This window comes from Haloferula chungangensis, from assembly GCF_042664875.1.
GTDB classification, from domain to species: Bacteria; Verrucomicrobiota; Verrucomicrobiia; order Verrucomicrobiales; family Akkermansiaceae; genus Haloferula; species Haloferula chungangensis.
Window position 1 is genome coordinate 57,672 of the sequence record NZ_JBHTBS010000005.1, and the last position, 57,671, is coordinate 115,342.

Annotated in this window: 35 protein-coding genes (2 of these 35 cut by a window edge); 14 read left to right on the forward strand and 21 right to left on the reverse strand. The window is 59.3% G+C overall.

From position 1 onward, the window contains the following. The 6 genes from ACFQY0_RS11230 to ACFQY0_RS11255 form a co-directional block, all read right to left on the reverse strand. A protein-coding gene (locus tag ACFQY0_RS11230) for an alpha-L-fucosidase (protein WP_379712346.1) crosses the window boundary here: on the reverse strand, window positions 1–245 show its 5' portion. Its footprint begins 1,531 nt before the window's first position; the window shows 245 of its 1,776 coding nt (coding positions 1–245); the start codon lies at window positions 243–245; its stop codon lies beyond the left edge, outside the window. Between the two features lie 126 nt (window positions 246–371). Continuing rightward, window positions 372–1,859 (reverse strand): sulfatase-like hydrolase/transferase, encoded by a 1,488-nt coding sequence (locus ACFQY0_RS11235; RefSeq protein WP_379712348.1) that lies wholly within the window; start codon window positions 1,857–1,859, stop codon window positions 372–374. Window positions 1,860–1,891: 32 nt separating this feature from the next. Next, on the reverse strand, window positions 1,892–3,355 hold the full coding sequence (locus ACFQY0_RS11240) for a glycosyl hydrolase family 95 catalytic domain-containing protein (protein WP_379712350.1): 1,464 nt from the start codon (window positions 3,353–3,355) through the stop codon (window positions 1,892–1,894). A gap of 6 nt (window positions 3,356–3,361) precedes the next feature. Further along, on the reverse strand, window positions 3,362–4,285 hold the full coding sequence (locus tag ACFQY0_RS11245; protein ID WP_379712352.1) for a hypothetical protein: 924 nt from the start codon (window positions 4,283–4,285) through the stop codon (window positions 3,362–3,364). 18 nt (window positions 4,286–4,303) lie between these two features. Further along, entirely contained in the window at window positions 4,304–5,674 is a 1,371-nt protein-coding gene (locus ACFQY0_RS11250) for a sulfatase family protein (protein ID WP_379712354.1), read from the reverse strand. After that, on the reverse strand, window positions 5,671–8,667 hold the full coding sequence (locus tag ACFQY0_RS11255) for a LamG domain-containing protein (RefSeq protein WP_379712356.1): 2,997 nt from the start codon (window positions 8,665–8,667) through the stop codon (window positions 5,671–5,673). Before ACFQY0_RS11255 ends, ACFQY0_RS11250 begins: the two co-directional genes overlap by 4 nt. 504 nt (window positions 8,668–9,171) lie before the next feature. Between ACFQY0_RS11255 and ACFQY0_RS11260 the strand changes: the two genes are divergently transcribed. The 5 genes from ACFQY0_RS11260 to ACFQY0_RS11280 all read left to right on the forward strand — a co-directional run bounded on the left by ACFQY0_RS11260 (window position 9,172) and on the right by ACFQY0_RS11280 (window position 18,815). Beyond that, window positions 9,172–9,936 carry a PEP-CTERM sorting domain-containing protein gene (locus tag ACFQY0_RS11260; protein ID WP_379712358.1) on the forward strand — a complete coding sequence of 255 codons (765 nt, stop codon included), beginning with the start codon at window positions 9,172–9,174 and terminating at the stop codon, window positions 9,934–9,936. A 393-nt stretch (window positions 9,937–10,329) separates the two neighbouring features. Next, a complete protein-coding gene (locus tag ACFQY0_RS11265; RefSeq protein ID WP_379712360.1) occupies window positions 10,330–12,909 on the forward strand; it encodes a hypothetical protein in 2,580 nt (859 codons plus the stop codon). 403 nt (window positions 12,910–13,312) lie between these two features. Continuing rightward, complete coding sequence (locus tag ACFQY0_RS11270; protein ID WP_379712362.1) at window positions 13,313–14,185, forward strand: ThuA domain-containing protein; 873 nt, start codon at window positions 13,313–13,315, stop codon at window positions 14,183–14,185. A gap of 7 nt (window positions 14,186–14,192) precedes the next feature. Continuing rightward, the gene (locus tag ACFQY0_RS11275; RefSeq protein ID WP_379712364.1) at window positions 14,193–15,404 is read left to right on the forward strand and encodes an SGNH/GDSL hydrolase family protein; all 1,212 of its coding nucleotides are present in this window, start codon (window positions 14,193–14,195) and stop codon (window positions 15,402–15,404) included. A gap of 21 nt (window positions 15,405–15,425) precedes the next feature. Beyond that, window positions 15,426–18,815 carry a PVC-type heme-binding CxxCH protein gene (locus tag ACFQY0_RS11280; RefSeq protein WP_379712366.1) on the forward strand — a complete coding sequence of 1,130 codons (3,390 nt, stop codon included), beginning with the start codon at window positions 15,426–15,428 and terminating at the stop codon, window positions 18,813–18,815. 20 nt (window positions 18,816–18,835) lie between these two features. Here the strand turns inward: ACFQY0_RS11280 and ACFQY0_RS11285 are convergent, their stop codons facing one another. Continuing rightward, the gene (locus tag ACFQY0_RS11285; protein ID WP_379712368.1) at window positions 18,836–22,207 is read right to left on the reverse strand and encodes a sulfatase-like hydrolase/transferase; all 3,372 of its coding nucleotides are present in this window, start codon (window positions 22,205–22,207) and stop codon (window positions 18,836–18,838) included. A gap of 392 nt (window positions 22,208–22,599) precedes the next feature. Here ACFQY0_RS11285 and ACFQY0_RS11290 point away from each other — a divergent pair, with 392 nt between their 5' ends. Both ACFQY0_RS11290 and ACFQY0_RS11295 read left to right on the forward strand, forming a co-directional pair. Further along, window positions 22,600–23,313, forward strand: a complete 714-nt coding sequence (locus ACFQY0_RS11290; RefSeq protein ID WP_379712370.1) for a prepilin-type N-terminal cleavage/methylation domain-containing protein — start codon at window positions 22,600–22,602, stop codon at window positions 23,311–23,313. 318 nt (window positions 23,314–23,631) lie between these two features. Further along, window positions 23,632–25,479, forward strand: coding sequence for a sulfatase (locus ACFQY0_RS11295; RefSeq protein ID WP_379712372.1), 1,848 nt, complete (start codon window positions 23,632–23,634; stop codon window positions 25,477–25,479). Window positions 25,480–25,499: 20 nt separating this feature from the next. Here the strand turns inward: ACFQY0_RS11295 and ACFQY0_RS11300 are convergent, their stop codons facing one another. The 11 genes from ACFQY0_RS11300 to ACFQY0_RS11350 all read right to left on the reverse strand — a co-directional run bounded on the left by ACFQY0_RS11300 (window position 25,500) and on the right by ACFQY0_RS11350 (window position 43,047). Next, a complete protein-coding gene (locus ACFQY0_RS11300; RefSeq protein WP_379712374.1) occupies window positions 25,500–27,893 on the reverse strand; it encodes a glutamine amidotransferase in 2,394 nt (797 codons plus the stop codon). A 9-nt stretch (window positions 27,894–27,902) separates the two neighbouring features. Next, window positions 27,903–29,282: a S1C family serine protease gene (locus ACFQY0_RS11305; RefSeq protein ID WP_379712376.1), complete on the reverse strand. Its 1,380-nt coding sequence runs from the start codon at window positions 29,280–29,282 to the stop codon at window positions 27,903–27,905. An 8-nt stretch (window positions 29,283–29,290) separates the two neighbouring features. After that, window positions 29,291–32,962: a DUF4175 family protein gene (locus ACFQY0_RS11310; RefSeq protein ID WP_379712378.1), complete on the reverse strand. Its 3,672-nt coding sequence runs from the start codon at window positions 32,960–32,962 to the stop codon at window positions 29,291–29,293. A 69-nt stretch (window positions 32,963–33,031) separates the two neighbouring features. Then, window positions 33,032–34,945, reverse strand: coding sequence for a BatA domain-containing protein (locus ACFQY0_RS11315; RefSeq protein ID WP_379712380.1), 1,914 nt, complete (start codon window positions 34,943–34,945; stop codon window positions 33,032–33,034). 8 nt (window positions 34,946–34,953) lie between these two features. Then, on the reverse strand, window positions 34,954–35,832 hold the full coding sequence (locus ACFQY0_RS11320; RefSeq protein WP_379712382.1) for a DUF58 domain-containing protein: 879 nt from the start codon (window positions 35,830–35,832) through the stop codon (window positions 34,954–34,956). Window positions 35,833–35,837: 5 nt separating this feature from the next. Beyond that, on the reverse strand, window positions 35,838–36,839 hold the full coding sequence (locus ACFQY0_RS11325; protein WP_379712384.1) for an AAA family ATPase: 1,002 nt from the start codon (window positions 36,837–36,839) through the stop codon (window positions 35,838–35,840). 11 nt (window positions 36,840–36,850) lie between these two features. Continuing rightward, window positions 36,851–37,663 (reverse strand): hypothetical protein, encoded by an 813-nt coding sequence (locus tag ACFQY0_RS11330; RefSeq protein WP_379712386.1) that lies wholly within the window; start codon window positions 37,661–37,663, stop codon window positions 36,851–36,853. A gap of 106 nt (window positions 37,664–37,769) precedes the next feature. After that, complete coding sequence (locus tag ACFQY0_RS11335) at window positions 37,770–40,004, reverse strand: GH92 family glycosyl hydrolase (RefSeq protein ID WP_379712388.1); 2,235 nt, start codon at window positions 40,002–40,004, stop codon at window positions 37,770–37,772. A 1-nt stretch (window position 40,005) separates the two neighbouring features. Next, window positions 40,006–41,145: an ROK family protein gene (locus ACFQY0_RS11340; protein WP_379712390.1), complete on the reverse strand. Its 1,140-nt coding sequence runs from the start codon at window positions 41,143–41,145 to the stop codon at window positions 40,006–40,008. After that, window positions 41,123–42,523: a sugar MFS transporter gene (locus ACFQY0_RS11345; protein ID WP_379712392.1), complete on the reverse strand. Its 1,401-nt coding sequence runs from the start codon at window positions 42,521–42,523 to the stop codon at window positions 41,123–41,125. The genes ACFQY0_RS11340 and ACFQY0_RS11345 overlap by 23 nt, the downstream gene beginning before the upstream one ends. A 266-nt stretch (window positions 42,524–42,789) precedes the next feature. Beyond that, on the reverse strand, window positions 42,790–43,047 hold the full coding sequence (locus ACFQY0_RS11350) for a hypothetical protein (RefSeq protein WP_379712394.1): 258 nt from the start codon (window positions 43,045–43,047) through the stop codon (window positions 42,790–42,792). A gap of 108 nt (window positions 43,048–43,155) precedes the next feature. Here ACFQY0_RS11350 and ACFQY0_RS11355 point away from each other — a divergent pair, with 108 nt between their 5' ends. Further along, window positions 43,156–44,661: a hypothetical protein gene (locus tag ACFQY0_RS11355; RefSeq protein WP_379712396.1), complete on the forward strand. Its 1,506-nt coding sequence runs from the start codon at window positions 43,156–43,158 to the stop codon at window positions 44,659–44,661. 256 nt (window positions 44,662–44,917) lie between these two features. Then, entirely contained in the window at window positions 44,918–45,664 is a 747-nt protein-coding gene (locus ACFQY0_RS11360) for a PEP-CTERM sorting domain-containing protein (RefSeq protein WP_379712398.1), read from the forward strand. A gap of 70 nt (window positions 45,665–45,734) precedes the next feature. Here the strand turns inward: ACFQY0_RS11360 and ACFQY0_RS11365 are convergent, their stop codons facing one another. The 3 genes from ACFQY0_RS11365 to ACFQY0_RS11375 form a co-directional block, all read right to left on the reverse strand. Then, window positions 45,735–46,412, reverse strand: a complete 678-nt coding sequence (locus ACFQY0_RS11365; protein WP_379712400.1) for a response regulator — start codon at window positions 46,410–46,412, stop codon at window positions 45,735–45,737. Window positions 46,413–46,416: 4 nt separating this feature from the next. Continuing rightward, the gene (locus ACFQY0_RS11370) at window positions 46,417–48,309 is read right to left on the reverse strand and encodes a sensor histidine kinase (RefSeq protein WP_379712402.1); all 1,893 of its coding nucleotides are present in this window, start codon (window positions 48,307–48,309) and stop codon (window positions 46,417–46,419) included. Window positions 48,310–48,640: 331 nt separating this feature from the next. Beyond that, window positions 48,641–49,321 carry a PEP-CTERM sorting domain-containing protein gene (locus ACFQY0_RS11375; RefSeq protein WP_379712404.1) on the reverse strand — a complete coding sequence of 227 codons (681 nt, stop codon included), beginning with the start codon at window positions 49,319–49,321 and terminating at the stop codon, window positions 48,641–48,643. A 408-nt stretch (window positions 49,322–49,729) separates the two neighbouring features. On the opposite strand from ACFQY0_RS11375, the gene ACFQY0_RS11380 reads away from it, so the two are divergent. The 5 genes from ACFQY0_RS11380 to ACFQY0_RS11400 form a co-directional block, all read left to right on the forward strand. Further along, window positions 49,730–52,180, forward strand: coding sequence for a sulfatase (locus tag ACFQY0_RS11380; RefSeq protein ID WP_379712406.1), 2,451 nt, complete (start codon window positions 49,730–49,732; stop codon window positions 52,178–52,180). Window positions 52,181–52,335: 155 nt separating this feature from the next. After that, window positions 52,336–55,239 (forward strand): autotransporter-associated beta strand repeat-containing protein, encoded by a 2,904-nt coding sequence (locus tag ACFQY0_RS11385; RefSeq protein ID WP_379712408.1) that lies wholly within the window; start codon window positions 52,336–52,338, stop codon window positions 55,237–55,239. Between the two features lie 41 nt (window positions 55,240–55,280). Then, the gene (locus tag ACFQY0_RS11390) at window positions 55,281–55,970 is read left to right on the forward strand and encodes a type II secretion system protein (RefSeq protein WP_379712410.1); all 690 of its coding nucleotides are present in this window, start codon (window positions 55,281–55,283) and stop codon (window positions 55,968–55,970) included. 6 nt (window positions 55,971–55,976) lie between these two features. Continuing rightward, window positions 55,977–57,464 (forward strand): glycoside hydrolase family 5 protein, encoded by a 1,488-nt coding sequence (locus ACFQY0_RS11395; protein ID WP_379712412.1) that lies wholly within the window; start codon window positions 55,977–55,979, stop codon window positions 57,462–57,464. A 31-nt stretch (window positions 57,465–57,495) separates the two neighbouring features. Then, window positions 57,496–57,671, forward strand: the 5' portion of a protein-coding gene (locus tag ACFQY0_RS11400) for a sulfatase-like hydrolase/transferase (RefSeq protein ID WP_379712414.1). 2,245 nt of this gene lie beyond the right edge of the window; 176 of the gene's 2,421 nt are visible here — the first part of the coding sequence; its start codon is at window positions 57,496–57,498; its stop codon lies beyond the right edge, outside the window.

Consider the following 57,671-nt stretch of genomic DNA (forward strand, 5'->3'; position numbering starts at 1 on the left):
ATCCACTCGCCGATGCCGTAGTAGGTCTTGCCGTCGACCAGGTTTGCCAGCTGCGAGTAGAGTCCCCAGTGGATAAACATGGCATAGTTTCCCTCTTCAAAGAGCTGACCCTTTTTGGCGTTCTCGGCTCGGAGTTTGACGACGGACTCGCCCCACATCTTGTCCATTTCTTGAGTGTAGGCTGGAGCGCAAAGCCCCATGGCGGCGGCTGCCATGAGGCAGTGTTTGGTCAGCTTGATGTTCATGATGAATGTGTCGGTACTTCTGCCTAACGTACTTTGGCGAAGACCATTAATAAACACCCAATCTAGTTTCCAAGGTGATTCTGGGTATCCCTATTCTTTAGGATTGCGCGAAATTCGCCGTCATACTCATTCCTCTGATCCAGCCAGATCCTCGACGAGCTGTTGGCATCGGGCGCGGTGCTGCTTCAGGAGGGATGCGTATTCCGGATGGCCTGCGAGGTTGTTCTTCTCGCCAGGATCTTTCTTCAGGTCGAAGAGCTCTTCATAGATCGGCTGCTCGCCGGAGATCGATGCATCAGGCAGGTACTTCAAGCGGTCCAGATCCTTGCGGAAGTAGCGGATGTATTTGAACTGTCCGCCCCGCACGGCCTCCATTCGAGGGTAGCCCTGGTCGGTGAAGAGGTTCTCGAGGAAGATGTCCTTCCGCCAGTCGGTCGCGCGCCCTTCGATCAACGGTCTCAGGCTTCGTCCCTGATAGGAGGCCGGACGCTCCACACCGCAGAGATCGAGGATCGTCGCGGAGACGTCCTGCCCGACGACCAGTGCTTCGGAACGCTGATCGCGACGGTTCTCGGCGAAGAAAGGCGAGTAGATGATCAAAGGCACGTGAACCGAATCCTCATGGAGAAAGGTTTTTCCACCGAGACCGTGCTCGCCGAGCAGCAGTCCGTTGTCGGAGGTGAAGATGATGATCGTGTTGTCATCCTCGCCGATCTCCGCGAGCAGCTTGCGCAGCTCGCCGATGAATCGATCGATCGCGAAGACCGCCCGGCTCATCTTCAACTTGGTGTCTAACAGGGCATTCCGGTTCTTCGTCCGGTAGTAGCCCATCAGGTCGTCCTCCTTGAAGACTTCTGCGGGAAAGGGGATCTCGACGGGATAGTCATCGGGAAGGGCGATCCTGTCTATCTGGTCGGCGTAGAGTTCGGAGTAGATCTCCGGGTCGTCCGGCCGCGAGCCCATTCCGCCGATGCTAGCGGCGTGCGGCAGGTTGAAGTTGATCCAGGCGCAGAATGGCTTGTCCGGATCGCGGCGCTTCAGGCAGTTCTCGAGCGACTTGTCGGCGTTTTCGAAGAAGTAGTCGGTTTCGCCGGCGAGCTTCAGGTAGGCCTCGGTCGCTTCAAACAGTCCCTCGATCTGCGTCTTGTGCTTCAGGTTCGAGAATACCGGATGCTTGTCGAGATGGAACCCGAGGTGCCCCTCCTTGATGTAGCAGAAGTCGATGTTCTTCTTCAGCGGCGTGTTTGATCGGTCGCCGATCTTGGTGTGGTGCTTGCCGATGAATGCCGTCGAGTAGCCGGCCTTCTTCAGTTTCATCAGAAAGCTGTCTTCGAAGACCTTTTCGGAAATAAAGTGGGTAGAGACGGAGGTGAAGCCGATCCTGTTCTTCCTTTCCCACTGGCCGGTGAGGAAGTTGGCGCGGCTCGGCCCGCAGATTGGGCTGGTGACGAAGGCTTGGGTGAAGAACACGCCTTCATTCGCCAGTCGATCGAGGTTTGGCGTTTGGGTGACGGCATTGCCGGTGAGGCTCAACGAATCATAGCGTTGGTCGTCGGAGAGCACGAAGATGATGTTCGGTCCGCCCGCCGCCGTAAGCCAAGGCGCCAGGAGCATCGTGCCAACCAGGATAGCGAGGGTCGGTAGCCTCATCGATTTGTGGAGCTTCTCTCCTTGTAATAGTGGCGATGGCCGGGAAGACGGAGCGTCTTTTCGCTCAGACCGAAAAGGTGACGGTCGTCATCGTCCACGGGAATGGGTTCGATATGAAAATCGGTTTCCTCGAGAGGCTTTGCGGTGAAGGTGACTTGTTCCCCTTTTCCGATGTCGATTTGGTAGAAGCCCTCGTCATCTCGGAGCACCTTGCCGGGGACCGCCACTTTACCATTGATGAAAACTGTCGGAGTCGGGATGTCGGTTCTAACAACGCAGGGTGAACCGATCAGGCTTTTCACCGTGACGAACTCGGTGAGGCCACCCACTTTTTTGGCGCTAACCAGAAAGGCACCTTGGGTGCGGAATTCGTGGAAAGCGACATCGCCCCAGACCTCAGGCGCGGCCGGGAAGACGCGGATTCTTCCGTCCCAGCTCTGGAGCAGCATGTCGTGGATGCAGGTGGCGAAGGACAGCGGACTTTCGATGACCGGATTTCCCTCGGCATACATCGTGGTCGGCGAGACGCGGTCATGTTGGATCAGGAAATCGAGATAGTGATAGGCTTTCTCCGCATCGCCGAGCGTCGCATACATCGAGGCGGCGCCGGTCGCGGTGTAGCCGGTGACCGGCATCGCGGAGTCCTTCTGCTCGCGCTTGAAAGTGACGTCGAGCCAGTGGTCGAGCGATGTCCTCAAGAGCTTTTTGCCGTCCTCGGTGTCCGGTTTCAGCACGGCGAGCGGATAAAAGGGAAGCAGGTGCGAGTAGTGGCGGTGCGGCTTGTCGAAAGGGATGTCCTTGCCGATGCGCAGACCGTTTTCATCGATCTGAAAGTCGACGAGCCGATCGAGCATGTCCTTCCATTCGGCCGTCAACGGGTCCTGCAGATCATGCTCCTTGTTGATGTCTAACAAGGTCTGCAGGCTCCAGCGCATCAGGCCGATGGTGAAGTTGATGTCCTGTCCGCGTCCGCCCGGATACTCGGGCGACCAGCTGTTCTTGATGTGGATCGTTCCGTCGTCGGACTTTACCGGATTGTCCTTCAGGTAGTTCCGGTAGCTATTCACCACGCCGCGCAGCTTGGGAAAGAGCCCGTCGCGCATTCGCTCGTGATCTCCGGCAAATTCGCAGTGCAGCCAGTAGTCGTGGAGGATCCAGCAGAGCATGTCCGGGACGCTTCCGCCCTGATGCGCGACCAGATCCTGTGGAAAGAGGGTCGCGAGTCCGGCACTGTCGTTCCAATGGTCGGGGACGTTCTTGAAGAGCTGCGCCTCGTGCTTGTCGAACCAGTTCGGCAGGGACGAACCGACGTCGAGGCGGTTGGCGGTGAGGTGGGTCCAGTACTGGAGTTCGACATTCAGGTCGCCCCAGACCATCGGCCAGAAGGTCTTGTGGTACCACGGGCCCATCAGGTCCATCACCGGGCCATTGCTGCGGGTGGCGGAGGCGAACTTGTACATCTGGATCTAGTAAAAGGCTTCCTTCTCCGGATCGTTGAGGGTCAGGAAACTCAGCGGATAGTAGTCGTGCCACCATTTCCGATGGGTGTCGAAAAAGGAACCTTCGGCGAGCATCGTTTGGGCCTGCTTCAGGTTGGCCTTCGCCTTTTCTCGACTGTCGCGTTCAGGAAAGCTGTGATGGACGCTTGCCGTTAGAGTCTGCCGACCATCCGGCTCACCGCGGACTTCCCAGCCGGTGGTCGTCTCGCCGCGATGCTGATGGAGTGGCTGGTGGCAGAACTTCGTGCCGTCCTCGTCGCTCAAGCTTGGTTCGGGTGGAAGCGGGTAGGGGGCTTCGCGCATGGCGTCCCATGAACCTCCCTTCGGTCCGCCGCCGGCGTCGAGCGTTGTCTTCACCGGCGCGATCGGCGTTTCGGGATGCCAACTGATGCTGATCGATTCTCCCTCGGAGGCTTTTGTTTCGAAGTAAATCACATCGTGCAGGGCATGGCTCAGGCCGCGGACACGGTAGGATCCTTCGCTGGTCGTGATCTCGCCGCTGAGCTCCGCATTCCACAGGCTGAGGCGCAGATCGGCCGACTTGATTTCGCCCTTCGATTCCAGATTGAATCGACCGAGCGGCAGCCGGCTGCGGTAGATCCACAGCAGCTCCTTTCCTTCATGCGGAAGACGATGGTCGTAGTAGTCGTGTCGTCCGGCGTGGATCGAAATGATGTTCTTCGCGGCGCCCTGCGCCTGATAGAAAAGAAAGCCGACCTGACCGTTTCCGGTGTAGGGAGCGACTTCCCAACGGTTGGGAACCCGATCCCAGAGCATGTCCTGACGTCCGAGGAAGGACTCGTAGTCGATCGCGTCTCCAGGCTCTGAAGCGAGGCCGAGCCCAGCGATGACACCGACCAGAAGGGTGGGGAGGAAGGCTTTCAATTTCACGGCTGTTCTCGGGATGCTTTATCTCGATCGCTCCGATGAGAAGCAGCTTGAGTCGGCTTCCTTCGGGAGTGTCTCCTTCCAGGCGGCGAGCTTCTTGTTCAGCCCGGCGAGGACTTCTGCTTGCTCTTTGGCGAGGTCGTTCTTTTCGAAAGGATCGGCGGCGAGGTCGTAGAGCTCCTGGTGGCTGCCGTCCTGGTTGCTGAGGAGTTTCCAGTGCTGATCGACGATGGCGAAGGAGACCCAGTGGTAGGAATCGGGTTTGTTCGGGTCGCCTGAGCCATTCATGCGCCAGAAAAGCGGCTTCTGGCGAATGGCTTCGGGCTTGCCTGTTAGGACCGTTAGCTGATTGACGCCGTCGGGTGTGTAGTCATCGGGGAGTTCGGCTCCGGCGACTTCACAAAAGGTCGGCAGCAGATCGACGGCGGAAATCAGTGAATCCGCATCGACTTTTCCGGCGGCGATCTTTCCGGGCCAGCGGGCGATGAAAGGCACGCCGATGCCGCCTTCGAAGAGCGCGGCCTTGAAGCCTTTGCGACCACCGGTGATGCCTCTTGAGGCGGCGTTACCGTAGCCGGCGCCGGTGGCGGTGTCGTAGCTGAGATTGAGCTCGGCATTCTCCCGGGCTCGGGCGGGGCCGTTGTCGGAGCTGAAGATGACGAGGGTGTTGTCGGTGAGCTTCAGGCGATCGAGCGCGTCGAGCACCTCGCCGATGCGCTCGTCGGCATGGGAAAGCGTGGCGGCGTAGATGTTGTCCTTTTCCTCCAGATCGGGGAAGCGCCAGCGGTACTTCGGCAAGACGTGGAAGGGGGTGTGGGGTTCGTGGATCCACAGGTTGACGAAGAAGGGCTTGTTCTCACTCTGGCTCTTCTCGATGAAGGAGATCGTGCGCTGGGCGTCGTCGAGCCACGGCATCTGCTCGCCGGCGCAGTTGAAGGCACCGTACTCGTCATAGCCGTATTCGCTCGGAAGCGGCGAATCGGGAATCATGTCGTTGGCGAGATGCCATTTGCCGAAATGGGCGGTCGCGTAGCCGCTTTGCTGGAGAAGGCGGGGGAGTAGCGGGGCCTTCGGACTCAGCCAATCGGGCATGCCGCGCTTCTCGTTGCTCGGCACCCAGGCGAAGTGGCCGTCGATGGCGTAGCGCGCGGGAAAGTGTCCGGTCATCACCGCCGTGCGGCTCGGCGAGCACACGCCGCTGGCCACGGTGAAGCGATGGAAGTCGGTGCCTTCGGCGGCAAGCCGGTCGATGTTCGGAGTCTTCACATAAGGGTGGCCGTGGCAGCTCAGGTCGCCCCAACCCCAATCGTCGGCGAAAATGAAAAGAATGTTGGGTTTGCTTTCGGCGCAGGCCAGTGCGCTGCTCAGCAAGAGGATGAGGAGTGATTTCATTCGGGTTTGAATTGGATGTGTTGAGTCGTTTTTGCGCTGGCGGGGAGGTTGTAGGTCCGGCTCCAGCTTCGGGTTTTCGTATCGAAGTCGCATTGCCAGAAATCATGCCCGTGCACGCTCTGGTCGAGGGCTTTGCCATCGACGAGCAAGCGTCCGGTATCCGACGAGGAAAGACCGGTGAAGGTCACGGGCACGTAGCCGATGCCACCGGATAGCGTGAACTCGGCCTGATTTCCTTCGGTGGCGATACGCAGGTCCGGGTGGATGTGTTTCAGGCTTCCGGTCTTCATGACGAGATGGCGGTTGTTGCCTTTCGCTTCGCGGGAAATCATCTTCCAGGTATTGGCACCACTCTCCAATGCGGATTTGAGAGACTTACTAGGCCCGTAGTATTCGGCGGCGGACTCCGGCATGACGATGTGTTCGAAGACCGCCTCGACGTAGTCGCCCGGTTCCAGACGGGTCACTCCCGGGGGAGGGACGATGTTGATGTTCGAACTCTCGCCCCGCCCCCGGGCCAGTCCTCTTTCGATGATCCAGGGAGCGGTTTCCTTGCCGCCGAGCCTGGCTTTCCATGAACGGATGACAATGCCTCGATTTGCGCCTTCGTCGTGCTTCGTTTCCAAGGAGCCGTCGCGCTCGTGGAGCGAGATCCACGGGGTCTCTCCGGGGCAAACCATGGGCTCTCCACGATCCTTGCCGTCGCCCCATTGGGTGTCCCATTCCTTGATCAGCCCGTCTTCGTTGCCGAGCGCCATCTTGCGTTCGCGGGTGAAGTTGTAGGTGTCGGCCCCGACCTGGAAGACGACGAAGCGTGAGAAATCGGCCGCTTTCTGAACATCGAGACGGACCTTATAGATGCCGCGCACGATGTCGTCGGTGCGGGCGAGGCTGACCGTGCTGGCGTGGGTGATGCCCTGGCCGATGCGGCCGGCGTAGGTGACTTCAGAAAGGCAGGGTCCCTGGCGGAGGATGGTCGTCTTCATCGCGGAGTGGGCGATCCGTTCGCCCTCCGGATCAAAGAAGCGAAAGAAGTCGCCGCCGCCCATGTTGCCGGTCCACTTCCACTTCGCGGATTCTTGATTGCCGCGCACCATCGCCGGGCGGACGTCGGTGATGGTGCAGTTCGCCTGGCCCTGCTCGGGTTCGTAGCAGATGCTCTCGCCCCACGATCCGAGCGCGCTCTGGTGCCAGAGCTGGTTGTTTCCCCAGCCGATCAGGCTGAGCTGGGCATGCGAGGCCGCCGGCACGCCGCCCCAGTGGCCGTAGCAGAGGGTGAGTTCGAGTTCGGTGGTGCTTTTCGGAGGGAGCCGCAATTGGGTGATGCCGTGAAACCAGGCGCCGGCATAGACGCCGCCTTTGGGGTCGTTGTGCCAGTTTTTGCTGAGCTGCACCGGCACGCCGATCGGATTTCCCTCGGGATCGCGGAGCATCGCGGAGATGCCGGTGATCGCGGTGCCGATGCGCTGCTGGAATCCTCCGCGGTCTTTTTCGAACATCAGTCGCGCGGTCTCCTCATGGTCTTCCGGATTTGAAAGCTTCAGTTTGATGCGCTCGATCGCATCATTGCTAGGGCCTTCGACGCCCGGTGGAGCGATCGGCTGGATGCGCTCGAGGCGCAGCCGGTGCCATCCGATGGCGTGATCGTACTCGACCTCGATGGCTTTTCCACTGGCCATTTCGCTGGCCTCGACGCGGAGCGGATGAGTCGGTTCCTGCTCTTCGAAAGTCGTTGGGTCGAAGGCCAGCGCGACCTGCTCCCAATCGCCCTGGCTTTTCAAATCCCGACGGTCCTTCAAAGTCAGCGAACCCTTCGCGGTGCTGAGTTGCATCTGCATCGCCACCTCGTTCCAGGTTTCGCGAGGGAGTTGATCCAAAGCCTGGCCATCGGCCTGGAATGTCCATTCGGTGATCTTCGGGCGCGGGGTGCCGGGTCGTTGGTAGCTCTGCCTGATCTCCTGAGGGCTGATCGCCCGCTCGTGCATCCGGATTTCATCGACCACGCCGCGGAAGTGATAGCCATCGCCGTGATTGTCCTCGCGGCGACCGATGACGAGCGCGTGCTTGCCGGGTTTGCGCTTGAGGCCGACCTTCGTGGAGCCGGCCTCCCGGCCATTGAGGAAAAGCCGCAGCGTGTCGCCGTCGTAGCTCATTGCGAGGTGATTCCAGGCGTCCAGCTCGAGTCCGCGGCCACCCTCCGGTCTGACGGAGAACTGCCCCTCGCGTCCGCCTCCGATATTGAGGCGCGCCTGCGGCATGCCGCGTTGAATGATGATCCCATAGTTGCCGTCGGACGATTCGTTGCGGTTCTTGCAGGCCAGCCAGGGCGAGTCGTGTTTCGAGCCGCTGTAGTCGGCGGGCACGAAGGCCCAGAGCTCGAGGGTGAAGGTTTCGGGATCGATCGAGGGGCTGTGGGGGATCTCGAAAGAGTTTTCGCCATCCAGTCCGAATCCGCCGCCGACCTTGCCGAACGACGCATCTCCCGCGACGATTTTCTGGAGCCCCGGCCGTGCTGTTAGAATCAGCCCGAGTCGGTCGGGCCACGCCGCCGTCTCGAAGCGCGTCTCGGCATTGAGCCTCTCTCCATCGTCACTGGTGAATGTGAGATCGGTGATGTCGCCTCGTTGGAAATAGCGTCCGGCCTCGACCAGCCGGGGTCCGGTGAAGCGGCTCCACTTGCCACCTTCGCGGCAGTGGTAGGTCTTGCCGTTCGCGGAAATGCTGAGCTTGAGTTCGGCGGGAGATGGGTCACCCCAATCGAGTTGGTGGCTCAGGCCGAATCCCTGATAGTCGCTGCCTTTCGCGACCGGTCCGAGCTGGGTGATCTGCATCGTCTCGGTGTTCATCGCCATCGCGTAGTGACCGGTCTGGATGCAGCGCACCCATGGCGCGCCTTCGACCACGCCGGGGAAACCCTCCGCCCACCACATCGAAGTGTAGTCCTCACTGCGCGGCATCAGGATTTCCGCTGCCGGGGCCTGCGTGGAGATCATGAGCCCCAGTAGTGCCGCCGCCGGCTTCCTCGCTCCTGATATTTTCATATGATCGATCATCGGGTTTTCAGGGAAGAAGTTTTTGGAGCATTGCCGTGTCCTCAAGGAGAGCGAGCATTTCGTTGTCTTCCCGCCGTGGGGGGATCCATGGAGTAATTCGTCCAAATGTAAGAAAGTGCGGACGCAGCTGGGCAAATGGGAAGTCCATCATATGTAATTTCGGCAGATCGAGGTGATAGGGAGTCGGGAGTGGTCGTCCAGCTTGGACGGGGGATCAATCAACAAATATCCCAATTTTGAGGGATGTTTCACGATTCGATTCCAATTGCCGGTTCCGAATGCGGTTGACGTCATTCATCGGCGACAAGCACGGAATTCTGTCTGCCATCCTAAGAAAGTGCGATGGACCACCGAGCTGGATTCGGGCTATAACCGTTAAATGGGGTTGGGTAGGCCGCCCCGATGTATTGACCGTGACCCATGAAAAACCCTAGAAATTACACCATGGCAACGCTTTTGCTTGCCGCGAACTTCGCGATTGGAGCGACCGTTGAATTTAGTTGGAGTTCGGCAGGCTCAGGCTCATACACCACGACCGTTCCGGGCCAGGGCTCCGGATCGGGCGAAATGGTAACTCTGACTGGAGTCATGTCGGCACCGGTAGTTACTAACAACGATCCCGGCCTTGTTCCAGTTGGCTATGACCAGGTTCAGAGTGTGTTTGTAGCTACCGCCAACAATGTAACGGTTGCGTCTCATTTCGGATGGTCCGGGACGACCACGCTCACCGGCATTGATCTTCAGGGAAACAGCTATTCCTTGCTGGTCGATCTGACTTATGAAGTCGGTGATTTTGTATCCTATGGCGTCACGGTGGTCGACGAGTTGGCATTTGATGCCGGGGGGGATGATGTGATCGGGAATGTCCAGTTTGCAATCTGGCCTGGCGACAATGGTGGAGGGAACCGGGTGTCTGGGCAAACCGTAACCTTTCTCAGCGGGGCCGATAGCTTTCAAGTCAGTGGATCGAGAACTTTTGGTGAAACCAACACCGCCAACTCGATCGGCGATGACTTGGGATTCATCATTGGCGCTCGAGATAGTGGTGGGGTGCTCCCCAATGGCACGCTGCTATTCAGCGATACCACCTTTTCGGGAACGCTGAATGAGGATAGCCTCGTCGAATTCTCTCCGGTTCCTGAACCCTCATCGAGCGTCCTCATTGGATTCGGACTCCTGGGGGCTATCGCCCGACGTCGTCGCGCCTAGGTTCGACAGAATTTCAGCAAATCATGATTTGCTCTGGGTTGTTCCCGGGTGGCTCTCGGGCTGCCCGGGAATTTTTTCATGCGGGAACCCCCCGGTGAGCCACGAACGAGCACCTGAGTGGCGATCAGGATTCTCGAGCTGAGGAAGCGCATCTCCTGAAATTGATTGCGCTGATTCACCCTTACATGGGCACTACACGGTCATCCTCATTTCTTACGATTTGGACGGTTTTTCTCGCCTGAACCGGAAATATTGGCACCATCGGGATCCTGGAAATCTCGGCCGCGGTATCAGGGTGAATTGCATGATTTCAGCGGGAGCGAGCAGGTCTTAGACCGATTCTTCACTTGTCATTCAAAGATATAAGAATCCAAGATTCAAAAACCCACCAATATGAAAATATCCATCAAGTTCCTCATTCCTCCATTTTTGGTTGTTTCAGTGGCGAGTTCGAACGCCCAAGCCTTATTCGGAAGCACCGAGATCAGGCAGGACGGCCAAGCGAATGATTCCACGGATGTCTCGGTTTTCGACGGCAAAGCCGGCTGGGAGAGCACGGAACTTGGCGGTGGTGCTGGCGCCTACTATGGCACCTTCGGTGATGGAACGGTTCTCGACTACGCCTTTTACAACAGTGCTGCAATCGATCCTGTAACTCGCGTCGTGACGCCTTATGCCGCTGGAGTTGCTAACATCATCGGAGATGCCTCATCGCCGTTGGCGAATACCAATGGTGCTTCGCGTGGGTGGCTCAGTGTGTGGGAAACGAGCGATCCGGACACGGGGGGGCTTCCCTTCACGACGGTTCCGGATTTTGACGGAGCGACGTCCAGCACCGGTCTTCGAACGGGGTACTTTTCGGGGACGATTGACCTGACGGGATTGACGACAGGCTCGGTCTATTTCCTCTATGGAACCTTCAATGATCCGGCGGAAATCACGGCAACCTTGAGCGGGCCTGGGCAAGTGGACCGCGTGGCGTCCGGAGGTGTGGTTGACCCGACCTTTCTGGGGCAACAAACGGGGGCTGTCGTTACCACGATGCATTTTGATACCGGAAACGGACTCTACAACACCCTTGCCTGGACCCATACGAATGTCGATGCCGACGGATCGCGCGCCTGCTTCTCCGGCATCGTCATTGATTCGGGCCCGATTCCTGATCCGGATACGGATGGCGATGGGCTATTTGATGCCTACGAGGATGCCAACGGGCTCGACAAGTTTGACGACGGGACCTTTGATGAGACCAGTGAGGGAGCGAAAGACGGTCCCTACGGGGCTTTGGGGGACTTTGATTTCGACGGTCTCACCAACCTTCAGGAACACGATGGACTGAATGCCTCGAATGTCAGCCACGGCTACGGTCAAACCCGTGCCGATCTTCAGGATACCGATGGCGACGGCATTTATGACAATCACGAGATTACCGGCTACGAGAACATCGATTTCTCCGAGGAGCCGACCGACCCGACGCACCCAGATTCGGATCGAGACGGTTTGAGCGATCTGGATGAAATCTTCGGATTGCAGAATTACGCTTATAATCAGGAAGCCACCAATCCCAATTCGATCGATACGGATAATGATGGAATGACGGACCCCTATGAGATTGCCAACAACCTTCTGGATGGACTCGATCCGAATACCGACGATTCCCTGGGCGATCTCGATGGTGACGGCACACTTCTCAACATCGATGAGTTCCTCGGCACGACCCTCGGTGCGCAAACCCGCGCCGACAAGCTCGATACCGATGATGATGGTTACGATGATCTGGTGGAGGATCGAGCCGCACAGATCGCGCTGAACGAATCCGCGCAATGGCTTGGGGTGATGTCCACCGGAACGGATCCCTTGAACCCTGACACTGATGGCGACGGGCTCCTTGATGGTGATGAGAACCCTGATTTGGATGGGGGGTATCCGGGCCCCGGATTGCTCCCTACCAACTCGAATCCGCACCTCGCCGATAGTGATGCGGATGGCATGCCGGATGGCTCGGAAATCGATAACGGAACCAACCATGCCCTGGCAGACACGGATGGCGACGGTTATCTGGATCCTGCCGAGGTCTTTATTTTCCGAACCGATGCGACAGTGACCGAGAAAGTTCCGTCAGCGGCGCAGCTTGCGGAACTCCGCGTCAACTTCCAGCCGGGCGATGCTATTCCTCCAGCGACGGCATTGCCGGTCCCGGCGGGCTTCCAGCCTTACGAGGCATTGCACGAGGTGCCGACAAGCTTCGACGATCAGACTTACTCGGCCTTCGGTGGAGTCGACAATATCACGGTGGGGCTTTCTTGGGGCAATGGGCTCGATCCCGTGGGTGCCGGGACCGAGCAGATGTTCGATCGTGCGAACCGCCTCCCGGAGTGGTCGCACTTCCAGCGCGGTTGGGTAGGATCCGACTCCCGATCGCTCAACTCTGAACCGCTGGTAGTGACCGTTTCCGGACTTCCTGCGGGAGATTACCTCTGGACTTCCCACCACGTTGACATGGCTGATCGCTCCGACCCATTCAATGCTTCGGTGACCAGTGCGAATGGAACCTCGGATATTACTTTGGTCTCACCGGTTTCCGGGGTCACCGCGTTTAGCGACATCAGCACTTACCAGCAGGTCTTCACCTCCAATGGCACGGATCCGGTTCAGGTGAGCTTCGATTCTGCCGCGACCTTCTTTTACATGAATGCCTTCCAGATCACGAATACCAATCTGCCACTTCCGGACAATGGAGACTTGAAGGTTACCGACATCGTTATGGAAGCGGGGACCGGCGATCTTCTGATTAGCTTCGCTCCTGGCGGAACAGATTACATTCTGACCTCTTCCGACGATCTCATCAGCGAGTTCACGGAAGAAACCAGCGCCATCTTGGAGAATGGAGATTCGACCTTCCGGGTGCCTGCTGAATCCATCAATCCCCATAGGGATTTCTTCCGCGTCGAGGACGCCCCGGATCAGGAATAGCGTCTTCGTCGTCCCCAGATGTGGACTGAAGTTAGAGACGGGGCATGGAGAAATCCATTAACCATGCCCCGCTCATCGTTACCCACAAATGGTCAGCCTCTGAAGCTGGTCCATGATCCCTCCAGGGCTGCCATCCTACATTACACCAGACGATGACCACCCTATCGGAATTGCATGGTTCGTCTATCATACGAATATATGATGGCCCCTAAGAAGGGTCGCTGCCGGAGTCGACCGGGGAATAGCGACAAGCATTGGGTGTTGCTGTTCTCTGGATTGTGCAAAAGCGAATTCCCCGATTGAGCTGATTTTTCATGATTCATGATGTCATTAATCCAGCCAGGCGGGCGAAAGAAGTCCGATGGGCTGCAGGTAAACGCATGGCTGCCTATTGACCAAACCCATGAAAAAACTCCTGCTGATTCTCGCCGTCTTCGTGCCGGCTCACATTTCTCCCGTCCACGCCGAGGAGGACACCCGTCCCCACGTGGTTTTTGTCGTCGGCCCGCCTCATTATTCCCCGGAACTGACCATGCCCGTCTTTGCCAAAGAGCTGGAGCGCTTGGGTCTGCGCACTACGATTGTGAGCGGCGACGCGCAGTCCGAAAAGAAGACTGAGAACGTTCTTCCCGGCATTAAGGCGCTGGAGGATGCGGATCTCGCGATCTTTTTCATGCGATTCCTGAACCTTCCGGACGCCGAGTGGCAGCCGATCGAAGACTACCTGAAGTCCGGCAAGCCGGTCATCGGTCTGCGCACGGCGAGTCATGCTTTCCGCTATCCCAAAGGTCATCCGCGCGCCCACTGGAACGACGACTTTGGCGCGCGAGCCCTCGGTTCGCCGTACATCGTTCACCAATCGGGGACGACAAAAATCGAGGTGATTGCAGAGCATGCCGACCATCCGATCATGGCGAACGTTGAGGATAAGGAATGGGTGTCGCAAGGGACGCTCTACCTCGCTCATCTCGGAAAAGGGGCGGTGCCGCTGGTGAAAGGCACGGGAAAAGGACGGTCGCGGGTCATGAAGAAAAGCTTCGGCACCTTCGAGGTGAAGGAGACCGAAACCGCGCCGGTGGCATGGGCTTGGGAGAACGAGTGGGGCGGCAAGGTATTCGGCAGCTCCTTCGGCCATCCCGGTGATTTCGGCGAGCCCGCCTTCACCCGCATGCTGGTCAACGCCGTCTTCTGGTCGCTCGACCGACCGGTTCCCCCGGCCGAGGAAAAGATCCGTACCTGGCAGATCGAGCGTGCCGACAAGAAGCCCAAAAAATGAGCGGCACATGAGACCCCTTTCCATCGTCGTCGCGATGCTCCTCACGCCGCTCGTGCAGGCGGCGCCGCTCGTTCATGAGGGTGACCACATCGCCATCGTCGGCAACACCTTCGCCGACCAATTGCGCATCCATGGCTACCTTGAGACACGGCTCCAGCAAAGCCGCGATATCTCGATGCGCAACCTCGGATGGGGTGGCGACACCTTGACGGTCCGCGACCGTCCGACCGGATTTCCGAGTGAGGAATCGACGCTCAAGGCACATGAAACGGATCTCATCATCGCCTGCTTCGGCATGGGGGAATCCTTCGATGGCGAGGCAGGACTGGCGGCTTTCAAGAATGATCTAACAGCCTTTATCGTCTCTCATCAGGGGAAAGCATATAATGCCGAATGTGCCGTGCGTCTGGTTCTCGTTTCGCCGATCGCTTACGAATATCTCGGCAGCACCACTCCGGCAGTGACGGAACGCAACCGGGAGTTGGAAGCCTACACTGCGGCGATGAAAGAGGTGGCGGACGAGGTGGAGGTGCCCTTCATCGACCTCTTTGAGCCGACGCGCCGGATGATGAAGGATGCGGGAACCACCCGGCTTACGACCAATGGCATCCACCTGAATCCCTACGGCTATTGGGCTGTTAGTCGGGTGCTCGCCGAAGCTCTGCTGGGTGAATCGGTGACCCCCTGGAAGATCACGCTGGATCCGAATGCGGCCGAGGGAAGCGCCGAGGGTGTTCGCCTGGGAAAGGTCAGCCGGGAAAAGCGCGACCTTGTTTTTGCGGTTACGGAGCCCAGCGGTGCCAGCCTCGCGCCACCGGAGGGGATCGAGATTCCGGCATCGCTTGCTCCGCAAAAGGATCTGCTCGTCGTGCCGAATCTCGATCCGGGAGAGTACACGCTGATGATCGACGACGTCAAGATCACGACGGCGAATCACGCCGAATGGGCCGAGGGGGTGGCGATCGAAAATTCGCCAGCCCATCAGGAAGCGGAGGCTTTGCGCACTGCGATCAACGATAAGAATCTCCAGTTCCTTTATAGCTGGAAGGCGCTGAATCAGGTTCACATCGTCGGGGAGCGCAAACGCTCGCCCTCCGGGAAAGCCCTGCCGGCCGAACAGGTGGAGTTCAACGAACTGGCGAAGAAACGCGAGCAGGACATCCGCGAAGCCAGTGGGACAAAGACCCGCATCTGGCGTCTGATTGCCAAGGGACTCTAACCACTTTCCAACCCGCTTTTCATGAAACTCATCCCATCCACCCTGCTCGCCTCGATCCTGAGTTGCGGCGCAGGCATCGCCGTCGATACCACCGGCATCAAGTCGGCCAACCTGCAGGGCGCCGACGTCACGCTGATGACGAATCACGACCCGGCATCGGAGCTGGAGAACTTCACGATCCTGCCCGGCTACGAGGCCAACCTCTTCGCCTCCGAGCCGATGATCGCCAACCCGGTGCACATGCAGTGGGACTCGAAAGGGAGACTGTGGGTCGCGTGTTCGTGGACTTATCCTCAGGTGAAACCCGGACAGAAGGTCGACGACAAGATCATCATCCTCGAGGACACCGACAACGATGGAAGGGCGGACAAGTCGACCGTTTTTGCCGACGGACTCTATCTCCCCACCGGCATCGAGTTGGCGAATGGCGGCTGCTATGTCGGCCAGTCGCCCGACGTGCTTTTCCTCAAGGATACCGACGGCGACGACGTGGCTGACGAGCGAACGCTGGCTCTAACAGGGTTCGGAATCGAAGACAGCCACCATTCGATCAGTGCCTGGCGGCGGGGACCTGGCGGCTGGATTTACTTTCAGGAAGGACTCTTCCTCCACACTCAAGTCGAGACGCAGCGCGGCATGGTTCGCAATGTCAACGGCGGGATCTATCAATACAATCCACGCACCGAGGAATTGCGCGTTTTCAGCTCGGGCGCGGGCGGCAACCCATGGGGACATGTCTTCGACCAGTGGGGGCAGTCGTTCATGGTGAATAATCCGAAGATCCTCTACATCTCGCCGACCACGGGTAACAGCGGCGAGGCGGTTCGGATCAAACCGCTGATTACGACCTCGAAGCAATGCGGTGGGGATCTCGCCAGCGGGAGCCATATCGGCGATGATCTTCAGGGACAGCTCCTCACGGGGCGCTTCAAGAGCCGCTCGGTGGTGCGCTACGAGTTCATCGAGGATGGCGCAGGCTTCAATGCCCGGGTGCTGGATCCGCTCATCGAGTCGAGGCATCCGAATTTCCGTCCCGTCGATGTGAAAATGGGGCCGGACGGCGCGATCTACATTGCGGATTGGTATAACTCGATCATCAACCACGCGAACCACGACTTCCGCGATCCGCGTCGTGACCACGATCATGGCCGCATCTGGCGCATCACCAAGACCGCCAGCCCATTGGTCGAAAAGCCGAAGTTGACCGGACTCACTGTGAAGGATCTCGTCGGGCAGTTGGACAGCCCGGAGCCATGGACCCGCCATCAGGCACGCAAGGAGTTGAGCGAGCGCGATCCGGACGAGGTGCTGGCTGCTGCTGAAGCCTGGATCGAAACGCTCGATGTCGCCGCTGCCGGTTACCCCCATCATCTCATCGAGGCGATGTGGGCTTGTCAAAACGTCGAGCGAATCAGCGAGAGGATCCTGATGGAAGTGATTGCATCGGACTCCGGGCACGCCCGCTCGGCGGCTGCACGCATTCTTCGCTATTGGCACGCGGGGATCGACGACCCGCTGGCGCTGGTCGCGAAACTCTCGGCCGATCCCTTTCCCCGGACCCGGATGGAAGCGGTGCTTTCGGCAGGTTTCATCCCGAATGCCGCCGCTTTCGCTGCCGCACTGCATGCGCTGGACGGAGCGAAGGATCCGCTGGTCGACATGGCGCTCGAGCAGACTGACATGGCACTCGCAAAGTACTGGCGGCCGGCGATGGAGGCGGGAGAGTTGGAATTTGCGAAGGATTCGCACCGTGCCTATGCCGAGTCGATGTCCGGCATCGGATTCGGTAAGCGGCTTACGGCATATCTTGAAAATCCTTCGGCCGGCGTTCACGACGCGATCAAGGCGCAGTTCATTGACTCCGCCAATGACGAGGAGGCCGCCATGGTTCTGAAAGCGGTGACGGAGAAGGGCTTCGACCGCGACGCCACGGTTGCGCTGCTCGAAGCATTGCGGGAAATCGCGGGATCAAAGACGCCATCGAGAAGAGTGCAGCGCCTCACCAGCGGCCTGAAGGGGCTGCTGTCTTCGCCCGATGAGGAAATCGTGGTGCTCGCCATTCAGAATCTCGGTGCTTGGAAAAGCCCAAGGAGTGGAGCGGCCTTGCTCGAGTTGTTAGAGTCTTCCTCTGGCAGCGCCAACATCAAGCAGGCATCCGCCGTGGCACTGGCCCGGTTAGGGAAGGGGGCCGAATCGGAGAAACTGCTCGTCTTGAGCAAGTCGTCCGACCTTAAGACCCGCTATGCGGCGATCTGCGGATTGATCGAGGCCGACACTGAGGCTGGCGTGGATGCCATGCTCGCCGTCTTCACCGAAGACCCGGGCGATGAAGATCCGCTGCCCTTGCTTCAGGCGATCCTCAGCCAGAGGAAGGGCGCGAATGTCCTTTCCTCGAAGCTGCGCGAAGTGGAGCTTCATCCGGCAGTGGTATCGAAGCTCGCTGCCTATCATCGGAGCACCGGGCAGCTGCCTTCAAGCGTCGCCGGATTCTTCAAGGATTCCGGCAACTCCCTATCCGCAACCCTGCTCGCTGAGGACCAGGAAGCCTTGGTGGCGGACGTGGTGAAACGGGGGGACCCCTATCGCGGTGAAATGGTTTACCGCCGCAAGGAAATCTCCTGCACCAGCTGTCATGCCATCGGATCAGCCGGCGCGCAGATCGGTCCGAACCTGGTGGCCATCGGCTCCTCGGCGACACCGGGATACATGGTCGAGTCCATCCTCCAGCCGGACGCGGCGATCGCCGAGCATTACGAGAACAAGCTCATCACGATGAAGGACGGCAGCGTGCGGATGGGAGTGGTCACCTTTCAGTCGGACAAGGAGTTGCAGTTGCTCGACTCCGCCCAAGGGAAGGAGATCCGCTTGCCGGTGGAGGATGTCGCCCGTCAGCAGGACATGCCTTCGCTGATGCCTGCTGGTCTTGCCGATCAGCTTGAAAGCCGCCAGGATTTCCTCGACCTCGCGAAATTCCTCTCCGTCCTCGGGCGCTCCGGGGACTTCGCGGAGGACGAGAGCCCGGTGATCCGCAAGTGGCGACTCACCGCCGCTCCATCTAACAGCGAGCTTCCCGACACGCACGCCACGTGGACCACGGCCTACAGCAAGGTGAATGGTGAGCTTCCAGCGGAAGAGCTTGCTGCCATTGGCGAGGTCTTTGCCCGCGGCGCGATCGAAGTGCTGACAGCGGGTGAGGCCACGCTCGACATATCATCGACTGTCGGGCTCCGATTGTGGGTCGACGGTAAGGAAGTCGCCGATCTGAAAACACCTTTCTTTCTGGAGCGCGGGCGTCACGAAGTCACCTTTCGCATCGACACAGCATCCCGAGGGGATCAAGCCGGGCTGCGAGTGGAAGTCATGACACCTCCCGCTTCGCCGCTGAAATTTCAGGTGGAAGGCGGGGTTTGAGCGCAGTTCTCGCTGGGGGACTACATCCCGTCGCTCGTCACGACACGGAAGAACTTGCTCCGCTCCCCGTCGCCGAGAGGGATGGAGTTCACACTTGTTTCAGGGGCACCGGCAGCTCCGGGGATGAAACTCAGGACATCGGTCCAGCTGTTAGGGAGGAGGCTGTCGGAGCACTGGATCGTGTAGAGCCGGGTATCGACTGATTCGAAGGTGAGATCGATGGCCGTGCCGCCTTCGGATAACTCGATCGAGCTGATCTTGAAAGGCTCGACGGGAGAGATGGCGGCGCGCGGCTGGAGTTCGGAGAGGGAGAGAAATCCATCGGTGATACTGAGCTCGTCGATGAGCCCATCGAAGGCGCAGTCGATGACGCCGGAGCTGTTGAAGTGGGCGCCGATGGTGAGCGGGCCGGCGTTCGCGGTGCCGGTGATGGTCACGACCTGCGTATCGACCTGGTCGTCGAGGGTGAAGCGGACCACGTCGTTCACGGGATCGAGCGCGACACTGATGTGGTGCCATTCCGTGTCGGGGATGGCGAGGGTGGAAAGGATCGGGCCGGAACCGAGATGCAGGGCAAGCCGGTTGAACGTGGTAACGTCTCCGAAGGAACCGGCGGAGGCTAGGAAAAGGTAGTCGAGGTTGGAGTCACTGGCACCGATGACCTTCTTCATGACGACGGGCATCGAGCTGGCGAGGTTGTTGCCGTCGGGCATGGTCTCGAGTTTCACCCAGGCCTCGAGGGTGAAGGGGGCCGCGCCGAAATCGAGCTCGCGGGCGTCAGGGACCTGGGCGTAGTGCTGGAGATCCTGTTCGAAGTCGAGCGAGAGCGTGTTGGTTTCGCCGACGACGAGGTCGACGCGGTTAGCGGTCGCAGCAGAGAAGACGGGCGGCGCTTGTCCGGTGCCGCTGGCGGCGGTGCCGTGGTTCCCGAAGGGGAAGCGATCGGCGAGGGTGCTCGCAGGCTGTCCGGCAACGCCGTCCTCGAAACGCAGCAGCGTGCGGTCGCCGAGGAAGGCGTCGGCATCGTCGTTGAGAAGGCGCTGCTCCATGAGCATTTCCTCGAGTTCCTGGCGGATGGCCTGATAGGCGGGTGCGTCGGCGATGTTGGGCACGCCGTGTTCGGGGAGAAGTTCGAAGGGGTTGGTCTCGAGGTCGAACATCTGGGTCACCTGGGTGGCATTGCCGCCGACATCGTATTTGATGAGTTTGAAGCGTCCTTCGGTGATTGCCCGCATGCCGGGTTTGCTGCCGCCGGAGTAGAGGCCGTAGATCGAAGTGCGCGCCGTATCACTGGTGCCTTCGAGGACGGAGCGGAAACTCTGGCCGTCGTCATCGTCGATGGTGTCGGGAAGGTCGAGTCCGGCGAGATCGCAGAAGGTGGGGAAGGTGTCGTGGAGATAGACGAGGGCATCCGTTTCGCTGCCGGCGGCGATGCCTGGCCCGCGCACCAGGTAGGGGACCTTCCAGGTGTGCTCGTAGAGGTTCTGCTTTCCTTGTAGTCCGTGGCGGCCGATGGCGATGCCATGGTCGGCGGTGAAGACGATGTAGGTGTTGTCGAGGACGCTGTCGGAGGGGTCGCCATCGCCGTCGGGGTCTTCCAGTTTCGCGAAGACACGGCCGAGCTGCTGATCGATCCAGTCGACGCAGGCGAAGTTGCGGCCGATCTCATTTCGGACGACGGCTTCGCTTCGATACTGGAGGATGCCCGGCGCGGTGTTCTCGTCACGGACGTTGAGATGACCGTGGTCGAAGGGGTGGAACGGGTAGTTGGCGGGGGTGCCGGTGGCTTCGTTAATCGGGAGGTGGTTGATCGGCAGGGGCGGGGCGTTCGGATTCAGCCTGAGGGATCCGGGATTAGTGGTGTTGACGCAATTGTAGAACGTGGCAAGGGAAGGCTGGGCGTTGCGCTCGTCGTGCGGATGGGAGAAACCGAGATACATTAGGAAGGGTTTGCCGATCGGGCGGTGCTTGCTGCGCCAGTCATCGATGTGCTCAATGCTGCGGTCGGCGTGCCACTCGCTGCCATTGCCCGCCGTGTTGCCGCGTTTGGTGGCATCATTGACCGTGCTGAACTCAAGATTGGCGGTGGGGTAGCTGTTGCCGTTCTTGCAGGTCCGGTAGGTGGCGTGGGGCAGCGGAGTCATGCCGGAGCGGACGCCCCGGTTGAAGATGCCGGGGAGGGTATCGGCGGCATTGCCGCCTCCGTTGGCGTCGGTCTGAGCGGACCAGGTGTTGCGACCGGTCATGATGCAGGTGCGCGAGCCGGTGCAGACGGCACCGGTCCAGGAACCCATGATGCGCACCTGGTGGAAGAGCATGCCTTCGGCGGCGAGTCGGTCGAGGTTCGGGGTGCTGATGGGATAGGGCTGGCTTGCGGCGTCACCTTCCACCGGTTCGGAATTGCGGTAGGCATTCAGCGCGTAGGTGTCCATGTCATCGGCGATGATGAACAGGAAGTTGGGCGGTTCGACGATGGGCGCCGGGTTGCCTCCTTCTTCGGTGCTGGGCGCGGACTCAAGGTTGTCGATATTTACCGAGGTGACGACGTAGTAGTAGTTCGTGCCGTTGACGGCGGTGTCATCAAAATACTCGCTCACCTCAGAGGTGCCGATCTGGGTGTAGGGTCCGCCCATGGTGGTGGAGCGCTTGATGCGATACTCGAGCAGACCGGGCTGTGGGTAGTCGTCCCAATCGAGGTGGATGAGGTGGTTGCCGGCGGTGGCGACGACATGGGTCGGGGTCGTCGGCGCGGGGGGCGGGCCGGACTGGGTGACGAGGATGGCATTGACGTGGACGTTGCCGAAACCGTTGGTGGCATGGGTGAGCAGCTGGGTGGTCCCGCTGGCGGTGAAATAGCCGACCGCGTGTTGACCCCAGCCGGAGCCGACGCTGGAAAGGTCCACCTTGCTAGGAGTCGGGGATTCGCCGTCGCCGAAAGTCATGACCCGGCCGGAGCGCTGGTCATTGAAGAAGACCTGGACCTGGTAGCTGGTGCCGTCGGTGAGACCGGTGATGGTCTGGGTGCCGCTGGTGATGCTGGCGGAGCCGGTGTAGGCGAGAGATCGGATGGCGATGTCGAAGTTGGCGTCGCCGGTGCTCGGGGCTCCGTTAGAAGCGTTGCCCAAGGTTCCTGCGGCGGGTGCCGGCGTGAAGCTCAGGTTGGTGTAGTCGCCACCGGTGAAGGAATAGTTCTGGGTTCCGCTCAGTCCCCCTCCGGTGATGGCCGCGGCATTTCCGCCACTGAAGGCGAGGACGACAGTGCCCTCGATGAGCTGGGACTTGGAGCTGGTATCGGTTGGAGTGCTCCAGGAAATGGGAGCGGCATGGGCCGCGCACAGGGAGCCGGTTGCGACCAGCAATCGAACGAGGAAGAATCGGAATAATGGGTTCATTCGGTGTCGCGGAGGCAAGTCGAAATTCATGGGTTTTGAAGGGCGATCAGGATTCAAGGAAGACGGGCAATGCTTCTTAGAAGAGGGAGATAGCAGATCAGGGGGGAAGCGGAATATCTTTTTGGACCCAGGAGGACAGGGCGATGCTGCTCGGCGAGCGGATCGACAGGGAAGGGGGCAAGGATCTCGGTGGGTATCCTCATTTTTGCGGATACACAAACGCGGGAATGATTATACTTTGGGATTTCCTGACGCGCCAATTCAAGACCGCGTCTCTCCATCGCTTTCGATGGTGATTGATAAAAACCCATCCAATGAAAATCAACAAAGCTCAGAAAGCATTCCTCGCTCCGACATTGATTCGATCACGGTTCGTGGACGCCCGGCCCTTCATGGTTCGCGGCTTCACGTTGACTGAATTAATGGTAGTGATTGTCATTGTCTCGATCCTTTCCGCGATTGGTTTCAGCGTCTCGAAAAGAGCTATCAGCAAGGCCAGGACTTCAGCCTGTCTCAGCAATCTCAGGCAGATGGCAATTATCGCCACGACCGAAGCCTCGGAACGGGGCTACTACCCCCCGATCACCAGTCAGACAAAAGGGTCGGGTGGCGCAGTGTCGAACAATGGGGATCATTTCTACTCGCTGATTACCCATCAGTCCTGTGCTTCCTGCCCTGCGGCGAAGTTCACGGGGTTCGATCCGGATAATGGGAAAATCATTACATCTTACGGAGCGAACCCATCGATTATGCCCAATCATGTTACCAATGATGATGGCACGACGAGCAATCCTCTTGTCCGGCCTGCTCAGATCAAGCGTCCTTCCGAGGTAATTCTTTTGGGCGATTCCGCCCAGTTCACCAGCAAGCCGAGAGCGCTCGGATTTATTTCCAGGTGGTATGGGAAAATGACAGGAGATCAGAAATTCGCCAACCGCTCGCTGACCACCGCGGAGGTTCCCGCTGGTGGCTTTTGGGACGAGGATGTGCCCACGCTCCCGTTCAGACACGATGGGAAAGCCAATGTCGTTTTCGTCGACGGTCATGCCGCCACCATCAGCCAACTTGAGGATCTCAAGCAAAAGAATCTCTACTACAATTACTGAGAAAGGATTCATGGGTGAGTGCTGACATTTGTGTCAGCTCCTTCTGATGAATTCGCAGCTCGTCTTCATCTCCGTCGCCGTGCGCGGCGCGACAGGTCAGTGTGACAAGTACATCCCTGATTTCTGTCATCAGGTATCCTGCCATTTAACTTGATTTTCCCTGATGTCTGACAAGGCTGAGTGGGTGGTTTTGCGATAGGGATGGGATAAGATTGCGGGGTTGCTCGGTGGCTGAATAGCCAGATCTGCTTCGTCATCACTCTCCTGATGTAAAATCACGAATGCTCGTGTTTCATGAAGTCTTCCATCTTTATCTCAATGGCTCTGCTCATCAGTTGGCTGAGCTCGGGTAGCCTGCAGGCGGTTCAGCAGCCAAACATCATTATATTCTATGTGGATGATCTTGGATGGCAGGATGTGCAGATCAACGATGTTGATGAGCCTTGTCCTTATGAGACGCCAAACGTGATTAAGCTTGCCGAGTCCGGGATGAATTTCACCCAGGGCTACGCACCGGCGCCGAGTTGTTCGCCATCGCGGGCCGGCATCATCACCGGGCAGCATCCGGCCAAGATCGGCATGACCCATGTGCATCTTGGCGCGATCAAGCCGGGAAGAAAGACCGATCCCCTGGTGCCGCCCTACCTCGAAAACCACCTGGATCTGAATTTGCTGACCCTGGCGGATGCGATGAAAGCCAACGGCTACCGCACCGGGCATTCCGGCAAGTGGCACGTCGGTCTGAATGCGGCCAACTACGGCTTTGAAGTGGTCAACCAGGATCGCGGGCCGCATCGCGGCATGGACGACCGCACCAAGGGTTTCGCCACCGCCGATGACAAGAACTACCCGCTCAGCAAGGAGAAGTACCCGCCGACCAGCGACAAGCATCCGGAAGGAATCAGCTACCCCTACGATGAGGTCACGGAGTCGGCGATTCGCTTCATGTCGGAAAGTGGCGATCAGCCGTTTTTCCTCAACCTCTGCCACTGGATGGTCCACTGGCCGGTCCTGACCCGCAACGGCGAGTTGCTCGAATACTACTGCGACAAACTCGGTCAACCCTTTCCGCCGAAGCCGGGCGACATGTCGCTGCCGGGACAGCAGAACCCCTATTTCGCCTCGATGGTGACGACGGTCGACTGGAGTCTCGGCCGCGTGGTCGACTTTCTGAAGACGACCGACGACCCGAGAAATCCGGGCAAGAAGCTGATTGAGACGACCTACATTTTCTTCACCTCGGACAATGGCGGAGCCGAGAAGCACGGCAAGGAAATCATCTCCGACAACGCGCCCTTGAAGTATGGAAAGACGCATCCTGAAGACGGGGGCGTTCGCGTGCCGATGGTGATCGCCGGGCCGGGAATCAAACACGGCAGCCGCTTCGATGGACTCGTCAATCAACTCGACTACTTCCCGACGATCCTGGAACTGACTGGATCGAAGGTGGCGCCGGACGACTTCGAGGAACTCAGCGGGCTCGATATTTCGCCCGTGCTTGAGGGCAAATCAGAGCAGGTTGTCGACGCCAAGGGCAACGAGCGCGCCCAGCTTTTCTGGCACTTCCCTCACAACGGCATGGATTCCATGAAGTCCGCGATCCGCAGCGGTGACTTCAAGCTCTACAAGCGCTACGCGACGAACGACTACGAGTTGTATCAACTCTACAAGGACGGCCAGCGAAACGACTTCGAGGAGGTCCATGACCTCGCGAAGAATCCGGAGTTCAGCTCGGTGGTCGAGAAACTGAGCGCGGCACTCGAGGCGGAGCTTGCCGCGAACCACGCGGAGGGTCCCTATTTGAATCCTGATTACTCGAAGAAGAAAACACCGTCGGCGATGCTCTCGCAGCCGAAATATGATCGGGGCAGCCGTCAGGCGACCTTGTCTGTTGAAACCTCAGGACCAGCGGTCAAAAAGGCCTGGGTGATCTATCGCCCGGAAGATCCAAGCGCCAAACACCGATACAAGGAAATGGTCAGCGAGCCGGACGACGCGAAGTTGCCGGGCATGCGTGAGCCGGCAAGCATCGATGCCGACGGCTACCGCGTCACTGCCGAGATCCCGGCCGGCAACCCTGCCTACTGCTTCGCGATCATCGATGCGAATGGCTACCTGACATATAGTAAAACCGTGAAGGCCTCGGTTTCAGCGAAGGGAAAATGAAGCCGTGGCGACTCGTTCTGCTAGCGCTCTAACAACCTCGCCGGGTAGCCCGCCTTGCGACGGAGGCCCCATTCGATGGTGAGCACGCTCAGGATGAGCAGCCAGCACCACCAGCGGTCCCACAGCGGTTCGACGTAGCGTGTCTCCGCTTTCTCGGCCATCGAAACGACTTGCTGCAGCGCGGCAAGGGCGTCGGCGGGCGTCGCGACGACTTGACCTCCGGTGCTTGCGGCGAGGTCTTCCATCAACACGCGGTCGGGCACGGTGTTCTCGAACTCGGGACTGAGCTTCAGCACACTGACACGGATCTCGTCGCGGAGGGTCTCGTCGCGATGGCGGGCGGTGAACAGCACGCTCAGGACGCTGCCGGAAATGGCATCCGGAATCCGAACTTGGCCGGTGAACTCGCGTCGACCGGCGTTCCATTCGAGGCGTTGCGGCTTTGAGCCAGGCAGCGAAAGTCGTGCGGTGACGTCCAGCTCGGGGAGCTCCTCAAGCGGCAAGGCGGCGAAGACCTCGGCGGAGATCGCGACTTCCTCGCCGGGGTGGAGGCCGGTGGACTCGATCTGGCCGAGGAGTCCGGTCTTTTGTTGGCAGACGCTGTTTTCTCCGAGCCAGCGGACGGTGTTGATCCAGAATCGCGCGTAGTACGGGCTGGGGTGGGTGATGGCCTCGTCCGAAAAGACGGCCCGCGTCGGCGGCGGACGGAACAGAACGCTGCCACGTCCCAACTCCTGGGCGTCGGGCGAAACATGGTTGCCGGTGGCATCGCCGCCCCAGCCGAGGTAGATGCGGCCCCAGCCGCCGTTGATGTCGGAAAGATAGGCCATCGAGCGTCCGCGGCCGTAGTTCTGAACGGCGAGCAAGGGGCCGCCGCCATCCTCGCGCATGCCCAGCAGGGTCGCTCCGGGCTTGGCGCGCTTGATGTCATGGTAGCCGGTGAATGGCGGATGCGCGTCGAGCAACTTCCGGTTGGCGGCGGGGTCGTCGAGGATCTTCCAGATCGGGTGATCCGCCACCGCCGCGGGAATCTTGAAGCCGGTCAGGGCTTTCGTGTAGCCATGGCCGAAATTCACCATGTCGACCGGAGTGATCTTCTCCCACGGGGTCCGGTCGTAGTTGCCGGCGTCGAAAGAGGTGTAGCCACCGATCATGCAGAAGCCGCCACCTCGTTGGGTGACCAGCTCGACGACCGACTCCATCTGGTCGTGGTTGAAATTCCCGACCGGGACATCGCTGCAGATCACGACATCGTAGTCGAAGATGTCGGCACGGCGGGCCGGAAAGCCTCGTGAAGGGTCGAGCTGGAAATAGCCGTCGTTAAAACTACGAACGTAGTAGAGATTCGGGCTGTCCGATCGCTGGCTCAGCGGGGTGAAGGAGTCGACCTCGATCTCGCCGGTGCTCTCGAGCGCCCGCGAGACGAACTCCATGTCGTTCCAGAAATAGGAGGCGTCCTTTCCCGCAACCATCCGACGGTGGTGCGTGCCTTCGAGAAAGAGCACGCGGAGTTTGCTGGTGCGGACCTCGATGGTGAAGCTGGTGCTGTTGTCCGCGGTGGTGATCTCCCGCGGGTCCTCGCTGAGTTCGACGCGGTAGGTCTCGGTGCGCAGTCCCGTGGTGATGGGAAGCTTGAGCTCGATGGGCTCCGGAGAGGCCTGGATTTCCTGCTCGGCGATGCTTTTCCCGGTCTCGTCGAGGACCTTCAGGCTGAGCGTTTCGCCCTCCTCGTAGCCATCGGTTCGCAGGGCGATGCGGACAGGAACCCGCGTTTCGGCGCGGGCGGAGCGCGGGGCTTCGATGTGCCTGATGGTGGCGTTGCGCGGTGGGGCGTCGTCGCCAAGCGTGTGGGTGAACAGCCGAATGCCCATGCTGCGGGCGCGGGCGAGAGCGCTGCTGAGCTCGGCCCGGTCGTGGATGCGGCCGTCGCTTACGACGATGATGGCGGCGGGAAGGACCTTGCCGGCGGCATCCAGACTCCGGTTGAGCGCGGCGCCAAGCTGGCTGCTGTCGCCGGCGATGGTGAGCGACTTCAAGTCGTCGACCTGATGGAGGGTTTCGCCAAAGGCGGAGAGCCGGGGCGGCAGTCCGGGACCGCGTGCTTCGACAAGCGGGGCTGCCCATGCCTTCGCGCGATCGAGGCGGGTTTCGGGGGCGTCGAGGCCCATGCTGGACGAGCAGTCGATCAGAAGCAGGGTCTCGACCTCCGGGGCTTCCGCGTGACGGGAGGCGACGGGATTGAAGAAAAGAAGAAGCAGCAGGCCGATCAGGGTGAGCCGGCAGAGCAGGATCGGAACGCGCAGGCCTTTGCGGACGCTGGCTTTGCTACGAAAGGTCCAGTAGATCGCCGTCAGGACGGCCAGCACGGCGAGGGCGATCGCGGGTTCCGGGGGTAGGCGGGGTGAGAAGTTCATGCGGGATTCCTAGCGGTCGAGACGGAGGGCGAGGACGGACTCGTGTCCCTCGTGGAGGACCGTGACTTCGTTCACGCCTTGGCGAAATGTCGCCTCGGCAGCGGCGAAATTCGGGGTCGGCTTGCCGTTGACCTCGATGATGAGCATGCCGACGGCGAGCTTCCGGGAGAGGGCCGGATCTTCGGGCAGCTCGATGACCTCGAGACCCTCGCGCTCCCCGCGCTTTGTCTGCTTAAGCTTCACTCCGGGGAGCGACAGGAGTTCAAACTCGGCATCGGCTGCGCCGCTTTCCTCGGGGTCGGCGAGGACCGCGGTGAGTTCGAGGGCTTCGCGCATCTCGCCGCGCCTAAGCGTGAGCCGGAGATCATCACCCGGCTTGTGGAGCGAGACGGCGATGCGGAAGGCGGCGCGGTCGAGCGCCTCCCGACCGTCGACCGAGACAATGAGGTCGCCGGGGAGAACGCCTGCCTCGGCGGCGGGTCCACCTTTGAGCGTCTCATCGACGAGCACGCCGCTGATTTTTTCGAGACGGAGACGGGTGGCGTCGCTCGCCGTGAGCTCGCGGACCTTGATGCCGAGCAGACCGCGTTTCACTTCTCCATCCTCAAGCAAGCGGGTGCAGATGTGGCGGGCGAGGTTCGACGGCACCGCGAATCCGATCCCGACATTGCCACCTGCGCCGGAGTAGATGGCGGTATTGATGCCGACCAGGCGACCGCGCGAGTCGGCCAGCGCGCCGCCCGAATTGCCGGGGTTGATCGGGGCGTCGGTCTGGATGAAGGACTCGTAGCTGCCCGGACCGCCGAGGTTGAGGCCGCTGCGGTTGAGCGCGGAGACCATGCCCTTGGTGGCCGTCAGGCCGATCTTGAAAGGGTTGCCGACGGCGAAAACCTTGTCCCCCACCCGCACCTGATCGCTGTTGGCGATCGGCAGGACCGGAAGGTTCGTGGCGTCCACTTTGAGCAAGGCGATGTCAGTGAGCCGGTCCGCGCCGAGAATGCGAGCCTGGAAGCGACGGCGGTCGGTGAGCTCGACGGTGATCGAGTCGGCGAGCTCGCCGGTGCTGAGATGGACGACGTGGCTGTTGGTGACGATGAGTCCGTCGCTGGTGAGGATCACGCCGGAACCCACGCCCTGGAAATCCCCGTCCGGATCCTTGGAGGCGTCCGGGTCGAGATTGAAGAAGCGATCCATGAGTTCGCTTTCCGACTGCTCGTCGTCCTCCAGCAGTCGGGCCGGAAAGACGCTGACGATGGCCGGCGTCACCCCGGCGAGGATGACGGAATCACCTGAATCGTGGTCGGCCGGCGATTCATCTACGGGAAACGTCGTATCCCCGGAAAGCGGAAGAGCCGGGAGCAGGGCGAATGCGAGAAGGAGGCGGATCATCACGGGTTTCAGTTTTCCAGGTCCTCGGGGAAATCATCGGAGAGTGCGCGGAAGTAATCCTCCACGGCGCGTTTGTAGGCCAGCGGCACCTTTTCTTCGCCGGTGTCCGGGAAGTTGCGTTTGATGAGTTCGTCGAGGAGCACCACGAGCCGTTGTTCGGCGGCGGCGAGAGGTTCCAGAAGCCCGGGGAGTGGCTGGGCGCTGTTCTGAAGACTGCTGGCGACTCTTTGGAGTTCCTCGTCCTGGAAGCGCGAGAGTTCCTTGGCGAGTTCGCCGACGGATTCTCCGGGGTTTCCGGTCTGCGTGCCGTTCGTTCCCTGACCTCCCGAGCCGGACCCCTCGCCCGTGCCATTCGAGGGAGAACCTGGATTTCCAGACCCCTGCGCGGCCTCGGCCTGCTCGCGGAGGCTGCGCGCTTCGGCTTCGAGTCGGGCAAGCTGCTCGAGTTTGCTTTGGGCAAGGCGCTGCTGTTCCTTGCTCAGTTCTTCCGCGAGTTTCTCCAGTCGTGAGGCGAGATCCTGAGCGGATTTCCGGTCCTCGGGGGATGGCTTGCCGCCATCGGCGAGTGATTCCGCAGCGGCCTCCAGGTCCTTGGCCAGGTCCTCGGTATTGGCGGACTCACGAATGTCATTGAGGGCTCCGTTTTCGCCCGATGCTTCTTCCTTTGAAGCGAAGTGCTTGAGGACGTCCTCCATCATCTCGGCTTCGCGCGCGCTTTTGGCGAGGGCTTCGGCACGCTGCTCTTCGGGAGACTGGCTTTCGGCGGTTTGTCTCGGGGATGAGTTAGGGCCTCTGGTGATCTGGTCATCGCTGCCCCGTCCTTGCCCCTGGCCTTGGCCTTGGCCTTGCCCTTGCCCTTGCCCTTGCCCTTGCCCTTGGCCTTGCCCTTGCCCTTGCCCTTGCCCTTGCCCTTGCCCTTGTCCTTGTCCTTGTCCTTGTCCTTGTCCTTGTCCTTGTCCTTGTCCTTGTCCTTGTCCTTGTCCTTGTCCTTGTCCTTGTCCTTGGCCTTGGCCTTGGCCTTGGCCTTGACCCTGGCCCTCGCCCTCGCCCTCGCCCTCGCCCTCGCCTTCACCTTCACCTTCACCTTCACCTTCACCCTCACCCTCACCCTCACCCTCACCCTCACCCTCACCCTCACCCTCACCCTCACCCTCACCCTCACCCTCACCCTCACCCTCGGCGCCTTCTTCGCCCGGCGATTCGCCGGCCGCTGGCGGGCTGCTCGAGGCGGGTGCGTCTTCGGTGGATTCGTTTTTGGCGATCGGCTCGCTTTTCTCTGCCGCATCGGGAAGCGGTCGGGCGGTTTCGGCGGCTTCCTGACTGGCCTCGGCCATTTCGGCGAGGGTCTCGGCCTTGTTGCTTTCATCGAGGGCGCGCAGGTGCTTCGCGACTTCGTCGAGCAACTCCGCAGACTCGATCAGCGCCGGCAGGGCTGCCTGGGGACGGTTTGAAATCAGTTCGCGGTCCGCCGTATCCATGCGCTCCTCGGCTTCGCTCATGCGGCTGACCAGCAGTTCGGTGCGCTCGGGGTGGTTGACCAGGTCGCTGAAGAGCTCGCCGGCATCGACGAGGGCGAGTTCCTGGCGTTGTTGATGGGGCTTCAGGTCGGCTGCCGGCTTTTCGGAAAGTTGCTTGTGGATGTCGCGTTCTTCCGCGGCGAGACGTTCGGCTTCCGCGGCCAGATCGGCAAAGGGCTCCGGCGATCCCTCGGCAGGCTTCTTCCCCGGCATCTTCGACTTCACGATCAACTCCATCAGGTGCTTGCGGATTTCCAGCAGGGTTGAAAGGGCGGCGTCTTCGCGATCGAAACCACGGGCGAGATCGGCCGCATTCAGCACGGTGGCGGCTTCGAGCATCTGCTTGGCGGCAATGTCGAAGAGCGCGAGGTCGTCCTGGCCCACCCCAAGCAGAACCAGAGCCTGATGAAGTTCCAAAGTGAGCCGGCTGATCTCGCTCTGGCGCTCCGCGAGCTCGCGGCAGAGTTCCTGCGGCGGGCTGGCATTCACGAACAATTCGCGCTGCTCGAAGGTGTCGGAAAGGAGCAGGCGCTGCATGCCGATGAGTGCTTCCAGGTCGGCCATTTCCTCCTCTCCCGGAGGTGGTCCCATTCCCGGAGGAAGCTCCACCATCGAGCTGCGCAGTTTGAACTGCTTGATGTCGATGCTCTTCAGTTTGCTGACGGCGCGCTGCCCGTCGCGGGGTTTGTGGTCGGTGGCGAAGGCGTAGAGGCGGACGTTGTCGCGGACGGAAAGGGGAAACTGCTCCATCGCCGCGACGACCGCTTCAGTCACCTTGAGCTCGTCCTTCGATTCCAAGGTGCGCTCGAGAATGGTGACCGCCTTGCCCTGGGCTTCGAGGATCAGGCCGAAGGTGGCGATGCCGTAGTCATCCTTGATCTGGATGCGCACGGGCACTTCGGCGATCGCCGTCACGGTGGCGTCCTTGGACGGGTCGACGATTTTGACTTCCGGCAGCTTGTCCTTTTTGCCGTTCATGCGGAAGGCGACGGGCTCGATCGATCGCCCTTGCGCGTCGACCCCTTCGAGGCGGTAGAGCGTCTCTCCGGATGAAAGACGGTAGTCGAGGGTGGCTTGCGAGTCCGCGACCTTCAGAGGGGTGATGGTGCCGTCGGGAAAATGGAGGGAGGCTACCTCCATGCGCGCGCTCATCTCGAAGCGGAGTCGAACGTGGGAGCCTTCGATGCCGGTGACATCGGCGTTGGCGAGTTCGACTTCGGGGAGGCCGGTGTAAGCCGGCGGGGTGAGCGTCGCGGAAGAAGAGAGCAGGCGCGCGGGCTCACGATTTTCCATGAAGGCAACCGATGAACGGCCGTCGCCCGAAACGACATGATAGTGGAAGCTCGACTCCCGGCCCATCGGGATGGCTTCGAACTCGCCGCCGCGTGGTGTTTTTTCCATCGGCAGCTCGGTGAAGGAACCGTCCGGCTCATGAATGAGCAGCGTGGCCTGGTCGGCTTTCCGTCCGTAAACTTCGGCGCGGATCTGCGGCAGGTGGGTGCTGGTGAATCCATCCTGATCGGTTGTCAGAAGCACTTTCGAATAGGTGATGTCGGCGCCGGGACTCAGGAATCTCGCGAAGCCGGTTCGGAAATCCTGCCAGCTCGAGAGGAGCAGGATCAAGACGAGCAAGGTCGCGATGCCGATCCCGAGCCAGCGCTTCGTCGCCTTGCGCGGAAGGATGGCCGGGAGGTCGATGAAGCGCAGGCTGCCATGCGCCCGCTCCATCAGTGCCTTCGCGAAGTCGGGCGAGATGCCGTGCTTCTTCGGATCGGGCATCGCCGCGACATCGTTGGCGGTGCGGAGCATTTGTCCGAGTTCCGGATGCGCCTCTTCGATTTCGCGGGTCGCGGTGTCGGTGGTGAATCGCCGGATTGGCAGAAAGGCGTAGCGGATGACAATTCCCGCTGCGATGAGAAACAGGACGAGCCAAGCCATCGCACGAAGCTGCCACGGCAGACTTGTTAGAACGTCCGCGATGATCAGCGCGATCGCGGCGAAGGTGAGGATGCCGATGGCCCGCCCGAGGGTGGAGAGCAGGAACAGGCGGTGGGCCTGGCCGACAAAACCTTTCAAGGGTGGCGAATCCCGCGGTCCCTGCACGGGAGCTTTCGCCTGCCGCCGGGACCGGGGAAGCGGTGGTGGGTTGTTCAGGCGGTCCATGGTTCGCGGGAGTTAAGGGGTGAGCAAAGCACAGAAGGGATCAGGCGGAAAGAAATTGGGCCGGGCGATTCAGGACTCGGCCCCGCTGAGGAGCCTCCGGTCCGCGAGGGTGTTTTCGACAATCAGGACGAGCAGCAGGGCGAGAAGAAGCCAGGGCCAAAGTTCGTGGTTTTGCTCGGCCTTGGCCGACTTGCCTGGAACGGGCTCCGCCGGGCTTTGCGGGACGGCTTCCGGAATGCCGAGGGATTTGCGGAAAGCCGCGGCGCTGGCGATTTCGGGATTCATTTCGGTGACATCGGCGCTGACGAGGGTGATCCGTCCGGCATCATCGCGGTAGCTGCCGGGCGCCCGGTCATCGGCGAGGCCCGGGGTGGTTTCCAGGATTTCAGAGGCCATCGACCGGTAACCCGCGAGGTGGGAAAAGGTTTCCCTCATCAGTGGCACGAAGAGGGTGCTCAGCGGAAAGTCGCCCCACTCGCGCGTCAGCGGATGGGCGAGAACCATGACCGGTGCCTGGCCATCGCTGCGCTTTCCGCCTTCCAGCAGCAGCGGGTGCTTGCTGGAAAACGAGGCAAGCGCGTTCCAGTCCGCGCCGGCTTCGATGACGAAGGCATCGCGAACAATGGTGCCGCGCAAGGCCTCGGCGGGCAGGGCGCTGAGGGCGGGATGATCGATGTCCCAGTGGGTGACCGGCGCCATTCGCGACTGCGAAGGAAGTTTCAAGTCGGGGAAAAGACCGAGGGCTTGAAGAGTGGCGTGGGAGTTCGGATCGCTCAGCTCGCCGAGCACGAAAAGCAGGCCGGCCCCCTTGGCGTTCGCCTGCCTCAAGGCCTCGGCTTCGATTTTGCTGAAGCTGGCCACATTGCACAGGGCGATGGCGTCAAAGTCATCGAGCATGATGATCCCGTCGCGCGTGGTGAGGGCGTTGCTCAGGGTGGTGGTGAAGGGTGATTGGCCGTGGGAAGCGCCCGAAGCAAGCAGCGCCTTGTTCAGGAAATAGGCTTCGCCGAGAAAGGGCGAGGACCCCGGATCACCATCGACTAACAGCACCTTCTTGCGGTCCTTGAGTTGGAAGGAAAAGTCGCGTCGATCGTCGGCCGTCCACGGATCAAGGCTGTCGATCGAAACGCTGCCGCTCAGTTCGGTGAGCTCGCCGCTGCGGCACAGGAATCGGACACGACCGCCCTCGGGAGGAATGGGCATCCGCTGCGAGGACCCACCTTCCAACTGGAGCGTGAGCTTCTTGTCCGCGAGCTCGCGGGCGTGCGGCGTGCCGAAAACCCGGACGACGACGTCGATCTGGTTGCTCTTCTCCTTGAAAGGCGTGGCGAGGGTGACGCTTTCGATGGCGAGGTTGTGCTTGGCCGGGGCCGCGACCGCATGGACCTCGGTCATCACTCCCGAAGGCCAGAGTCGAGGCGGAGTGCTCGGCAGCGGGGATAGCTGAAGGTCGGTGATCAGATGGATGGTGCCTGGCGGGTGCTCGGAGTTCGCCAGATGCTCGACGGTCCAATCGATCGCCGCGGTGTAGTCCGTCGGCGCCCCGGCGATGGCGGCCGGATGATCCGTGGGGCGGACCACGTCGGCGAACTCCGCGATGGTCAGCGTGCCTTCCGCGGGCATGTCCTTTCGGATGCGTTCGAGGATCGCGGCGACGCGCTCCGCGGCTTCGGGATGGGCAAGGCTGCCGGATGAATCGACGAGCACGACGCTTTCCGCATCCCCCGGCTGTCCGGCTTCGCTGCTGAGCCAGAACGGTCGGGCGAAGAGCAGCGCCAGCAGGAGAAGAAGCATCATCCGGGCGATCAGCAGCGGCCAGTTCTCGATTTTCCGTAGGGACCTTCTTTCCTGAACCGCGGATGTTAGAAAGCGCAGGGTGCCGATGCGCACCCGACGAAAATTCCGGCTCCGGCTCATGTGAATGAGGATCGGCACCGCGATGGCGAGCCCACCTAACAGAAACAGGCTATGGACGAATGACATGGCGCGGGCTAGTTCGAGCGGTGGTGGAGGAAACCGGCCACCACTTCGGAGAGCGGATCGGCCGTCGAGCAGGTCACCCAGTCGACCCCGGATGTCTGGCACAGGTGCTCCATGCCGGCTCTCCACCTGGCGACACTCATCGCATACTCCTGGCGGATCGCGCCGGCGCTGGTCCTCAGGATGCGGCCCGTTTCGGCGTCCTCGAACTCGAGGTCGGCGGCATCCGGCAGTTCGTGCTCAAGCGGATCGAGGATTTGGAAAACGATGACCTCATGTCCCTGCTCGCGAAGACAGCGCAGGGCACGCAGGGTGTCATCCTCGGGGCTGAAAAGATCGGAAAACAACACGATCAGTCCGCGATGGCGGCAGTAGTCGAGCGACTTCTCCAACGCCCTGGCCAGATCACCCGCGCCACTGGGCTCGCATTGCTGCAAGGTCGCGAGCATCGACTGGAAATGCCGCGTGCCGGAGCGCGATGGCAGTGCGAAGTCGACCTCCTCCCTGAGGATCAACAGGCTCGTGGAATCCCTGTTGTCGTGGGCGAGCCGCGCCAGGGCCGCCGTCGCGCGGGCGGCGTAGTGGAACTTGTTAGATGGGCCGTTGGCCACGCTCATGGATCCGGAGGCGTCGAGCAGGAGGTAGAGCGGGAGATTGGTTTCGGTGCGGTATTCCTTCACGCAGAGCCGACGGTGCCGCGCGTGCATCGCCCAGTTGACATGCCGCGGGTCGTCGCCGGGGCGGTAGTCGCGGTGGCTTTCGAACTCGACCCCGGAACCCCGATAGGGACTGCGCCGGTATCCCTGCCAGATGCCATTGACGATGCCATCGGCCGCCAGTTCGAGATCCTCGATGGCGAGATAGACTTCCGGATCGGCGAGGTCGGTCATGGCGCTCAGGCTTTGATCGTCTCTAACAAGCGGGCGATCAGGTCATCGACCTCGACCTTGTCGGCCCGGCTTCGGAAATTCATGACCAGCCGATGGCGCAGCACCGGCGCGGCGATGCGCTTGATGTCGGCGAAGTCGACATGGACGCGGCCACTCAGCAGGGCGATCCCCTTGGCGGCGAGAATCAGGGTTTGTGAAGCGCGCGGGCTGGCGCCGACCTCGATGTATTTTTCGGCATCCGGGAAGGCGGAGGGTTCGCCCTCCTTTTTCGGCCGGGTGGCCTGGACCAGACGGACCGCGTATTTCATCACGTCGTCCGCCACGGGCACGCCGCGGACGGCCTTCTGCATGGCAATGATGTCCTGCGGGCCGAGGACGACCTGGGGCTTTTCTTCGGCGAGCGCCGTGGTGCCCCGGACGATCGAGATCTCCTCCGCTTCGCTCGGGTAGCCGACCTTGATGCAGAAAAGGAAGCGGTCGAGCTGGGCTTCCGGCAGCGGATAGGTGCCTTCCATCTCGATCGGGTTCTGCGTGGCGAGGACGAGGAATGGCGGAGGCAGAGGGTAGGTTTCGCGTCCGATCGTGACGATCCGCTCCTGCATCGCCTGAAGCAGGGCGGCCTGGGTTTTCGGCGGGGTGCGGTTGATCTCATCGGCGAGCAGGAAGTTCGTGAAGATCGGACCTTCCATGAACCGGCGGTTGTGCAATCTCGTCGCGGGATCCTCCTCGAGCACTTCCGAACCGGTGATATCGGTCGGCATCAGGTCCGGGGTGAACTGCACCCGGCGGTAGTCGAGATTGAGCACGTGGGCGAGGTTCGAGGTCATCAGCGTCTTGCCGACGCCCGGCACGCCCAGAAGCAGCGCATGGCCGCCGCAGAGCAGTGCGAGCAGCATGAGGTCGATCGGCTCGTCCTGGCCGATCACGACCTTGTGGAGTTCCTGGCGGATCCGGTCTCGGACCTGAGCGAAATTCTGGGTCGGGGCGTCCAATGCGGGTGGGTTCATGATCTGATCGGTTAGTCGAAATCGGGTTTGCTGTCGGAACTCGTCAGGAAAAAGCGATCCGCCCCGAGAGTGTCCGCCCGGGAGGGTCGCGAGGTGCCGCTGCCATCGCCGTCGCCATCGAGCTGGGCCTGTTCCTTGACGACGAAATTGCCGCTCTCGTAGATCTGCAGGACCTTCGCCCGGGTCGCCAGGAAGAGCTCGGAGACGCTGACCTTGCCGTCCGAATTGGAGTCGGTGGCGCTGTCCTGAAGGGCTGCGACAAAGGCATTCGGAAACTCCGTTTCGTTCTCGGGATCCTTCGGTCCGGTGGCGGAAACGACGACTCGTCGCGGACCGGCGGCGGCGCGGAGGAGCGAGTGGCTGGCGGTCATCGTGCTCCAGACGACCACGGGTGCCTCATCGGGAAAGCGGGAAATCTCGCGACCGAGATCGCGCATCGAGATGTCCGGACCGGGAAGGTTGAACATGCTGCCGCCGCGCACCAGGTTGGCATGTCCGATGAAAATGATCCAGCATGGCGAGTCGTCGCCTTTTTCGATGGCTGTCCTCATGCGGGCCATCTCCGCCAGCAGGTTGTCGCGCGAGCAGACGCCGGCATACCCGGCCGCCTTGGGCCCGTAAAAGATGCTCAGCTTTTCCCGGGGGATTGCGAAGCGCTCTGTTAGAGTCTGCGAAAGCCGACCGAGGAGCGCCTCATAATGCTGGTGATGTTCATCGTCACCCGGGTTGCCGGCAAAGATGCGGACGGATGGAGGTCCCTCTGCCGATGAAATCCGGCAGAGTAGTAGACAGAGAAGGATACAACTGCAGCGCAAGCCAGGCATTAAGATGCCTAACTTCTCAGAGTTGGAGAAAGAGGGAAGAAAATACGGCGTCCTCATCGGACGCCGAATTAGGAAAGAGGAAAGCTCGTCGCGAGAAGGGCGACTCCTATTTCACACCCCAGGATTTGTTCGGCTCGGGGCCGAGGGTGAGTTCGAGGGTGCCGCCTTTGACGAATTCAGCGTGGGGAAGCAGGAAGGAGTCCCATGGCTTGCCATTGAGGGTGGCCGACTGGATGTAGCGGTTCTCGGGGCTCTGGTTCTTGGTAGTGATGGTGAATTCACCGCCCTTGTGGTAGTCCGGATTGAGCTTGATGGTCACCTTGTCGAAGACCGGAGCGAGGATGTCGAACTGTGGATTCTGCGCGGCGCCGCCGGTCATGTCGAAGAGGCCCATCGCCATGAGGGCGCTGAGCGCTCCCATCTGGCCCTGGTCTTCATCGCCATTGTAGCCGCCATCCGGCGTGATGTCGGAGAAAGTCTGGTTGAGCACTTCGCGCACCCAGTATTGCGAGAGCCACGGCTTGCCGATGTGGGAAAAGACGTGGGCCAGTCCGGTGGAGGGCTGATTCTGGTAATCGACCCACGAGATGGCATGGTTGCCGTGCTGGGCGATGAAGCGGACGGGCGCGGCTTTCTCGAAGTTGTCATTGAGGCGCTCGGACATGGCGTCCTCACTGCCGAAGAGTTCGGCGAGACCTTTCAGGTCATGCGGGATGTAGAAGGTGTAGATGGCGGAGGCGGACTCGACGAAGCCGGGTGAGGTGAAGCCACCTTCCTCGTTGATCGGTTTGAAGTTCTCATACCAACTGCCGTCCATGTTGCGCGGGCGCATCCACTTGATTTCGGGATCCCAGACGTTCTTGTAGTTGTCGGCACGCTTTTCCAACAGATCGGCCTCCTCCTTGTAGTCGAGGGATTTCGCGAACTGGGCGAGGCACCAGTCCTGATAGGAATATTCGAGGGTCTGGGCCGCACCCTGGCGGTGGCCGCCCTGCGATTTCGGGATCTCGAGCGGGACGTAGCCACGGTTGACGTAGTAGCTCATGCCACCTCCGTTGGAATACTTCTGGGTTTCGTAGCCGGCGTGGTCGCGGATGCCGCCGGGGAAGGCGTTGCGCATCAGGCCGTCAAAGGCGAGCTTCTCATCCCAGTTGCGGATGCCCTTGTGGTAGGCGGCGGAGAAGAAGGAGGTGGCGGGATCGCCGATCATGACGAAGGTGTAGTTGCCGCCGGACGGGCCGCGCGGAATCATGCCGCCGTTCTGATACATGTTGATCATGGTGTCGGCGAAGTCATCCATGAGCTCCGGCCAGGCCATCGGCCAGAGCACGTTGAGCGACCACTGGGCACCCCACAGGGCGTCGAAGTTGTAGTGATGGCGCTTGCCTTTGCGGACGACGGTTTGCGGGCCGGTGTTGTCGGGGTAGGACTTGTCGACATCGCTGATCAGGCGGCGACCGAGGTGGGCGTGCCAGAGGTCGGTGTAGAACTTGGTTTTTTGCGCGTCACTGCCGCCTTCAACGGCGACACGGCCAAGCCAGTCATTCCAGTGGTCGTAGGAATCCTGCACGACCTTGTCGAAGTCCCAGTGGGGGAGTTCGGCCGCGAGGTTCTTGCGGGCGCCTTCGAGGCTGGTGTAGGAGAGGCCGACCTTCATCTGAAGCGGCTTGCTGAGTTTGCCGAAGTTGGCGACGACCTTGCCGTCCTTCCAATCGCCGATGGCTTCGCACGGCTGGTCGAACTCGGCGACGTAGTAGACGGTGAATTTCTTTTTCCGACGGCTGGAGGGCCCCATGGTGGAGGATCCTTCGATGGCCATCTTGTCGTCGCGAAGCTTGGCCACAGGATCGATCATCTTGTGATCCATGAGCTTGCGTCCGAGGTCGATGATGAGATGGGCGTCCTCGTCCTTCTGGTAGGTGTAGCGATGGAAACCGACGCGGGTGGTGGAGGTCAGTTCGGCGGTGACGCCGTGATCATCGAGGTGGATCTTGTGATAGCCGGCTTTGACGATTTCACCATCGTGGGAAAACTTCGAAGCGTAGTCCTTGTGGTCCGAACTCGCGGCGAGTGGCATGACCGGGATACCGGCGATCTGCCAGCCGTGGATGTGGCTGAAGCACTGGATTTTCTCGTCGTAGTAGCGGTAGCCGGACTTCCAGGTGTGATCGGTTTTCGTGTCAGGGCTCAGGTTGACCAGACCGAAGGGGCGGCAGGCGGAGCTGAAGTAGAAGAAGCGCGGCTCCTTGGTGTCGATCTGCGGATTGATCCAGTCGACAGGCGTTTTCTCAGCGGCCGAGGCGCTGAGCGTGAGGATTGAGAAAAGGATGGAACGGAACATGTTAGAGAGAGTCGAGTTGCTTGAGGGCGTAGGCGTAGGCACCGATGGCGACGGCTTCGCTGGTGCCGAGTCGCGACATGCCGACGCCAGTGCGCGGCATGGGATCGTATTGAACCGTATGCATCGTGCCGGGGACGACGACCTCGCGGGTGTCACCGCGGAGAAATACGTCGAGATGAGCCTGGTCTTCCAAATTGAATGCTTGTTGTGTCAGTCGGCGAACCGGTTCTCCGGAGGGCTTGTGGAAGTTGCTGTTGAGCTCCTTGATGATCGAGGGCAGGAACAGCGGCCATGCCCCTGATACGCCGCCACCGATGACGGCCAACCCGTCGACTAAAGTGAGCGCGTGCGCCATGGCGTCTCCAACCACTTCTCCGAGCCGCTGGTAGGCGGCGATTGCGGCTTGCTGATTGCCTCTCAGGTCGCCCGTTCCGATTTCATAGATCTCTCTGGGATTCGGCGAATCGTCGAAGGCGATGCCAGCCTGCTCGGCGTAGGCTGATCTCACGGCCCGGATGCAGGCTCCTTCTTCGGCCGGCATGCCGGGGTCGAGCTTGTTGCGCAGGATCCACACTTCGGCGGCGCAGATGTTGTCACCGGGGAGGAGGCGGCCGTCGCTGGTGATGCCGCCACCGAAGCCGGTGCCGAGGGTCACGCCAAAGAGGTTCCTGTAGCGCTTTGGGCTCCCTGCTTCCTCGAGAAGGCGGTTGGTATAGGGCAAGAGTCCCGCGATGGCTTCGCCGTAAACGAAGAGGTCGCCGTCGTTGTTGATATACGTGGGGATGCCGAAGATCTCCTCAAGCATGCGCCCCAGAGCGACGCCTCCCCGGAAGCAGGGGAGGTTGTGAAGGTCGCCGATGATGCCGTGGGCGTAATCGGACGGCCCGGGAAAGGCGAAGCTGATGGCGCTGGGGGCGGCCGTTAGAGAGTCCCGAACTTTCTTGAAGCCCTGGATCAGGGTGCCGAGGCACAGCTCCAGATCGTGGGCCTTCGAGGGTACTGAGAAGGCTTCGATGGCGGGCTTGTTGCCCTGCACGGCGGAGAACTTGAAGTTCGTGCCGCCGGCATCGAGCGTCATGACGATGCGCTCGTCCTGATCAAGGCGCTTGCTCATGCTGTTAGGCGGCTGGAGGTGCTTCATCGGCTTCGCGGCCGATCTTTGATCCCACAAAGCCGAAGAAGGCGAGGTAGAGGTAGCTCACGAGGACAATAGCCAATGAAAGGCGGACGTTGGTGAGATCCATCAGGAGGCCTTGAATGGCTGGAAGGATGGCACCGCCGACGATCATCATGACGAGCAGCGAGCTTCCCTGGCTGGTGTCCTTGCCGAGGCCGCGGATCGAGAGGGTGAAGATGTTCGACCACATGATCGAGTTGAAGAGACCGATGCCGACGATGGACCAGAGGGCGAACTCGCCGGATGTGGTCATGGCGAGGATGGAAAGCACCGCGGCGACGAGTGCGAAGAGTCCGACCATGCGTCCGGGGAGTGCGTTGCCGAGACGGAAGAATACGAAGCTCAGGGCGACCGTGACGAGGTAGGGCCAGATGTCGGTGAAGGTCATCTCCGTTTTGAAGGAGGCGGACATGAAGATGATCGCGATCGAGATCACTGCGGCGGCGACCATGGCGGGGAGCTTCTTGGCTTGAGCAAGACCGCTGAGGGAGATCGCTCCCATGAGGCGGCCGATCATGAGGCCACCCCAGTAGAAGGAGAGGTACTTGACTCCCTCTTCCTCTGTTAGTCCGGCGATGTCCTTATCGCCGAGGTAGTTGACCAGGATGCTCCCGACGGTCACTTCGGCACCAACGTAAAAGAAAATGGCGAACCAGCCCCATTTGAAATGCTTGTGACGGAAGACCTTGATACCTCGCTCGACCTTTCCTTCCTGACGGAAGGTGGGCAATTTGGTGAATTTAATCGCGGCAGCAATGACGAAGAGGATGACAGCGAGGCCGAGGTAGGGGGCCTTGACGGAGTCGAGTCCGGCTTCAACCTCCTCCTTGAAAAGGAAATAGCCACCGATCAGTGGCGTGAGGACATAGCCGAGGGAGTTCAAGCCCTGCGAGAGATTCAAGCGCGAGGATGCCGACGATTCAGGGCCCAGGATGGAGATGTAGGGATTCGCTGCGATTTGGATGATGGTGACGCCACTTCCGAGCAGGCAGAGCGCCGTGAGGAACAGCGGGTAGGATTCGGCATTCGCGGCGGGATAGAAGACGAGGCAGGCGCCACCGGTGAGAATGAGACCAAGAATAAGGCCGTTCTTGTATCCGATCTTGTTGATCGGATCGCCCTTGGCGGCGGAAATGATGAAGTAGATGAATGAGACGAGGAAGTAGGCTCCGAAGAAGAAGAACTGAACGAGGTTGGCCTGGAACTGGCTCAGATCGAACTCCGCCTTGAACTTGGGAATGAGCAGGTCATTCATGCAGGAAATGAAGCCCCACATGAAGAAGAGGACCGTGACGGCGGAAAAGGCGAACTTGGTGCCCGAAGGTGCGGAGTTTTGAGACATGCTGGTTTAGTGAGTTTGGCGATTCTGAGAGCCCAACAGCTCGGATCAAGCTGAGGTCTGTAAACCCTGTTGACTAGTGGAGAGCTCCTTCAGGGCGGCGCGTCGAAGTCAGCAACGCTTTGGTGGGCGGGTCGAGTTTTCTAGATGTCATCAGTCAGCCGACTTTCACTAATTTTCGTGAGTGGACATTGCAGGGGGAAATCGGAAGTTTTTTAGCGATGCAGCAAGTCTCCTTTCGTCCTGGTCAATGGCTCCCGCGACTCCTCTCATCGGCATTCCTGGTGGAGTCGGCCATCGCTCAGAAAGAGGAACTCTTCGAAGATGCCATCAAAGAGGCCAATGCGGCTGATGATCTGGGGAACGGAGGGGATCCTGGCAGTAAGCCTGAGCGGCTTGAATGGCTGCGGGACAATGGCTTCGGCATATTCCTCCATCGGGGGGGCGATTGGCAGCGGGGATCCGTCATCAGTGATGCCGTGGTCGGTGGGCGAGTTTTCAAAAAGCATCGAGGTGGCGAATGGCAAGACCTGCGAATGGAGGGCCGTGGTGAAGCATCCCCGAGTCAGGATGACCGGGGATCACAGTAAGGTATTCGTCCGCTGACCGGGCGGAAAATCTCAATGAACATGATCATGAATTTTCGAATCACATGCTGCCTCGCCTGGGTCCTGTTGGGCGTCACGGCGGGTTTTGCGCGGGACTACCAGGTGGATACGCAGGAGAAATTCGATTACATCAGCACGATCAAGCTGAAGCCTGATGATAACATTCTTCTGAAACGCGGCATGCGGTTCTCCGGGATGCTTGCCCCGAAAGGAAACGGTGTCGAGGGTGCCCCGATCCGGATCGGGGCGTTCGGTGTCGGTAAGCCGCCCCGCATTGATGCCGGAGGTGAGCACCTGGCGGGGGTTTTTCTGAAAAATCCTTCGTTCTGGGAAGTCCATGGACTGGAGATAACCAATACCAATGGAAAAGATGAGGATCAGGGCGAGCTGTTCGGCATTTATGTGCTGGCGACGCAGAAAGAGGGGGTCTATCGCCATGTCTATATCAACAACTGCCATGTGCACGACGTGAATGGCATGGTGGCGGGAAAGATGCGTGGAGGCATTCATGTCCACATTAAGAAGCTCAAGAAATCGATTTTTGATGATCTCAGGATAACGAATAATCGGGTGGAGAATATTGGAGGTGTGGGGATTGGGAACAATTCATCGTGCGGTGATGTGGAGATACTTCCCGACCGTGAGGTGAGTGAAAATCTCTGGACCAGGGTCTACGTGGCCGGAAACACCGTGGACACCACCGGGCGAAATAATATCATCGCGCGGGTCAGCAAGGATGCCATCTACGAGCATAACGTCCTCGCCAATAGCAGCAGGCGGGACACCGGGCACAGCATTTTCTGCTTCAATACCGACGGAATCAAAATTCAGTACAACGAGGCATACGGAAATGTAGGGAACACCGAAAACAAGGATGGTCATGGGGAAAGTGACCGGGGTGGATTTGATGCCGACTACAATTGCGTGAACACCTACATTCAGTACAACTACAGTCACGATAACCTGTGGTTCTGCGGGATCATGAAGAAGCCCGGCAGGAACTACGTCATCCGCTACAATGTCAGCGAGAATGACCGGAATGGCATCTACTTCTACGGCTTCGACAGTCAAAAGAGTGTGGAGAATGTCCACATTTACAACAACACCCACTATGTTCGCGAGGGCTTGAATGTGAGTGTGTTTGCCGAAGGTCGGACGCCGCTGAACTCGACCTTTGAGAACAATATCTTCTATTTTGAGGGAAAGGGGAAATGGGGGAAAAAGGCCAAGGGGATCAACACGGTGTTTCGCAACAACCTTTACTACAATATTGAGCCCCACTCTTCCGAAACCCAGCCGCACTTCGCCAAGCCAGATTTCGTGGGGGCAGGGCGTTCCGGGCAGGGAATCGATCTAGACACGATGTCCCAGCTAAAAGGCTATCAGCTCCGAGCCGGATCTCCCGGTGTTGATGCGGGGATTGCGATCAAGGACAATGGAGGCATCGATATCCTGAAGAGCGTAGTCGACCCCGAAAAAGCGGATATCGGAGCTGTGGAGTTTGTCGGTCCGAAGGTGAGTTCGGAGAACTGAGGGGGCTGTTCAAGATCCTGAATCAATTTCGCATTTTGGGCTTCACTATTCTGGATTTCACTCAGGATACAACGGGCAATTAGTCGAGTAGAACCTTCAAATGAGATGAGAGTCTCTATCGGTCTCATCTGGTTGGTGAACCTCACTAATTCTCGTGAGGTGACAAGCGGTCGATCGCTACCTAGTTTTACGATTTACGCGCATTCTCGATAGGGATTGTGCCAATCTTCGTCACAAAATCCGATCTCATCATTCCATGAAGCAGCCTGCCAAAAAAAGTCCAATTCGTTTGTCCATTGTTACCATGGGTTTGATCGCTCTTTCGACTTCGGCACAAGCCGCGGTTACCGTAACGGAGACGGTTGCGGAGGAGAATTTTGGGAACGGTTCCCTGTTTGATACCATTGACGAAGTTGCGTATCCCGCTGTGACTTATTCCGATATTTCCTTTCCTCAGAAAGCCAGTGGCTCCATGGCTCAGACAATGACAACGGGTAACCAAGGGATCAATGTCTCGATGATTGAGCTGATGACCCGGTTTGAACTAGATCCTGAGAACCGTGATCTGAATTTACCGCTAACTTTGCATGTTTTCGAGGTCGCTGATGCTCTTGCCGTAGGGTTGGATGTTCCCACAACGACCCTCCTCACGGAATCGTTCACGATCAACGATATGAGGGATACGGATCACCTCCTGAGGATTGAGCTAAATCCTGGTACATCGTTGGCTCTGGCGGCCAATACTAGCTACGCTTTCTATCTAGATGTCTCTGACCCCGCACTTGAGGGACAGTTCGCATTTCTGCGAACCACATCCGGTGATGGTGATGGAGGTAGCATTTATGCTGGTGGAGCCTTCTATGAAAACGGTACCATCAAGAGTGATGGAGCCCGAGATGCAGGTCTTGCCTTGACCGGGACTTTCATCGTTCCCGAGCCAAGCGGCGTTGTTCTAATTGGCTTAGGCCTTCTGTGCTGCGGTCGCAGACGCCGGTCTTCCTGAGCAGTTTTCAGTATCTTGGAAAAGTGGGGCTTCGGTCCCGCTTTTAGTATTTCTGGATACTCAGTTTGACTCAAACCAAGCGATCTCGCAATGCCCGTGCCGCTGCTGCCGCCCGGCTGTGGACATCGAGCTTTTTGAAGAGATGTCGGGTGTGGGTGTCGGTCGTGTGAATGCTGACGCCCAATCGCTCGGCAATCTCTTTGGCGGTGAGGCCATCGACGATGAGAGACAGGATTTCCTTTTCGCGTGGTGACAGGGAGACGGGCTCCGCGGTTTTGGTGAGCTTCGCCAACAGCTGAACCACTCGCGAGGCGACCGCAGGAGACATCGGCGATCCTCCTTCCGCCGCTTCGTGGATGGCGGCGACGATTTCCTCGGGTCGGGCGGTTTTGAGCAGATAACCGCAGGCGCCTGCGCTGATTGCCGCACCGATCTTTTTCTCATCTTCAAAGACGGTTAGAATCAGGATCCGGCAGTCCGGTGCCAGTTCCCGGACATCGCCGATGACTTCCAGTCCACTCCTTCCCGGCAGTCCGACATCCGTGAGGAGCAAATCGGGGAGCTCATCCTTGTCGACGGCTTTCAGTTCCTTGAGCATCGCTTCCGCATTGCCGAAGGCGTGCGGGCATTCGAGGCCTCGGGATGGTACGCAGAGACGGAGCAGGGTCCTGCGCAACAGATCATGATCCTCAACAACCCAAACCTTGATGGATTTTTCTTGGACGGATGCTTGGGGTTCTTCGCTCACAGGTCTATCGGGTTTTCGGTTTTCGCCAGCGTCTTCCGCGTGGCACGTCGAGGCTGATGAAGGTGCCGCGACCGGGTAATGATTCCAAGCTCAGGCTTGCACGAAGTCCGGCAGCCCGCTTCTGAAGGTTGCTCAGTCCATGACCTTGGCTGACGGTTGATGGGTCAAAACCACAGCCGTCGTCGGAAATTTCGATTCGCAGCCCATTCGCTTTCGGCTTGAGGTGGAATGATACGAAATTCGCGTCGGCATGCTTCGCGATGTTGTGAAGCACTTCCTTGCAGAAAAGGTAGATCTCACGGCGGGTCTCCAGATCCGGTTCGATCAGCAGCGGCCGCTCCGGGAGTCGACAGTCGAGCTTCACATCCCGCAGCAATCGGGAGGCGAGTCCATTGGTGACAGCGAGCCAGTCGTTGGCTGCGCCCGCATGTCCACCGCCTAACAGCTCGACCATGTCGCGCATCGAGTCGGCGCTCTCTCGGGCGACTTCCTCGATTTCGATCAAATCGCGACGCATCTGTGCTTCATCGCCTTCACCCTCCTTTGCGAAGGATGAGATGAGCGCGATGCTTCCGAGGTTCGAGCCCAGCTCATCGTGGAGATCGCGGGCGAGTCGCTCCCGGTGGAGTTCCCGGTCGAGGCGTCTCTGGCGTTTGCTGCGCAGCACATAGAGACCGGCAAAGACGGCGAAGCTGCAGGTCGCGACGATGCTGCCGAAGACGAGCGTTTTCTCGCTTTCTTCGAGCAGCTTGGCACGGCCCGCTGTTAGAAGGGCTTTTTCGTTCTCGAGCCGGCGACGTTTCTCGAGTCCACGGAACCATTTGGGAAGTTCGATCAACTTGCCGCCGGCGGTGAGCCCGTCGGTGAGCCCGACTCGACCCCACCGATCATTTTCGAGGGATTCGTCGGCGATCGTGGTTTTCCCGATCGCGATATTCCGGTTCCCGACATAGGCCTGCATTTCACCGAGGGCCAGAACGTAGTCAGCCGAGCGCTCTCTGAGTCGGTAGCTCGTCATGCGAACGAAACGCAGTGGCTTTCCTGCGAGATCGAACTGCAGGAGGTTCTGGCCAGGTGGGGGAAGCGAGGATTCCCTTTGATCGTGAATGAGCCAGCTGTCGCTGAAATCTTCCTGCGTGGAAGCCTCGACGATGAATCTGGAAGGAAAGCCGTATTGGGCGGTCGCACTGAGTCGAGCCGGTCGAGCGGGGACAAAGCGGAGTTCGTCGACTTTGTAGGTCGTACCAAGGTCAAGGGTGACCTGCTTTTGGGTATCCCGCCTGGTGGCGACATCGCTGTGCCACCCTGACATGGTTTCCGTTGGAAGGGGCAAGACGGGGAGGCCTAAAGGGGTCTCCATATCGATCAGATTCGACCGGGACCAGGTGGGATACATTTCTCGAGAGCTCGAGGCTCGCACTTCTGCCTTGGTTGCGAGATTCCGATTCCCCGAAAGTGCGATCATTTCTGCGAGAGCGAGGACTTGTGGCGCGTTGCGCTTCCAGGTCTCCGTGGCCGTTAGACGGATTCGAGAAATCAACACCCCGCGGGGGCAGGCTGCGGAAACAGGGAAAATTCCGGGATTCGGGAAATTCTCGGCAGTCTCATCGATCAGGATATGGGTGTCGCCATCCGCATCAAAGGCCTGAAGGAGGAATCGCTGGGGAAATCCGTAGCCAGGAATCTGACCCTGAGCACCCTTCGCGAGAAGGGGAACCAGAACGACTTGATCGAGGGATGCGGGCTGGGGAAGGACGATCTCGACCCAGAGATCTTCGTTTTCCTCGATTCCCCGTGTCTGGAAGCCGCGTCGCGTACCGCTACTGGTGTCTGAAGGGACGGGGAGTTTGCTGAGTTCCGTCTCGAGCTCCTGAATTCGGGAGTCGATGTTTTTCATGCTCGGCATCGCCCACACCGTCAGGTCTTCGACCCATTTCGGCGCGGCAGCCTGACTTGGGGTCGTTCCAAAGAACCCGAGCGTTAGTGCCGTTGCTAGGCCGATTGTCCGGAATTGTCTCAAGCGTTTGAAGTATCAATGGTAGATCGCCTCAAAGCAACTCCCGACGGGAATCAGCGGTCGGCATTCTCTTGTTTGCACGGATGAGATACGGGCAAGCAGTGGGATCTGGTCTTCCTTGAAATGAAGCCCCATCTCGCAATCCCGGAAAAAAAAATGGCCCCCAGACCGAAGTCCGAGGGCGCTGGATCAAACAATGCCTTCGATACGCTTAGTTGCGTCGGCGCTTGAGTAGCAGCGTGGCACCGAGAAGGGAAAGAAGCGCTCCGGACGGCTCAGGGACCGATGAAATTGCAAGCGACAAGTCTCTTTCACCTCCGTTCTTTTCAACGCCGTCTTCATACATATTTCCATCAGCGTAGGCCTCGGACGTGGGCCGCAACCATTCCCAACCGGGATTAAAATCTGCATTGGAAGATTCGGTGATATGCAGCGCATAACCTGAGTTACCCACGCTGGCATCCAGGAGTACTCCGCTCGTCAGATCAATTTGAGCGATAAGTTCTGTATCTCCCATATTGGTAAAAGAAAAGGTCCCTGAGAACAGATCAGAACCGGTGCCGGGATCCGTTAGATCGGTTGCAAACACATCAGCGACTGCAAACAGTCGCACGTTCATACTCCATTCGCCCGTGCCACCGTTGGGATCATTCCTATACGCCAGATAAATTCTGCGCGCCGTAAATGAACTGTCGACCTTGAATGTTTGCGTGAGCGATACGTTGGCATCGTCTCCGAAGCCAGCGTCGCCCGCTGGCACGGTGATGACTTCGGAACTAGCGGGGTAGTCCGTCTTGGGGTAGGTGATGAGCGTCGCCGCATAGGCTGGCGCAATGCCAAATGCCGCCACGATCAAGGCAGCCGTTCCCAAATTACAGGTTTTTTTTCTCATCATTTTTTTGCTTTGCTTTCCTTGGTCGACGCCTGTGGGCGACGTTTTAAAACTCTTTGGATCAATGCCTTCGGGTGTGGATGCCGAAGGTATCTGTCACCGAGAATATCTGTCCGTCGAATCCTGTCACCTCACGAGAATTAGTGATGCCGATTGTGCGTCGCTTCGAGACAAAGCGCGCAATTCAGTTATTCGCAATGGACTCGCGGTAGACTCGCAATGGGCGCTGTCCTCAGGACGCCCTCACGTATTCTCGTGAGGTGACAGTGAGTCGAGCTGCACCCACGCTACGACACTACCCGTTTAGGTTGATCCTGCATTCGCTGCAGTTTCCGTCGCTAGAACCCCTGCCTGAGAGGCCCGGCGGCGCTCCGTCTTCGGCTAAGCGCTGAACGAGGAAAAAGTAAAATGAATGATCATTGGATGAGGTTGGACAAGGTCGTTGGAATCAACAGGAAGGACGGGACCATTTCCGGGATCGGCCGACGGATGAAGGCATTTGCCACAGGGTGCCTAACAGGACTGGTGCTCGCTTTCGCCTGGGGAGGGCTTCACGCTGCCGACAAGCCGAATGTGATCTTCATCGCGGTGGATGATCTGAACAACTGGACCGGCTTTGCCGGGCATCCGGACGCGATCACTCCCAATATGGACGCTTTGGCCAGCGGGGGAGTTCATTTTTCGCGCGCCTACTGTTCCTATCCGCTGTGTGGTCCCTCGCGGGCCAGCCTGATGAGCGGGGTCTACTTTGCGGAGCTCAATGCGAGCAAGACCCAACCCAGTGACAGCGAAGTTGAGGAGCGGATCGAGGCCATGGGATCGTCTTTGCTGCACACCTACATGGGGAACCATGGCTATAAGACCATGGCGGTGGGCAAGATTCTTCACAATCATGTGCCCTCAGGCAGCGTGGATCTGTCGGGAGGTCGGGACAGCTGGGATTTCAACGAGAATGCCTCCGGGACGAGAGTGCGAAGCAACTGGCCGCCCGATTTGAACCCGGATACGGCGGCAACGCTCACCGATTGGGGACTCTATGTGGGAGACAAGGGGGCGGGCACCGAGGCCGACATGAGCGACTCGAAGTCTGCCGAGTGGGCGGTGGCACGATTGCAGGAGAGCCATGATGAGCCGTTCATGCTCATGGTTGGATTCCTCCATCCTCACGTTCCCTGGTACGCTCCTCAGAAATACTTCGACATGTATGATCCGGCAGAATTGACCCTGCCTGCTTACCATCCTGAGGATTTCGACGACATTCCGTCCGCTGGGCTCGATAACATCAACGACGGGTATCCGAGAACCGAATGGGCGATCGAGAATGATCAATGGAGAAACATGGTCCATGCGTATCTGGCAAATGTGAGCTACGTCGATACCAAGATCGGTGAGGTGCTCGATGCCTTGGAGAGCAGTCCTTATGCTTCGAATACGATCGTGGTGCTATGGGGAGACCACGGATACCACATGGGTGAAAAGAATACCTTTCAGAAGCACACGCTGTGGGATCGCTCGGGAGTGACCCCGCTCATCATCAAGGCCCCGGGGATGGGCACCAATGCGGAGTGCGGACGAGTGGTAAGTCTGTTAGATATCTATCCGACCTTGCTCGACCTTTGCGAACTGCCTCCAAACGAGAAACTGCGGGGCCGAAGCCTCAGGCCACTGCTGGAGAGTCCTGCAAGCCCTTGGGATTTCCCGGCATTTACCTACAAGGGTGGCACAAAATCCGTGCAGTACGGGGATCTCAGGTACATCGGCTATGCCGATGGATCCCAGGAGCTCTACGACCATTCGGAAGATCCCGATGAGTGGACCAATCTGGTGGACCACGAAGAGTATGCGGACTCGTTGGCCAAGCTTCGGGTCATGTCGCCCTTTCCTGAGGATACAGGTTCCAGCAGAGTGTTCGAGTTCGTCGATGGGTCGCCTCTCGATGCGGTGGGAATCAATGGCAACATGACCGTTGGAGGAATCACGATCACGACGCGAGATGTGATTGGTCTGGATGGCAGCCGGGCATCCGATGGGACGAAGAATGTGACGAATATCGGAGCGCCTGGCGGTCTGGGGATCAATTCGGCCGTTGCGGATACCGCGAAAAACTTCGAGTCGGATGAAGGCTGGGAGTTCCAATTCGACACCAATGTCCATTTGGAAAGCATCGATTTGTTAGAAATGAACGCCGGAGGAACGCTGACCCTCTCGTCAGAGGGATTTCCGGATATCGTTCTCAGCGGTGCGCTGAATGGGCTGAATGACTTGGGGCGCGCCTTTGTGCCGGCCGGCACTCGGGTGAGCATCCGCTTCAGCCACACGGGTGCGCAGGGGACGGATGGACCACGAATCATGAGCCTGACGGTCGCCCGGGAGCTCACGGCATTCATGGACTGGATCTCGACGAACTACCCGTCACTGACGGGAGTGAATGCGCTGCCGGACGGAGACCCTGATAAGGACGGGGTGGAGAATCTCCTCGAGTTTGCGCTCAATGGCAATCCGACCAGTGGCAGCGACTCTGGAGCCGTCTTCAGCACGCTGACGGATGCGGATGGAGATCGCTTGAAGGAGTTGGTGTTGACCCTTGCGGTGCGCAATCTCGGTGGAAGTCCGAACTTTGGTGCGGGCGCCTCGGGCGAGCAGACCGCGACCGTGGACGGCTTGGTCTATTCGGTGGCCGGATCATTCAATCTGACAAACTTCAGCAGCAAAGTTTCGGAGACGGCACCTGTAACGGGATCGCTTCCTCCGCCTCCGAGTGGATGGGAGTACCGATCGTTCCGTCTGGATGCTTCTCAGGGTCTGCCTGCAGGAAGTCTCGGATTCATGTGGGCGAGGGTGGAGGAAGAATCGCCTTGAGGCCGCTCACGACTTTTCCGCAGCTCATCATTTCCATTCCAAGATTCAGCGTGATGGTCACCTCACGAATTCTCGTGAGGTGACAGAGATCTCGAAACCTCATAGTAAAGAGGACTATCGTTTAGATACCCAACCCAACCCATTTCAACCCATTCATGAAACCCAAGCTGAAACCTCTATTGCTTCCTCAATCCTCGTGCACCCTAGGCGCTGCAGTTGCCTTGTCTTTGGCCCTTAATCCAAGTCATTTGCAGGCGGAGGCGACCTTCAACAATTTCAACGGTGTTACCGCGGATAACACGCTGGATGGCGGCGGGATCGGCGGATTCATGAAGGTCAATGACGCTTCCGTGGCGATCGATGTGACTCTTGAAACCGTCGAGATTCAGGGTCAGAACGGACTGCTGACCTCCTCAGGCGAGGCTGGTTCGGACAATAAGACGTTCAGCAACAGTAGTGACGATCTGGGAGTGCAGTCTGAGCTAAATGTCGGAAATTACGGGAACGATGGTCGTGACTTCAATCCGGGTGAATCCTGGACCTTCAAGTTTGATGTCGATGTCACATTGGACGCAATTCGCTTCGCCGGCTGGGGAGAAGGTTCTGAAATGACGCTCAGTTCCTCAGTGTTTGCCAATGATCAGGTGATGACTGTGATGCCATATGATTTGGGGAAAACATTGCTTCCCGCTGGAACGGAAGTGAAAATTGCGATGACCGCGGTAGACAATGGAACCAATGATGTGGAAGTGCGCCTGGACTACCTCACGGTTTCGGCCGTTCCGGCACCCCCAACGGGTGCGAACCTGAAGTGGACGGGTACCGGCGGCAATGCATGGAATACCAGCCTGACAAACTGGGCAGATACGGATAATGGCGATGCACCGATCGCGTTCAAGACCGGCGACAATGTGACGATCGACCAGGCAGCAGCGATTGCCGTAGACGGGGCGGGCATCACCTCCGGGTTCGTGACGGTCAGCGCCGCGGATAGCGTTAGTTTCTCGGGGGGAGACCTGACAACGGAGACCTTCACCAAATCGGGTGCAGGCACCCTCGCGATCAACAATCAGGTGGAGGTCGCCGCCTCCCTCGTGGCGATTTCCGAAGGAATCATTCAGATTGAAGATGGAGGCGGCTTCACCACGTCCGGTCTGAGTCTTAGCGGAGGCGCTGGCTCCGAACTCGTTATCAACGATACGACTTCGGGAGCCTTCACCAACACGGGAGCCACAAGCCTCGAGGACACGGGAGGAACCTTCCGGGTCAACACCGATGCCTTTCTAACACTGGGGGAGGTGACTTCAAGTGGAGCAGGAGCAAGGTTCGCCAAAGCAGGTGAAGGAGAGATGGCGGTTACCGGCGTGGTGGCAACCGATCCCGCACCGGTCGATCTTCAGGTTGAGGAGGGCACCTTGCATTTCGAAGGGAGTGTTGAAGTTCAGTTGTCCAATCCAAGCGGCACGAATGTGCTCAACGGTCTCATGACCTTGACGGGTTCGCAGTTCAACCTTCATGGAGTGAACTTCCAGGGCACTGGAAGCATTGAGTCCCTGGAGTCGACGTCGCGACTTCGCGGTGATTTCAACTCAGGACATAACACGGTCAATGTGCCGGTGGTTCTCTCTGCAGACCTTACTGCAGAAGCCAGACCCGATAACACCAATGGGAGCTCAGTGACCTTTGAGCAGGTTATCAGCGGACCGGGCAACCTCATCAAGGAGGGTCCGGGAAATGTGTTTCTCGAGGCAGACAATACCTACCTGGGCACCACCACGGTTTCCGAAGGCATCCTTCGCGTGGGTGGCGGGACTGAATCGACGAGCGGCACCCTTGGCGGAGGCGACGTGACGGTCGCGCTTGGTGCGACCCTCCAGTTCAGCCGCAGCGATGCGCTTGTCGTGCCAAACCTCATTCTGGGAGAAGGCGCGGTTGCTCTGAATGGGGCTGCGACTTCCTCGGTCGCGCTCGATGGAGCCAATGAATACACGGGCCCGACAACGATCACCGGGGGAACCCTCCAGGCTTCGGTCATTGGGGATGTTGGCTCGGCAAGCAGTATGGGATTCGGCACGATTGAGGCAGATTCCCTTCAGTTCCGTGGTGGTGGGCTTTCCTACATTGGGGCCGACGACGCCCAGACGGATCGCAATTTCTTCCTTGGTGGAGGAGGCGGTGTCCTCTCCGCTGACGGCGAAGGATCCCTGGCTTTCTATGCGAGCGCGGTGATTGGACAGGGCACGGGCGTGACTGCCCGCACCCTCACGCTGGGTGGATCGGTATCCAAGATCAACGAGATGGGCCTGGATCTCACCGACGGACCCGTGAATGAAGACGGAGCCTATTCCGTGGTCAGCCTGACTAAGACTGGCACGACGACTTGGGAACTCACCGGAGACAATAGCTATACCGGGGCGACGACGGTGGAAGAAGGAACCCTCAGTCTCTTGATCGATTACCTCGCGGATACCTCTTCGGTCTCAATTGGCACCGCCTCCACGACGGGTGTGCTTGATCTTCCCCACGGCTCGGGAGATGTCGTTGATACTCTCTTCATTGACGGCGTGCAGGTTGCTGCCGGCACCTATGGAAGCTCCAGTGTCACCGGGACCACTTTGGACAACGTCGATGATGCCCACTTCAGTGGTGACGGTTGGCTCGTCGTGACTTCCGGTCCCAGCGGAGAAGATTACGGCACCTGGGCGGCTTCGTTCGGACTCGTCGGTGGACCGACGGATGATGATGACAACGACGGCGTTTCCAACGAAGACGAATATGCCTTCGGTCTGAATCCTACCAGCGGAAGCTCGGTCAGTCCCTACGTGACGCAACTCGATCAGGGCACTGGCATTTTCAGCTACACCCGCCGTACGCAATCACTCACGGGGCTCACCTACAGCTATAGCTACTCCACCGATCTTTCGGAGTGGACATCGTTCACGCCAGCGGCGCCGACGCCGACGACGGATGGTGGCGACCCTGTCGAAGTCATGACCATTGCCGTTCCTGCGGAGTTGCTGGGTAATGACAAGCTTTTCATTCAGGTCTCTGCTGATTGATCGGGCGTCCCGTCCGATGGGTTTTCCATCAATCATCCCAATTGATTCACACCATGAAAAAGAACTTACCTGGAAGAAATCGAGGGGGCTTTACTCTGGTGGAGCTCATGGTGACGATTGTCATTGTGTCGGTTCTTGCCGCGCTGGCATTCGCTTTGAGTCGGAAGGCGATCCGCAATGCCAACAGTGTCAAAGATATGGCGACCATGCGTCAGATCTTCCAGACCTTTCCGCTGTATGCGGCCGACAACAACGGCTTCATGCCTGGTCCGGCGAATACCGGGGTTAAGGCAACTTATGGACCTCAATCGACTGGGCGGCTGAGCTATTATATCGCTCCCTATCTGGGTTATGAGAACCTGGAAAGGGACGATTTTCTGGAGGCGATGTCTTACTCTTGGCAAAAGAGTGCGGCGAGTCGTGATGCGCCTTGTGCCTATCTCAGGGAAACCGTTCCGGTGGGAAACGAGGAGGAAGAAACCTACAAGCCCTTTGGGCATCCCTTGCGGGCCGGGAGTGATCGCGAACCTAAGAAGATGAGTGCGGTTTTTTCCAAAGTGAATATCGCCCGGACCTGGATCCTCAGCGATCTGGATCAACAGCATCCTGATGTCGGGAATCCTGAATGGAAGAGCGAGATCCCCGTTGATATGTCCCATGGTAACTATCGCCTCGCGATCTTCCTCGATGGTCATGCAGGGAAGCTGAACAAGGACAACGAACCCTACTAGTCCTCAATGTCCAAGTGCTTCCCATCGGAGTTTCCTGATGCGTCAGGTTCCTTATCCCGTCGACATCATGGTCTGAGTCGCCTGCCTCTGTCGGCATGGGCCTGTGCCGGAGTGCTGGGTTTTCTTGCCCTGGGCAGGGAACCGGCACCGGCAGCTGAGGTCGCCCTGATGTCCCTTCCATCGAGTGTCAAGGTGGCTTCGGCCCCTGACCGTCCTTGGACTGATAAGAAAACAAGAACACTGGCGGATTTGCCGGCCATCCCGGTTGATGAGAAGGGAAGCCGATTCGGGGGGACTCAGGTGAAGTCGGGAACACCGAGCGGATTCTTTCGCACCAGCAAGCTTGAGGGGCGCTGGTGGTTGGTGGATCCCGATGGTTACCTGTTTGTCCACCGTGGAGTAACATCCGTCAACGAGACGCGCACGAAAGCGGCGGGTGAGAGTCTGATCAGGCAGTTCGGCTCTCGGGAAAGTTGGGCGGAGTCCACGAGCGAGCTGCTCAAGGACAACGGCTTCAATGGTCTGGGCGCCTGGTGTGATGAAAAGGTTCTTCAACCTGCTTCAACCGGTCTGGTCTACACCAAGCTCTGGAACTTCATGTCGAGTTATGGCAGGTCCCGAAGAGGCACGTCGCAGGGGAGTGGTCACACGAAATATACCAACGGTTGTCCCTTCATTTTCGACCCCGAATTTGCGGCGTTTTGCGATGAAAGGGCGAAGGCGCTGAAGGCCAGCAAGGAGGACCCGTGGCTGTTGGGCCACTTTACCGACAATGAGCTTCCGTGGAGCATCGAGATGCTCGAACGCTACCTGGAACTTCCGGAGAACGAGGCGGGGTATGTGGAGGCCTGGAGGTGGCTCCGTGAGCGCCATGGTGCCAAGGCAGAAAAAAGCGACATCACGAAGCGCGATCGAGCCGAGTTCGTGGGCCATGCGGCAGATACCTATTTTTCCATCGTGAGCAGGGCGATTCGTAAGTATGATCCGAACCACCTGATTCTCGGTTCCCGTTTTCACGGCCGGGCACTACGGATTCCTGAGCTCTTCGAGGCCGCGGGCCGACACATTGATGTGATTAGCGTGAATTATTATCATGCGTGGAGTCCCGACCAGGACCGCCTGGCCTCGTGGTCGAAGAGTTCCGGAAAGCCGATTATCATCTCCGAGTGGTATGCGAAGGCGATGGACAGCGGTCTGACAAATACGGGAGGAGTCGGCTGGCTGGTCAAGACCCAGGCGGACCGGGCGGCTTTCTATCAGAACTTCACCCTGGGCCTTCTTGAATCCAAATCCTGCATTGGGTGGCATTGGTTCCGCTATTCCGACAACGATCCGGATCAAAAGGGGGTGGATCCTTCGAACCGGGACTCGAACAAGGGCATCGTAACCAGCCATTACAAGCCCTATGAGCCTCTTCTGAACTCGATGAAGGAACTGAACCTGCGAACTCTTGGAATCGTCCGCCACTTTGATAGGAATCAGGCATCTGATTGAGCGAGTTCCTCGGTTTATCACCCTCTTGCAAATGAACATTACTTCAGCGGCTCTAGCCGTCATCTGTTTGGTTTCACTTTTTCGGTTGGATGGTAAAGAGGCGCCGAGCGAGGCGCCGCCGGGTGTTTCCATCCGTCGGGATGTCTCGTTTCTCGCACCTGGCCGGGAGGAAAAGTTGGATCTCTATGAACCGAGCGAGCGTCCCGA

Coding starts and splice junctions, on each gene's coding strand:
- ACFQY0_RS11235 (WP_379712348.1), bottom strand. CDS start 1,859: ATGCTCCTGGCGCCTTGGCTTACGGCGGCGGGCGGACCGAACATCATC.
- ACFQY0_RS11240 (WP_379712350.1), bottom strand. CDS start 3,355: ATGTACAAGTTCGCCTCCGCCACCCGCAGCAATGGCCCGGTGATGGAC.
- ACFQY0_RS11250 (WP_379712354.1), bottom strand. CDS start 5,674: ATGAAATCACTCCTCATCCTCTTGCTGAGCAGCGCACTGGCCTGCGCC.
- ACFQY0_RS11255 (WP_379712356.1), bottom strand. CDS start 8,667: ATGATCTCCACGCAGGCCCCGGCAGCGGAAATCCTGATGCCGCGCAGT.
- ACFQY0_RS11260 (WP_379712358.1), top strand. CDS start 9,172: ATGGCAACGCTTTTGCTTGCCGCGAACTTCGCGATTGGAGCGACCGTT.
- ACFQY0_RS11265 (WP_379712360.1), top strand. CDS start 10,330: ATGAAAATATCCATCAAGTTCCTCATTCCTCCATTTTTGGTTGTTTCA.
- ACFQY0_RS11270 (WP_379712362.1), top strand. CDS start 13,313: ATGAAAAAACTCCTGCTGATTCTCGCCGTCTTCGTGCCGGCTCACATT.
- ACFQY0_RS11275 (WP_379712364.1), top strand. CDS start 14,193: ATGAGACCCCTTTCCATCGTCGTCGCGATGCTCCTCACGCCGCTCGTG.
- ACFQY0_RS11280 (WP_379712366.1), top strand. CDS start 15,426: ATGAAACTCATCCCATCCACCCTGCTCGCCTCGATCCTGAGTTGCGGC.
- ACFQY0_RS11285 (WP_379712368.1), bottom strand. CDS start 22,207: ATGAACCCATTATTCCGATTCTTCCTCGTTCGATTGCTGGTCGCAACC.
- ACFQY0_RS11290 (WP_379712370.1), top strand. CDS start 22,600: ATGGTTCGCGGCTTCACGTTGACTGAATTAATGGTAGTGATTGTCATT.
- ACFQY0_RS11295 (WP_379712372.1), top strand. CDS start 23,632: ATGGCTCTGCTCATCAGTTGGCTGAGCTCGGGTAGCCTGCAGGCGGTT.
- ACFQY0_RS11300 (WP_379712374.1), bottom strand. CDS start 27,893: ATGAACTTCTCACCCCGCCTACCCCCGGAACCCGCGATCGCCCTCGCC.
- ACFQY0_RS11305 (WP_379712376.1), bottom strand. CDS start 29,282: ATGATCCGCCTCCTTCTCGCATTCGCCCTGCTCCCGGCTCTTCCGCTT.
- ACFQY0_RS11310 (WP_379712378.1), bottom strand. CDS start 32,962: ATGGACCGCCTGAACAACCCACCACCGCTTCCCCGGTCCCGGCGGCAG.
- ACFQY0_RS11315 (WP_379712380.1), bottom strand. CDS start 34,945: ATGTCATTCGTCCATAGCCTGTTTCTGTTAGGTGGGCTCGCCATCGCG.
- ACFQY0_RS11320 (WP_379712382.1), bottom strand. CDS start 35,832: ATGACCGACCTCGCCGATCCGGAAGTCTATCTCGCCATCGAGGATCTC.
- ACFQY0_RS11325 (WP_379712384.1), bottom strand. CDS start 36,839: ATGAACCCACCCGCATTGGACGCCCCGACCCAGAATTTCGCTCAGGTC.
- ACFQY0_RS11330 (WP_379712386.1), bottom strand. CDS start 37,663: ATGCCTGGCTTGCGCTGCAGTTGTATCCTTCTCTGTCTACTACTCTGC.
- ACFQY0_RS11335 (WP_379712388.1), bottom strand. CDS start 40,004: ATGTTCCGTTCCATCCTTTTCTCAATCCTCACGCTCAGCGCCTCGGCC.
- ACFQY0_RS11340 (WP_379712390.1), bottom strand. CDS start 41,145: ATGAAGCACCTCCAGCCGCCTAACAGCATGAGCAAGCGCCTTGATCAG.
- ACFQY0_RS11345 (WP_379712392.1), bottom strand. CDS start 42,523: ATGTCTCAAAACTCCGCACCTTCGGGCACCAAGTTCGCCTTTTCCGCC.
- ACFQY0_RS11355 (WP_379712396.1), top strand. CDS start 43,156: ATGAATTTTCGAATCACATGCTGCCTCGCCTGGGTCCTGTTGGGCGTC.
- ACFQY0_RS11360 (WP_379712398.1), top strand. CDS start 44,918: ATGAAGCAGCCTGCCAAAAAAAGTCCAATTCGTTTGTCCATTGTTACC.
- ACFQY0_RS11370 (WP_379712402.1), bottom strand. CDS start 48,309: ATGAAAAACATCGACTCCCGAATTCAGGAGCTCGAGACGGAACTCAGC.
- ACFQY0_RS11375 (WP_379712404.1), bottom strand. CDS start 49,321: ATGAGAAAAAAAACCTGTAATTTGGGAACGGCTGCCTTGATCGTGGCG.
- ACFQY0_RS11380 (WP_379712406.1), top strand. CDS start 49,730: ATGAATGATCATTGGATGAGGTTGGACAAGGTCGTTGGAATCAACAGG.
- ACFQY0_RS11385 (WP_379712408.1), top strand. CDS start 52,336: ATGAAACCCAAGCTGAAACCTCTATTGCTTCCTCAATCCTCGTGCACC.
- ACFQY0_RS11395 (WP_379712412.1), top strand. CDS start 55,977: ATGTCCAAGTGCTTCCCATCGGAGTTTCCTGATGCGTCAGGTTCCTTA.